This is a genomic window from Methylobacterium sp. J-001 (assembly GCF_022829565.1).
GTDB lineage: Bacteria > Pseudomonadota > Alphaproteobacteria > Rhizobiales > Beijerinckiaceae > Methylobacterium.
Window position 1 is genome coordinate 1 of sequence record NZ_JAKSYN010000137.1, and the last position, 55,882, is coordinate 55,882.

Genomic DNA, 55,882 nt, shown 5'->3' on the forward strand with positions numbered 1-55,882 from the left:
CCCCCCCTGCTGCGCCGGCCGCCCGCCCCCGCAGAGGGGGGAGGGCGGGTGCGCGCATGGTCTCTGGCCGTCATCCTCATCCTCGCCCCGCTCCCGGCCCGGGCCGAGATCGAGCCCGGCGACCTGACCCTCACGGTCACGGCAGAGTTCAACGGCAACAGCGCGCCCTTCGCCCGGGAGATGGTGCTGCTGAAGATCCGGGGGGTCTACAAGCAGCCGATCCTGCTGGAGGAGGTCGTCCAGCCCTCGCTCGCCAATTTCTCCTGGACCCAGCTCGGCCGGGACCACTGGAGCAAGACCAAGCTGCCGGACGGGCAGAGCGCCATCGCGTTCGAGCGCACCGTGGCGGTGTTCCCGCACCATGCGGGCGACTTCGTCATCGAGCCCTTCACCCACAAGCTCACGGTCAACGATGTCGGCGAGCGGCGGATGGTCGAGGTGCGCTCGAAGCCGATCCCGTTCCCGGTAGCGGCCTGGAAAGAGGCGACGGGCGGCCCGGACGTGAAGGAGCCCTGGTGGCTGCCCGCCCGGGACGTCGCGGTGACCGATTCCTGGAGCCCCGACCCCGAGACCGTGAAGCTCGGCGAGACCACCCGGCGGATCGTGACCCTGGAGGTCCAGGGCATGGTCGCCGAGGGCCTGCCGCCCCGGCCGGTGATGCGCACCCGCGGCATCCTCACCTTCGCCGGCCCGGTCACCCGCGAGACCCTGCTGACGCCCTCCGGCCCCGTGGCGCGGGCGACCTACCAGTGGGACGTGAAGCCCGGCGTGCCCGAGGTGATCCCCCTCGACGCCATCGCGATCCCGTGGTTCGACACCAACACCCGCACCATGCGGGAGGCCGAGATCCCGGCCCGCCAGATCGGCGGCGGCCTGCCCGACCGGGAGGGCGACCGGGCGCCCCCGCCCGTCCCGTCGCCGCTGGTGGCCGCCGCCGCGGCGCTCGCCGCCTTCGGCCTCGGCCTGGCCCTGATCGGTTACGGCACGGGCCGCCCGCGCCTACGCCTCTCCGCCGCCACCCGCCGGGCCCTGAACCGGGCCGCCCGCGCGGGCGATCCGGCCGGGTTCCGCGCCGCCCTGGAGGCCGCCCGCCGGGAGGCACCGGAGCTTGCCCGGACCTGGCAGGCGCGGCCCGATCTGGCCGCGCCGCTCGCGGCCCTCGACCGGGCGGTGTTCGGAAAAGCGGGCCCCCCCGCCCCGGACCTGCCGGCGCTCGCCCGCGCCCTGTCGCGGCCCGAAATCCTGCCGACCGCCTCCGGACCGGACCGGTTGGCGCCCCTCGACGGGCCGGCGGCCTGAAACCTTTGCACAGGACTTGGGCACGGACTATTCCTGGGCAACAGCCCAAGTTCTGATCAGGCATCAATATTTTGCACGGTCTTGCGTCACCTGATGTCGCTTCGTAGCCTTCGTTGCCTCAACACTGAAGACTTGCAACGAACATCAGGGAGGAGCGCCATGGCCCGCGCCAACGACGTCAAGGACCGGTTCCGCGCCCGGCTGCAGGATGCCGATGCCCGCAGCACCGATTTCCGCCGGAAGCTGCTGGCGGAGGGCACCCGCGCCCTCGAGCCGGTGGTCGATGTCCTGAGCCTGATGGCCGAGGTACTGAACGAGGCGGACAACGTCCACGGCAGCATCACCGGCCTCGAGGCCCAGATCGACCAGGACAACTTCATCAGCCTCTGCGCCAAGCTGCGCGGGACCGAGACCGAGCAGAAGATCAAGATCAAGTACGGTCCCGAGCTCGGCGGCAGCAACACCATCTCGGTCTCGGGCCTGAACCAGCGCTACAACGAGCGCCTGGTCCCGGGCGCGGCCGGGGCCGCCCTTGGCCGGAGCGTCGGCAGCGACATCCATCTGGACGAGAACCGCGGCACCGAGCTCGCCGAGGTGGTCCGCGAGGTGGTCGAGGATTTCTACGCCGCCCAGATCGAGCAGCGCAGCCACTTCGCCGCCGTGCAGTAGCGCAGGGGCGGATCCGGATTTCCCTCGGGCCCATCCTGCGCTAGATCTGGCCGGGATGGGGATGGAGCTCCCCGATAACCGCCCGGCATCGCCATGCCGGGCTGATGGCTCCTACCGAACGGGCGCTCCGGTCGTCCGCGGTGGGGCATGTGCCGACGCCGCCCGACCGAACAGGAAGGGCAGGCATGGTCAACACCCTCATCGTCATCCTCGGGGCCGGGCTCGGCGGCGGGGTCCGTCACGGCATCAACGTCGCGGTGGCCCGGTTGCTGCCGGGCTTCGGGTTTCCCCTCGCGACCCTGGTGATCAACGTGCTCGGCTCGTTCCTGATGGGCGTGCTGGCCGAGGGCTTCGCCCTGCGCGGCGCGGCCGGCCACCCGGCGCGGCTGTTCCTGACCACCGGGATCCTGGGCGGCTTCACCACCTTCTCGACCTTCTCGCTCGACGCGATCAGCCTGTACGAGCGCGGCGAGCCGGCCCTGGCCGCCCTCTACGTGGGCGTCTCCGTGGCGGGCGGCCTGCTCGGCCTCCTCGCCGGCATGGCCCTGATCCGCGCGCTCTGAAAAAAGATGGTTTCAAAAGGTCTCCGACCTTTTGCGGGTGCAGGGCAGAGCCCTGCAAGGCTCAGGGGCTCCGCCCCTGAACCCCGCCAAAGGGCTTGCCCTTTGGGATCCCGAACCTTCCTCAGTCCGCGATGAACTTCAGGCGGTGGTCGCGGTAGAGGTCGACGATCGCCGCGGCGGTCTCCTCGATCGAGCGGCGGGTCACGTCGATGGTGGGCCAGCGGTTCTTGGTGAACAGCCGGCGCGACATGGTGATCTCGTCGGCCACCGCCGAGCGGTCGACATACATCGAGGATTCGTCGGCGTTGAGGCTCGACAGCCGGTTCTGCCGGATCTGCACGATCCGCTCGGGCGAGGCGAACAGGCCGACCACCAGGGGTTTCCGGGCCCGCTCGATCGCCGGCGGCAGCGGCATGCCCGGCACCAGGGGCAGGTTCGTGGTCTTGAGCCCGCGATTGGCCAGGTAGATCGAGGTCGGCGTCTTCGAGGTCCGGCTGACCCCGAGCAGGATCACGTCGGCATCCTCCAGGTCCTCGGGCAGGTTGCCGTCATCATGCGCCAGCGTGAAGTTCATCGCGTCGATGCGCTTGAAATACTCCGCGTTCAGCATGTGCTGGGCGCCCGGCCGGGCCGTGGTCTCGGCGCCGAGATAGGCGCGCAGCAGGTCGTGGACCGGCCGCAGCACCGACAGGCAGGGCGAGCCGGTCTCCCGGGCGACCTCTTCGAGCCGCTCGCCGAGGTCGCCGCCCACCAGGGTGTACAGCACGAGGCCCGGGGCCGCCCGGATCTCCGAGATCACCCGGTCGAGCTGCGCCGCCGAGCGCACCAGCGGATAGACGTGCTCGATCGCCGAGACGCCCTCGTACTGCGCGGCCGCCGCCCGGCCGACATTGATCAGCGTCTCGCCGGTGGAGTCTGAGACAAGGTGGAGGTGGAAGTAGCTGCGGCCCATCCGGTCGCCTTCGTCTCGCCGGGCGCGTTATCCACAACCGGCCGCCAGGGGAGTCGATGAGTGTGGATAGGATGCGGCTTCGGGCAGGTCCAGGGCGCAGGGGCTGCGCTTTATCGACTCCGCCGTTCACAGGTCCGCCAGATGGGCACGCGGAATCCGGGCGCCTGGGAGAATCCGGGACGCAACAGGGGCGCGTACCGGACTCGGCGTTCGCAAGCCGCTGTTGGACTTGGCCGTTCTCGCAACATGGAGCGAATCCTTTAAAGCCTCGTTAACGGCGCGGCGGCGGGGACGGCCTGTGGACCCGCTTGCACCACCGTGTTGAGCCCCCCCAATAGAAAAAACAGAGTCCTAGAATCTCTCTTTTCTTTTCGAGAGGGGCCTGTGTGGGGATACGGCGCGCCTCGACTCGACAGGAGGCGCGCCGACGGGCATGCGGGATGACGAAGACGGGATGGGAGCGACGATGACGGGGACGGAGCGCATGTCCGAAGGCAAGTCCGAGCGGACGGTGCTGCGCGTCCTCGAGGGCGAGGCGATCGGACCGCCCCCCGCCTGGATGATGCGCCAGGCCGGCCGCTACCTGCCGGAATACCGGGCGAGCCGGGCCGAGGCCGGCTCCTTCCTCGACCTCTGCTACAGCCCGGACTTCGCCGTCGAGGTGACCCTCCAGCCGATCCGCCGCTTCGGCTTCGACGCGGCGATCCTGTTCTCGGACATCCTGGTGGTCCCCCATGCGCTGGGCCAGGACGTGCGGTTCGTCGAGGGCGAGGGCCCCCGCCTCGATCCGCTCGACGGCCGCGACGCCTTCGGGCGGCTGCGCGAGGCCGGCGATCCGGCCATCTTCGCGCACCTGGCCCCGGTCTTCGAGACGGTGAAGCGGCTGCGGTCCGAATTGCCAAACGCGACCACCCTGCTGGGCTTCTGCGGCGCGCCCTGGACGGTGGCGAGCTACATGATCGGCGGCCGCGGCACCCCGGACCTCGCCCCCGCCCGGGCGCTCGCCGAGGGCGACACGGCCCTGGTCGACAGCCTGATCGATCGCCTCGTCACGGTGCAGACCGCGTATCTCGTCCGCCAGCTCGAGGCCGGCGCCGACGCGGTGCAGATCTTCGAATCCCATGCCGGCACCCTGCCGCGCGCCGTGCCGGCCTCCGGGGATATCGTCGAGCCCGTGGGCGATGTGACCGAGAGCGCCCTGCCGGACGATGCGGCGATGGACGCCCTGACCCGCTGGTCGCTCCGCCCGATCGCCCGGATGATCGCGGGCGTCCGCGAAAAGGTGCCGGGCGCAAAAATCATCGTGTTCGCCCGCGGCTCGGGCCTCGACGGCCATGGCCGGGTGGTGCCGGAGACCGGGGCCGATGCCGTCGGCGTCGACTGGGCGGTGGACCTGAAGGCCCTGCGCCGGCAGATCCCGGACACGATGGTGACCCAGGGCAACCTGCATCCCGACACGCTGATCGAAGGCGGCGACGCCCTCGACGCCGGGGTCGACGCGGTGCTGGAGGCGACCGCGGGCCTGCCGCATATCTTCAACCTCGGCCACGGCATCACCCCGCAGACGCCGGTCGCCCATGTCGAGCGCATGCTCGCGCGGCTGCGCAGGTAGGCCGTGCTCTACGATTGGCTCAAGGCCGGGCACGTCATCAGCCTGATCGCCTGGATGGCGGGCATGCTCTACCTGCCCAGATTGTTCGTCTACCACGCCAGCCTGCCCCCGGGCTCGGAGGCGCAATCGGCGACCTTCAAGGTGATGGAGCGCCGCCTGCTCAAGGCGATCATGAACCCCGCCCTGATCGCCACCTGGGCGTTCGGGCTGACGCTCGCCTGGATGAGCGGCTTCTACGCGAGCCCCTGGCTCCAGGTGAAGGTCGTGCTGGTTCTGGCCATGTCGGGCATCCACGGCTGGCTCGCCCGGATGGTCAAGGATTTCGCCGCCGACCGGAACACCCGCGGGCACAAGTTCTACCGGGTGCTCAACGAGGTGCCGACGCTCCTGATGATCGGCATCGTCATCCTGGCGATCGTCAAGCCGGGCCTCTGATCCGGGGATCCTGTGATCCGGTTCCGATACCAATTCCCTGGGCCGACGGCATCCCCGGAGCCTTTCGCCGGCCGGGCCGTTGGGGGGCCATGACCAAGCTGTTCGCCCTCGTCCCGCCGCTGGTTCTCCTGACGCTGTCGGCCGCCGACCCCGCCCGGGCCGCGAGCTTCGCCTGCGACAAGGCTGGGACCCCCGACGAGACGGCGATCTGCGCCCATCTCCCCCTCAACGACATGGATGTCGAGATGGCGACCCGCTTCGCCATCCTGAAGGACGTCCTGCCGATGGGCGGCCAGACCAAGCTGCGCGACGACCAGGAGACCTGGCTCAAGGAGCGCCACGCCTGCGGCGCCGACATCGCCTGCCTGCGCGGCCTCTACGAGACCCGGCTCAAGGTGCTGCGCGGGGTGCTGGCGGAATTCGCGAAGCAGGGGCCGCAGTGACGGGAGATCAGTCTGCCGGGTGATCGGTCGACTTCGCTCGCTCCGTTATTGCGAGCGCAGCCAAGCGAGCCAGGGCCGCGTGCGCGCCCGGTTTATGGCGTATCCCTGGATCGCTTCGTCAGGCGCGTGATGACGGCGCCGCCAGAAGCGCATCACAACCCGAGAAACACCGCGGCCGGGAAGGCGAAGCGCTCGCTCAGGGCCTTGGCCTGACGGACATTGATCTGCCGTTTCCCGCTCAGGATCTCTGAGAGGATGGATTGGGTGCCCACCTCCGGCAGGTCACCCTGGCCGAGGCCACGCTCGTTCATGATGGCGCGGAGCGCCGCCGCACCCGTGACCTGCGGCATGGGCCGATGGGCCTCGTCATAGGCTTCGATCAAGTCGCCGATCCGGGACGCCAGGAGCGCCAGCGGATGATCTTCATCCTCGCCCACGAGGGCCAGGATCTGATCCATCGCCTGAACCAGCCGGTCGTAATCCTTCTGGTCGGTCGGCATGGTGAGCAACGGCGCGACATGAGGCCAATGCTCGACGGCTTCCTTGATGAGGGGACGCATCGTCCTACGCCTTCCATCTGCTGGTGTCGTATTCGCCGTGATCCATGATGGCTTGGATATAAACTTTCTTGAACTTGTATTGCACCACGGCGATGAGCCGTATCTTGTTGCCGCCGATGTCGAACACGTGAAAGTGGCCGACCTTGTCGGTTGCCGGAAACAGCGCTTTCATGCCGGCGAAATCGCTCGGCTCGGACACCTTCATCAACCGGTACCAGGCGTCGAGCGCGTTCGCGGCTTGCGGCCACCGCTTCTTTGCCGCCCAGATCCGGGCCTGGGTGATGATGTGCATGAGGCAGCATCGCGCGAGGCGCCACCGCGATCGTAGAGACATGCCGCACGTATCGCAATGCGCGATATCAACCGCCCATCACGCCACGAGCGGCAGCACCGCCGCGTCGGCCCGGCAGGCGGCGACGCAGGCCCGCGCCAGGGACGCGGTCGCATCCACCATCACGCCCGCGAGACCGTCGTCGAGGCCGGACAGCGCCACCGGGATCTCCGTGCAGGCCATCACCACCCGGCGGCAGCCGGCAGATGCCAGGGCCCGGGCCTGGGCTTCGAGGATCACGGCGGCCTCCGCGATCCGGCCGGCCTTCACCTGGTCGATCGCCGCGACCACCGCCTCCTGTCCGTCCGGATCGGGGCTCAGGCAGGTGAAGCCGTGCCGGGCCAGCCGCTCCGGGTAGAGGCCGGTCCGCAGGGTCCCGTGGGTTGCCAGGAGGCCGACCGGGCCACCGGTCAGACCGCTTCGGGCGAGGTCGTCGGCGACCGCATCGACGATGTGCAGGATCGGCAGCGCCGTGCCGGCCTGGAGCGCCGCGTGCCAGTGATGGGCGGTGTTGCAGGGGATCGCGATCCGGGTGGCGCCCGCCGCCTCCAGGCGGGCCAGGGCCGCGCGCATCGCCGGCAGCGGGTCCGGGCCCCGGCCCAGGATGGCGGCGGCCCGGTCGGGGATGTCGGAGGCCGAGCAGACCAGGGTCGGGATATGGTCCTGGTCGCGCCGGGCCGGCGTCGCCCGCACCAGCTTGGCCAAAAAGTCCGCCGTCGCCAGCGGACCCATCCCCCCGAGAACACCGAGCATCATCGCCTCCGAACGTTGCGGAGACCGTCATGCGGAGCGGAGGCAGGTGGGTCCAATGCCGTGTCGGCACGGGTCATGCCGGTCCGGCATCGTCGGGGCGCCGCCCCGACACCCCGCCAAAGGGCTGGCCCTTTGGGAACCCGGTTTCAGCGGCCCTCGGACGCCAGGGCGCCGGCGGCCTGCCAGACCGCGTCGAGGGCGGGGTGGCGGCGGCCGGCATTGCGGTAGAGGCGGATCTCCAGGGCGGCCCCGGGCCCGGAGGCCACGAGGCTGCCCTCGGCGAGTTCGCGGGTGATCAGGCTCTCGGGCAGCCAGGCCAGGCCGTGGCCCGCCAGCGCCATGAATTTCAGGGCCTCGGCCATGGCGTTCTCGTTGACATGGGCCGCCTTCATCGGCTCGGCGGTCTGCGCCACCACCCGGCCCAGGAAGGAATCCGCCGGGTAGCCGAGGCCGGGCAGGTCGGAGGTTTCCGGGCCCGGCCGGTGCACCGGCACGAGGCTGTCCCGGCCGATGACGCGGTGCGGGAACGCCGCCGGATCGAGGGGGATCGGCACGCCGGGATGGTGGTAGGTCAGCAGCAGGTCGTGGCTGCCCTCGGCGAGCGCCTGGACGCAGGCGTGGAAGTCCCCCGGCAGCAGCCGGCTGCCGAGCGGCCCGGTCCGGGCCTCGATGGCCCGGTACCAGTTCGGGAAGACGGTCAGCGCCAGGGTGTGGAGCGCGGCCACCGACACGGCCCGGGCGGGCGGCCGGGTCCGGGCCCGCAGCGCGTCGCGACCCTCGTACAGGAGCCGGACGGTCTCCTGCGCGGTCTCACGGAACAGCTGGCCCTCGGGCGTCAGGGCGGTCGGGTAGGTGCTGCGGTCGATCAGCGGCACGCCGAGCCAGCCCTCGAGCGCCCGGATCCGCCGCCCGAAGGCCGGCTGGGTGACGTGGCGCTCCACCGCCGAGCGGGAGAAGCTGCCGGTGCGCGCGAGGCTCAGGAAGTCCTCGAGCCATTTCAGCTCCATGGCCGGGCGCTTAGAGCCGGGCCAGCAGCCGCTCCGCCAGCGGGTTCTCGGCCGCGAAGGCGTAGTCGACCCGCCGGACCGTCACGGCCCGGGCGCCGGCCTCCACCAGGGCGCCGGCGAGCTCGAACACGGCCGCCTCGGGGCAGCGCATCACGATCTCGCCGTCGGTCCCCCGCGGGGCGCCGTAGGGCAATTCGGCCTCGTGCAGGCCCGCGAGCGTGGCGAGGTCGATGGCGCCGCTTTCCGGCAGGGCGGCGCGGACCTCCCGGGTGGTGCGGGCGCGCTCCTCGGCGGCGATCCGGCCGAGCACGGTGCGCAGGGCCGCCCGCTGGCCCTCGCCCCAGGGGGCCTTCAGCGAGGCGACCAGGTTGGCCTCGGAGCGCAGGATGATGCCGTCGTCCAGCACCTTGAGGGCGTTGGCGCTGAGCGTCGCCCCCGTGGTGGTGATGTCGACCACGATCTCGGCCGAGCCCGCCGCCGGCGCGCCCTCGGTGGCGCCCAGGCTCTCGACGATCCGGTAATCGGCGACGCCCGTCTCGGCGAAGAACCGGCGGGTCAGGTTCACGTACTTGGTCGCCACCCGCAGGCGGCGGCCATGGCGGGTGCGCATCAGCGCCGCGACCTCGTCGAGGTCGGCCATCGCCCGCACGTCGATCCAGGCCTGGGGCACCGCCACCACCACGGTGGCGTTGCCGAAGCCGAGCGGGGTCAGGAGCTCCACCTGGCCGCGCACGTCCGGCAGGGTCTCGCGGATCAGGTCCTCGCCCGTGATGCCGAGATGGGCGGCCCCGGAGGCGAGCTGCGCGGCGATCTCCGAGGCCGAGAGGTAGCGCACCTCGACCCCCGGCACGCCGACGAGCTTGCCGCGATAGTCGCGGGCGCCCGCGCCCTGGGCGAGCCGCAGGCCGGCCCGGCCGAAGAACGCGCTGGCATTTTCCTGGAGGCGGCCCTTGGACGGGACGGCGAGGATCAGCGGCATGGCGCCCGAATCCGAGGAGGTCATCGACCGGCTCCCGCCACGCGCTCGACCCAGAAGGTGCAGCCCACCGCGGGCAGGGGCGTCGGGCTGCCGAGATGCCCGAGCAGGCCGTCGTAGCGGCCGCCGCCGACCAGCATCGGCCCGTCGCCCTCGTTCACCTCGAAGATGAAGCCGGTGTAGTAGTCGAGGTTGCGGGCGAAGCCGCCCTGGAAGCGGAAGCGGTCGATCGGCAGGCCGCGCGCCGCGATGAAGCCGGTGCGCTCCTCGAACAGGTCGAGGGCGGCCGACAAGGCGTCGTGGCGCAGGCCGGCCTCGGCCACCAGCCCGCGCAGGTCGCGGGCCGCGGCGTCGGGATGGCCGGCGATCGCCCGGTAGCGGTCGAGCACGGCGCGGTTCTCGGCGTTGAGCCCGGCCCCGCCATTGGCCTGCGCGGCCGCCTTGCCGAGGAAGCGCTCGGCGATCTCGCCGGCGCTGCGGCCGCCCACCGCCGAGATGCCGGCGATGGCCAGCACATCCTCCACGAAGGCGCGCACGCCCTGCGGGTCCTGGCCCTGGATCGCCGCCAGCAGGCCCGCATGCGGATCCTCGGGCCGGGCATCCGCGCCGCCATTGGTGACCGCGTCGAGGGAGCGCCCGGCCGCGAGCGCCCGCAGGGTCCGGCGCTTGGCCGCGGGCGGCACCGCCAGCCCGTCCAGCAGCGCCACGGTCAGGCCCATATCGCCGAGCCGCACCGCCGGGTCGGTCCGGCCGAACAGGGCGAGGCCCTCCAGCGCCAGTCCCAGCACCTCGGCATCGGCGGCGGGCGTGTCGGTCCGGCCGATCGATTCGATGCCGGCCTGGAAGAACTCGTCGGGCTCGTCGGCGGCGAGGCGGAAGACCGGGCCGCAATAGCTGTAATCGGCCGCCTGCCCGTCGGCCTGGGCCCGGTGCAGGCGGCAGACGGGAATGGTGAATTCCGGCCGCAGGCACAGCTCGGCCCCGGACGCGTCCTGGGTGACGAAGATCCGCCGGCGGATATCCTCGCCGGACAATTCCAGGAACGGCTCCACCGGCTGCAGCACCGGGGGCGTCACCGGCCGGTAGCCGGCCGCGCTCAGATGCGCGAGCAGCCGCGTCCGCGCCGCGTCGCCCGCCCCCGTCTCACCGGCCTCCGGTCGTGTCATCGCATGTCCCTCGCGGACGCTCTCTAGCAATCGCGGCGGCGCTTGGCGACACGCGAACATCATGAGATCCCAAAGGGCTCAGCCCTTTGGCGGGGTATCGGGGCAGAGCCCCGATGGACCAGGGCTCTGCCCTGGACCCGCAAAAGGTCGAAGACCTTTTGAAACCGGGACTCAGCCCGCGGTGGCCGGGAAGTGGCGGGCCAGGACGGCGCGGACCTGGGCGACCATGTCGGCCTCCGGGCAGGACACTTGCGCCGGGCGGGCGGCCTTCCACTCGGCGTTGCTGCCGATGGACTCAGCGGCGCGGGCGCCCTCGATCAGGTCCTTGATCTGGATCTCGCCGGCCAGGCGCTCGTTCGAGCCCTGGATGATCGCCACCGGGGCGCGGCGGCGGTCGGCGTATTTCATCTGCGCCTTCATGCCGGCGGCGCCGAGATAGAGCTCGGCCCGGATCCCGTCCGCCCGCAGCAGGGCGACCAGCCGCTGGTAATCGGCCATGTTCTCGCGGTCGAGGACCAGCACCACCACCGGGCCGGGGGTCTCGGTGCCGGCCAGAAGCGGGCTCTTCACCAGTTGGAGCGCCGAGAACAGCCGCGAGACGCCGATCGAGAAGCCCGTGGCCGGCACCAGCTCGGCCCGGAACCGCCCGACCAGGCCGTCGTAGCGCCCGCCGCCGGCCACGGAGCCGAAGCGCACGGTCTGGCCGTCCTCATTGGTGACCGGAAACGTCAGCTCGGCCTCGTAGACCGGGCCGGTATAGTATTCGAGCCCGCGCACCACGCTGGGATCGGCCCGGATCACGTCGTGGCCGTAGCCGGCCGCCGCGCAGAGCCGCATGATCGCGTGCAATTCGGCGATGCCCTCGCGGCCGGTCTCGGAGGAGCCCACCGCCTCGTGCCAGCCGGCGAAGAACTGTTCCCAGAACGCCATCCGGTCGGCGCCGTCCCCGGCATCGGCCTGGAACGACACGTAGGCCAGGATCCGGGAGACCGCGGTGGCGTCGAGGCCGGCGCCCTTGGTGAAGTCGCCGCTCTCGTCCTTGCGGCCGGGGCCGAGCAGGTCGCGCACGCCGTCGACGCCGAGGCGGTCGAGCTTGTCGATCGCCCGCAGGACGGTCAGCCGCTGGCCGGCCTTGTCGGGGCCGGCGAGACCGATCGCCTCCATGACCCCGTCGAGCACCTTGCGGTTGTTGACCTTGACCACGTATTGGCCGCCGAGCCCGAGCCGGTCCAGCGTATCGGCCATCAGCATGCAGGTCTCGGCATCGGCCGCGACGCTGCCGGCGCCGACGATGTCGGCGTCGAACTGCATGAACTGCCGGAACCGGCCCGGCCCCGGCTTCTCGTTGCGGAACACGTAGCCGGCCCGGTAGCTGCGATAGGGCTTGGGCAGGGAATCGTAATTCTCCGCCACGAACCGGGCCAGCGGCGCGGTCAGGTCGTAGCGCAAGGAGAGCCAGGCCTCGTCGTCGTCCTGGAACGAGAACACGCCGGCGTTCGGACGGTCGAGGTCGGGCAGGAACTTGCCGAGCGCCTCGGTATACTCGACGAACGGGGTCTCCAGGGCCTCGAAGCCGTAGAGCTCGAAGCTCTTGCGGATCGTCTCCAGCATCCGACCCTGCGCGGCGATCTCGTCGGCGCGGCGGTCGACGAAGCCGCGGGGCAGGCGGGGTTTCAGGGTTTCGGCCCGGCTTTCGGCCTTCGCGGTTTCCGGCTTGGACATGTGAGCGCGTTCGCTTCTCGCGGACCCGGAGCCCGGATCCGGTGTGAGTCGTCCCCGGCACGGCGGGGATCCTGGGGCCGGGCTCTAGAGCATGACGACCGAAAGGGGAATTCGGTTTCCGGTGGGCTTACTTGGGTGTCCATCCTGCGCCGTCATCGCGAGCGCAGCGAAGCGACCCAGGGAAACGCCACGTTCGGGGGCCTCGCGCTACGCTGGGTTGCTTTGCTGCACTCGCAATGACGGTGATATGCTGGCAACCTCACGGAAATCCCAAGACCAATCTCATCAAGACCAATTTCATCCTGAGGTGCGGCGAAGCCGCCTCGAAGGAGCCCTCCAGCGGCCGCTGTGACCCCTGGAGCCCTCCTTCGAATCCTCCACTTCGCTGCGTCGCCTCAGGATGAGGGGGCGGGCGGGAGGTCGGGTTTGGCGAAATCTATCAGTACGGGGCTGTCAGCTTGAGCCAGAGCAGGACCGCGAGGCTCACCACGGCGATGGGCATCTGCAGGGGGCGCAGGCGGGCATGGGCCAGCGGCACCTCGCCGGCGCGGGCCGCGATCGGATCGAGGATGCCGATGGCCGCGTAGCCGAGGATCAGCATGGCAAGTGCCGGCACCGCCTTGCCCATCACCGCCGAGAACAGGCTGAAGAGGCCGAGCGCGTACAGGATCAGCATCGTGACGATCTGGGCGAGCCGCGGGCCGCCCTCGGTGCGGAAGCTGACGCCCCGGTGGACGCCGGCCAGGAACAGCAGGATCGAGGCGGCGTAGAGCAGGGTGAACAGGGCGATGAGATAATCGAGGGGCTGGCCGTTCAGCCACCAGGCCGCGGCGGCGCCGACGGCGATCGGCATCATCGGGCCGAAGCCGAACACGAGGTCGAGCCACGGGATCCGGCGCGGCTCGTGTGCGGTGATGGTGCGTCCGGTGGCGTCGTCGCGCATGTCGGTGGGGCCGGGCTCTCGGGTGGACGGTTTGCTGCGCTGCGGCGCCGGGACGGGGAACGGTCCCGCGGGACCCCGGTTCCGCGCCGAGGGCTTTAGCCTCGCGAAAGCGAAACCGCGAGATCCGGCATGTGCGGGGGGATTCAATTGATCGTGGCGGCTGGGTTAGCCCATCGGATCAGGGTCTCCCGGCAGCGGTAGTCTACGTTTCAGCACCGGGGCGAGACGCGGGATCCCGCGCTTTATTCTCGCATGCGTGAGGACTTGTAGCCCACCGAGGCGTGTATCCGGGACATGCGTCCCTGCCCTCATCCGGCGACGATGCGGGCCCGTCGTCACCGATCCCGCGGGCTCCCGGGCCCCCCCAATCCATGAGCCCCTTGAGTGCGGTGGAGAAACGCGTTATTTCTCGCGTGCCCTCTTCACAAGGTCAGCGCCGCAGCGCGCCCGTGAGCCACGAGGGTCCTGCCGAAAACGGTCCAGCCAAGACGATCTTTCGGGCCCCTCGCTGTTCCAGCGCGGCCCGCTCTCCGGCGCCCGTCCCCCGGGTTGCTTGGCGCAGAACCGGCCCTCCCACCTTCTCCGTCGGTTGCAAGACACCCCATGACGCCACATCCCGACGCCTTCGCCGATCCCCTGGCCGATCCCGAGACCGCGGATCCGGCCGACGCCCCGGCGACCGGTACCATCGCCGTCCTCGAGGGCGTGCGCGAGGTCAAGCTGTTCGACCTCAAGGCCAAGACGCCGACCGACCTGATCGCTTTCGCGGAGGAGGTCGAGGTCGAGAACGCCTCGACCATGCGCAAGCAGGAGCTGATGTTCGCGATCCTGAAGCAGCTCGCTGCCAAGGAGGTCGAGATCATCGGCGCCGGCACCGTCGAGGTGCTGCAGGACGGCTTCGGCTTCCTGCGCTCGAACGACTCGAACTACCTGCCCGGCCCGGACGACATCTACATCTCGCCGACCCAGATCCGGCGCTTCGGCCTGCGCACCGGCGACACCGTCGAGGGCCCGATCCGCGGTCCCAAGGACGGCGAGCGCTACTTCGCGCTGCTCAAGGTCAACACGATCAATTTCGAGAACCCCGAGAAGATCAAGCACAAGGTCCATTTCGACAACCTGACGCCGCTGTTCCCGACCCAGCGCTTCAAGCTCGAACTGGACAATCCGCCCAAGAAGGATTTCAGCCCGCGGATCATCGACATCGTCGCCCCGATCGGCAAGGGCCAGCGCGCCCTGATCGTGGCGCCGCCGCGCACCGGCAAGACCGTGCTGATGCAGAACATCGCGCAGTCGATCACCATCAACCACCCGGAATGCTACCTCATCGTGCTGCTCATCGACGAGCGTCCCGAGGAGGTCACCGACATGATCCGCTCGGTGAAGGGGGAGGTCATCGCCTCGACCTTCGACGAGCCGGCCACCCGCCACGTGCAGGTCGCCGAGATGGTGATCGAGAAGGCCAAGCGCCTGGTGGAGCACGGCCGCGACGTCGTCATCCTGCTCGACTCGATCACGCGCCTCGGCCGTGCCTACAACACCGTGGTGCCGTCCTCCGGCAAGGTGCTGACCGGTGGTGTCGACGCCAACGCCCTGCAGCGGCCCAAGCGCTTCTTCGGCGCCGCCCGCAACATCGAGGAGGGCGGCTCGCTCTCGATCATCGCCACCGCGCTCATCGACACCGGCTCGCGCATGGACGAGGTGATCTTCGAGGAGTTCAAGGGCACCGGCAACTCGGAGATCATCCTGGACCGCAAGGTCTCGGACAAGCGCATCTTCCCGGCGATCGACATCACCCGCTCCGGCACCCGCAAGGAGGAGCTGCTGGTCCCGCCGGACGCCCTCAAGAAGACCTACGTGCTGCGCCGCATCCTCAACCCGATGGGCGTCACCGACGCGATCGAGTTCCTGATGGACAAGCTGCGCCAGACCAAGAGCAACGGCGACTTCTTCGACTCGATGAACACCTGATCGGGGCGATCTCAGGGGCTCCGCCCCCGAACCCCGCCAAAGGGCTCGACCCTTTGGAAACCAGAGACCGCGTTGACCTTCTCCTAACCCGTGCCTGCCATGGTTGGCCTTGGGAGCCAGGTTGCGTATCGGCTCCGCGACAGCCCCGCCGACCGGTTCATCCCGGCGGCGGGGCTCGTCGCAGCCAAGTCCCTGTCCGGCGTCTTGCCTCCCGCGCCCGATCCGTGACACTGGCGCGATGCCCCGCTCGCCCTGGCTCCGTCCGGATCCGCTCCTCCTCGCCTCCACCAGCCCGACCCGGCGCCTCCTGCTGGAGAGCGCGGCGCTTCCGGTGGAGACCGCCTCCCCCGACATCGACGAGCGCGCCCTGGAGGCCTCGAGCAGGGGGCTGTCGCCGCCCGCGCTCGCCCTGCGCCTCGCCCGCGCCAAGGCCGACGCGGTGGCATCCCGCCATCCGGGACGGGTCGTGATCGGCGCCGACCAGGTGCTGGAGCTCGACGGCACGATCTTCCACAAGCCCCGGGATCCGGACGAGGCGCGGGCCCAGCTCGCCCGCCTCGCCGGCCGCACCCACGCCCTGCATGCCGCGGTGGCGCTCGCCGGGACCCTGAACGACGGCTTCGTGGAAACCGCCCGGCTGACGATCCGCCCCCTCGATACCCGGGCGATCGCCGCCTATGTGGACTGTGCCGGCGCGGACAAGGTGTGCGCCAGCGTCGGCGGCTACCAGCTGGAAGGGCCGGGCATCCACCTGTTCGAATCGGTCGCCGGCGACCATTCGACCGTGCTCGGCCTGCCGCTGCTGCCGATGCTCGCCCGCCTGCGTGCAGCCGGCTATCTGGATTTCTAGGGAGCATCGCGTGGCCGGGCACGATCATTCGCATGGAGGCGCTGCCTGCGAAGGCGCTTCGCAGACTGGCCCCGGCAATTCTTCGACGGCTGGCCGATCCGGGGGGCATGCCCATGGCGGTCACGCGCATGGAGGCCATGGCGGCCACATCCACGCGCCGAAGAATTTCGGGCCGGCCTTCGGGATCGGCATCGTGCTCAACACCGGTTTCGTGGTGGTCGAGGCCGCCTACGGCTATCTCAGCAACTCGATGTCGCTGGTGGCCGATGCCGGCCACAACCTCTCCGACGTGCTGGGCCTCGCCGCCGCCTGGATCGCCGCCATCCTGGTGCGCCGCCAAGCCAGCGCCCGCTTCACCTACGGCTATCGCGGCTCCTCGATCCTGGCGGCGCTGTTCAACGCCGTCTTCCTGCTGATCGCCATGGGCGCAGTGATCTGGGAGGCCCTGGTCCGGCTGGTCCACCCGGAGCCGGTGGTCGGCACCATCGTGATGGTGGTCGCCGCCATCGGCATCCTGGTCAACGGCGTCACCGCCTGGCTGTTTGCCAGCGGGGCCAAGGGCGACATCAACATCCGCGGCGCCTTCCTGCACATGATGGCCGATGCCGCGGTCTCGGCCGGGGTCGTGGTCGCCGGCCTGGTGATCCAGCTCACCGGTCTCGCCTGGCTGGACCCTGCGGTCAGCCTTGCCATCGCGGGGCTGGTGGTCTGGGCGACCTGGGGGCTCTTGCGCGACAGCGTGGCGATGTCCCTCGACGCGGTGCCGCCGGAGATCTCCCCGGAGGCGGTGACCGGCTTCCTGCGCGACCGGCCCGGGGTGATCGATCTCCACGACCTGCACATCTGGCCGATGAGCACCACCAGCGTCGCCCTCACGGTCCATCTGGTGATCGCCGAGGACCACCCGGGCAACGGCTTCCTGGCGGAGACCGCCGAAGGCCTGCGCACCCGCTTCGGCATCGGCCACGCCACCTTGCAGATCGAGGCGGCCGGCGGCCCGGCCTGCCGGCTCGCCGCGGCGTGCGCTGCGTGAGCGCGGCCCCGATCCCCCGGGCCTTCGTGGTCGGCCACCCGATCGCGCATTCACGCTCGCCGCTCATTCACGGCTATTGGCTTAGCCAGCACGGCATCCCGGGCTCCTACGAGCGCCTGGACGTCGCCCCGGCGGCGTTTCCCGACTTCCTCCGGGCGCTGCCGGAATCCGGCTTCCGGGGCGGCAACGTCACGATCCCCCACAAGGAGGCGGCCTTCGCGCTGGCCGACACCCTAACGCCGCGGGCGAGAAAGATCGGGGCGGTGAACACCCTGGTGGTCGAGTCCGACGGCCGGATCCGCGGCGACAACACCGATGCGCCGGGCTTCTGTGCCCATCTCGACCACAGCCTCGGCGCCGGTTGGCCCGAGCGGGCCGGCGGCACCGCATTGGTGCTGGGCGCCGGCGGGGCGGCGCGGGCGATCGTGGTGGGCCTTGCCGAGAACGGCCTGAGCCGTATCCTGATCGCCAACCGCACCCGCGCCCGGGCCGAGACCCTGGCGGCCCTGGCACCGGGGATCGCTGCGGCGCTTGCCTGGGACGACCTGCCTGAGGCGCTCGCAGGGGCGGGGCTGTTGGTCAACACCACCGCGCTCGGCATGAAGGGCCAGCCGCCGCTCGCTATCGATCTCACTCCGCTGCCGGCCTCCGCCGCGGTGGCCGACATCGTCTACGCCCCCCTGGAGACGGACCTGCTCGCGGCGGCGCGCCGCCGGGGACTCGCGGCGGTGGACGGTCTCGGAATGCTGCTACACCAGGCGGTGCCGGGTTTTGAGGCTTGGTTCGGCCTGCGCCCCGCCGTCACCCCGGGCCTGCGGGACCGGATCGTGGCGGATCTCGCCGGATGACCAAGGGGCCTCCCGTCAGCCGCCCCGTCATTCTCGGCCTGACCGGCTCGATCGGCATGGGCAAGTCGGCCACCGCCAAGATGTTTTCAGCGCTCGGCGTCCCGGTCCACGATGCCGACGCGACCGTCCACGCCCTCTACGGTCCAGGGGGCGAGGCCGCCGCGGCGATCGGAACGGCCTTTCCCGGCGTGCTCGACCCGCAGAGCGGCGTCGACCGCGCCCGCCTGCGCGCGGCGGTGCTCGGCGATTCCGGCCGGATGGCGGCGCTCGAAGCCATTGTCCATCCGCTGGTCCGGGCGGCCAGCACGGCGTTCCTGGCCCGGCACGCGGACGCGCCCCTGGTCGTCCTCGACATCCCGCTCCTCTACGAGACCGGGGGCGAAAGCCGCTGCGACGCAGTCGCGGTGGTCAGCGCCCCCCCCGAGGTTCAACGCGCCCGGGTCCTGGCCCGTCCCGGCATGACCGCGGACGCCTTCGCGGCGATCCTGGCCAAGCAGATGCCGGATGCCGAGAAGCGGGCCCGGGCGGATTTCGTGATCGATACCAGCCGGGGCTTTCCCGCCGCCGAGGCCGAGGTGACGCGGATCGTGGCCGCGCTGGTGGAGCGTCGTGCGCCGGAACACCCCGCCGCCGGGTGACGCGGCCGCGGGACGGCATATCTCCCGCTGACCGATCCGGCTGCGGGATGGACGACGACGATGCGGTATCTCCAAGGGATCGGCCGGACCTCGGCGAACCTCGCGATCATGGCCAAGGTCTTGATCGCGTTGCTGATCCTGCCGCTGCTCGCGGCCGTGCCGGCCGAGGCGCAAGTTGCCGGCGCCTGCCCGCCCCCGAAGAAGCTCGCGGCCGGCGCCTGCGTCACCGCCTGCCCGGGCGGGTACGAGGATCGCGGGCGCGACTGCGTCTACCGCAACCAATCCCGCTAAAACCTATCTCAGGCCCACCCGATCCGCCCGAAAAACCCCGCGATTTCGGCCGCCGCCCGGTCGGGATCCTCCCGGTGGGGAAAGTGGCCGACGCCCGGGAGCAGCGCCAGATCGAGATTCGAAAACGTCTCGCCCAGGCGGTCGGTCCAGGCATAGGGGAAGATCGGGTCGTGCTCGGCCCAGCGCACGCAGGTCGGCACGGCGATCGGCGGCAGGGGCGGGGCCTCGCCCTTCAGCATCGCGATCCGGCCGGCATGGGCTGCCCGGTAATGCGCGAAACCGCCCGCGAGATTTCCCGGCTTCCAGAAGGTGTCCGCGAAGGCGTCCATCACGGGATCGAACGCGTCCTTGCGGTGCGACCAGTGACGCAGGAAGTGGCCGATATAGGCGGCGCAGCTCTCCCGGCTGGCGCCCACCAGCGTCAGCGCCAGGTCCATCTGGTTGAAGGACTGGTACCAGATCTCGCTGAGCTGGTCGGGCGCCCCGAGGCGGGGACCGATCCCGGGATAGACGAAGTCGAACAGAAACAGGCCGGCGCAAAGCTCCGGATGGGCGCGCACCAGTGCCTGGATCACCGCGCCGCCGACATCGTGGCCGACGATGCCGGCGTATTCGATGCCGAGCGCATCAAGCAGCGCCGCCATGTCGGCGGCCTGGTCGTCCGCCCCGAACGGACCGGCGGGCTTGTCGCTGTCGCCGAAGCCGCGCAGGTCCGGGGCAATCAGGGTGTGGCGGGCGGCGAGCCGTTCCATCACCGGCTCCCAGGTCAGCCAGAATTCCGGCCAGCCGTGGAGCAGCAGCAGCGGCGTACCCGTGCCGCAGCGCGCGACATGCAAGTCCGCGCCGTTCACGCGGATCGTCAGGTGCTCGAGGCCGTCCATTTCCCCTCCATCTCGGCCCGCCGGGCTAGCATCTTCGCCTGCAGCCGGCTGCGGCGGGCGGCGATCACCGTGCCGTTGATCTCGCCCCCGAACAGGAACATGGCGGCCAGCCAGTAGAGGAACACCAGGAACACCATCGCGGTGGCCAAGCCCCCGTAGGTCGACGCGTAGGCGTTCGAGAAGCGGTCGAGATAATAGCCGAAGCCGAGGCCGGCGAAGAACCACAGGACCAGCGTCACCCCGATCCCCGGCAGCACCGACAGGATCGAGCGCCGGCCGGCGGCCACGAACTTGTGGGCGATCACCAGCACGACGGTCAGCAGCAGCGCCGTGACGGCGATCCGCCCGATCGCCACCGTGAGGCTCAAGGGCTCCAGCCCGGGCGCGACCAGCACGACGTTGCGCCAGATCAGCGGCCCCAACACCACGAGCAGCGCGAAGGCCAGCATCGCGAAGGCGCCGCAGATCACGTAGCCGATCGATTCGAGCCGGGTCAGCCACCACGGCCGGCTCTCTCGCAGCCCATAGGCCCGATTCAGGCCGACCCTCAGGCTCTCGACCCCCGAGGAGGAGAAGTAAAGGGCGAACAGTGCGCCGAGCGTCAGCACGCCGCTGCGCTGCTCGGTCAGCACCCGGTGGACCTCGCCGACGATCGGCTTGGCGATTTCCCGGGGCCAGGCGTCGAAGATCAGGACGCCGGCCTCGTCGGCGAGCGACTGCGTGCCGAACAGGCCGGCGAGCGCGGCCAGCAGGATCAGGAATGGGAACAGGGAGGTCAGGGTCGAGAGCGCGATGTGGCTGGCAATCGCCCAGCCGTCATGGGCGACGAAGCGCTGCGCCGCGAGGCCCGCGACCTGGAATCCGTTGCGGAGAGAGTTCACGGGTGTCCAACGATCCTCGTGCCGGCCCGCCGATGAAGGGCGCCCGGGCCGGCCCGTCAACGCCGCTGAGCCGGTCCGGTCCCGTTCGCTGACCGGTGACGCGCCACGGCCACGCCGAATCGACCGGATCCTGGTACGGAATCGCCGTTGCCATTTGCCCCCCGGCATGCTCCGTCCGCGCCGTCATGCCCACCCTCTCAGGCAATTCCCCCCGCACCGCCAGCGCCCTGCCGGTGCTGTTCGTCCCGATCTGGGCGACCGGCTTCATCTCCGCCCGGGCCGTGATCCCGCACGCCGATCCGCTGGGCTTCACGGCGGTCCGGTTCACCGGGGTCGCCGTGCTGCTGGCTTTGATCGCGGCGGCCTCCCGGGTGCGTTGGCCCGGGACTTGGGCGGGCTGGCGCGATCCCATGGTGGCGGGCTTCCTGATGCAGGGAATCTACCTGTCGGGGGTGTTCTGGGCGGTGAGCCGGGGGCTCCCGGCCGGGATCGCCGCCCTGGTCGGCAGCCTTCAGCCGCTGCTGACGGCGCTTCTGGCGGGGCCGCTGCTCGGCGAGCGCGTCAGCGGCCGGCGGGCGCTGGGGATCCTGCTGGGTTTTGCCGGGGCCGGTCTGGTGCTCGCCCCCAAGCTCGGCATCGCCGACCCATCCGGGATCCCGCCGATCGCCCTCGCGGTCAGCCTGGTCGCGGTCCTGGCTCTGACGCTGGGTACCCTCTGGCAGAAGCGGACCGGTGGCGGCGGAGACCTCCTGGCCAACGCGACGCTGCAATTCCTGGGCGGGATGGCTTGCGCGATCCCGCTGGCACTGGCCTTCGGCCATGCAACGATCGACCCGGTGGCGCCGCTGTGGCTCGGGCTCGCCTGGGCGATCCTGGTCAACTCGGTGGCCGGGATCCTGCTGCTCCTGGCGCTGATCCGGCGCGGCGCGGTGGCGGGCGTCGCCGCCCTGTTCTTCCTGGTGCCGCCGGTCGCAGCCGTCCTGGGCTACCTGCTGTTCGGCGAGGTGCTCACCCTGGTGCAGGGCGCCGGGATGGCGGTGGCGGCACTCGGGGTCGCGGTGGCGAGCCGGGCCTGAGCGGCCGGACCTGCGACCGAAGGCCCGGAAACCCTTCACCCCCTCGCGGTTTGGTGCGCGGGCCATGACGGCCCGGGTCGGTACCGTGAGAGGCGAGGATGGACCAGGACAAGCCCCGCGAGATCCGTCTCGCCCTCGAGGCAATTCCCCTCGGCGGCAAGGCCGAGGGCAAGGCGGGCGAGGATGCGGTCCTGTTCGTGCGCGACGCCAACGGCGTGCGCGCCTTCCAGGCCAAGTGCCCGCATCTCGGGGCACCGCTCGCCAAGGGCGAGATTTGCGGCAGCCGCCTCTACTGCCCGTGGCACAAGGCGGCCTTCGCGCTCGCCGACGGCAGCCTGGAGGAGCCGCCGGCCCTTACGGCGCTCACCCGTTATCCCGTCCGGATCGAGGGCGGCGAGGCGGTGGCGACGCTGACCCCCGAGCCCGCCCCGGCCAAGCGTGCCGAGACTTCCATCGGGAACGTTCTGATCGTCGGCACCGGCGCGGCGGCGGTCGCCTGCGTCACCACGCTCCGGCGCGAGGGCTTCTCGGGAGCCATCACCATGGTCGGCCGCGAGGACCACCCGCCCTACGACCGGACCAAGCTGTCCAAGCAGTTCCTGGCCAAGCCGACGCCCGCCGAGAAGACCCTGCTGGAGCCGGATTTCACCGCTGCGCACCATGTCGAGCGGATCGAGGCCGAGGCGACCCGGATCGAGCCGGCTGCCCGCAGCGTCACCCTTGCGGACGGGCGGGTGCTCACCGGCGACGCGTTGCTGATCGCCACGGGCAGCCGCGCGGTGATGCCGGATTTCGATGGGACGGACCTCGCGGGTGTCATGACGTTGCGCAGCCTCGACGACGCGGTGCGGCTGAGCGACGCGGCGGAGCACGGCAAGCGTGTGGTGGTGATCGGGGCCGGCTTCATCGGCCTGGAGGCGGCGGCCTTCCTGACCAAGCGCGGCCTGTCCGTGACGGTACTGTCCCGCGAGGCCGTGCCCTTCGCCAAGCGCTTCGGCGAGGCGGTGGGGACGGCGCTGAAGCGCTACCATGCTGGCAACGGCGTGACCTTCGTAACGGGACAGGTCGCGCGGATCGCCGGCAACGGATCCGTTGAGGCGGTCGAGACGGAGGACGGCGCGCGGCTGCCAGCCGACATCGTGCTGATCGGCGCCGGCGCCGCGCCGGAGACCGCGATCGTCGCCGGGGCCGAGCCGGACGAGCACGGCGGCCTGCCGGTCGGTGCCGATCTGAAGCTCGCCGACGGCGTGTGGATCGCGGGCGACATCGCGGCCTTCCCGGAGCGCGGCAGCGGGCTCACCGCCCGGATCGAGCACTGGCGGCTGGCCCAGCAGCATGGGACCCACGCGGCCCAGGCGATCCTGGGGGCGACGGAGGCGTTCTCCGGCGTGCCGTTCTTCTGGAGCAACCAGGGCGACAAGCGCCTGGATTACGGCGGCTACGCGCCGGATTTCGACCGGCTCATCCTGCAGGGCGATCCGGAGGCCCTGGATTTCATCGCCTATTACGTCCGTGAGAACCGGGCCGTGGCCGCCTGCAGCATTGGGCGCAACCCGGCCTTCACCGCCTTCCTGCACCTGTTGGGCGAGGACAGGGTGCCGAGCCCGGAGGTGATCGAGGCCGGCGCGGATCTCCCCGCGCTGGTGTGACCCCCGGCTTCGCTGCGTGCCGGCTTCGCGCGCGGCGATGAGCCCCAGGACAGTACGCGGCCGATTGACGTAGCGGTACTGAGTCGAATCGTCGGGATGGGCGCCTTCATGTCGAAGGAACCAGTTCTGGCGGTCGATCCTTCAGTAAAACGCTGCCCGCCGTCAGAGAAGCTGGGCCATCCTGGGAGGCATCATGAATTCGATTGTCGTCGTCGCGCTGATCTGTGCCGCCTCCGTCCAGGCCCCGGATTGCTCGCGCGACACCGCTTTGGACGTGATCACCGGCCCGGCCCACACGCTTCAGGAATGCCTGATCCAGGGACCGGTGCTGGCTGCCAATTCCGGTTTCACGGGTGAGGGCGGCGCCTACGTGAAGACCCGCTGCGAGCAGAAGCGCTGAGCCGGACGCGTTCCGGACGAACAAGCCTGCGGCTGATCAGTCTCCGGCGCGAGGCGCGGTCTGGGGCCGGACCGGCCTCGACTGCGAAGGACCGTACGTCGTCCTCTTCAACTTGAGTTCAAGACGCGACAAATGAAATCTGCTTCGGCCTTGGCGTCGGACGGGTTAGAAGTCACGATCCAATAAAACGCCACGCGAGCAAAAATCATGTCCGCATCCCCCGCCATCCAGACCGAGCCGCAGGACGTCGTCAGCCTTACCAAGGCTGCTGGCGAGAGCGCGAAGGCCCTCGTGGCCGAGGCCACGCGCCGGGTGCGGACCCGCATCCTCGGCACGGATGGGCGGATCGATGCGGGCAAGCTTGAGGCGCAGCAGCATGCCGCCCACGGGCTGGCCTGGCTCGCGACCTACGCGGAGGCGGTGGCCGAACTCGGTGGCTATGCCGAGCGCCTGCAGGCGGAGGGACGGTTCGGCGAGACCGAGACGCTGCTCGTGCGGATCGGCGCCGGCGAGTATCTCGACCAGCTGTTCTCCGGCATCCCGATGAGCCAGGGCGAGATGGTCCGCCCGATCGGATCGCTCGGTCTCTCGGCCAAGGAGGTGGCGCAGTACCGCACCGACGCGGTCGAGACGCTGATCGCCGAGGGCAACACCCCGGAGCACCGCGCCGCCCTGGTGGCGCTGATGCGCGAGGGCGGCGGCTCGGCCACCGTCGGTGCCTCAGGCCTCGACGAGGACATGGAGGCGATCCGGTCCGAGATGCGCCGCTTCGGCAAGGCCGAGGTGGTCGAGCAGGCGCATGAGTGGCACCTGAAGAACGAATACATCCCCATGGAGGTCGTCACCAAGATGGCCGAGCTGGGCGTGTTCGGCCTCACCATCCCGGAGGAATACGGCGGCATGGGTCTGCCCAAGACCGCCATGTGCGTGGTCTCGGAGGAGCTGTCCCGGGCCTATATCGGCGTCGGCTCGCTCGGCACCCGCTCGGAGATCGCCGCGGAGCTGATCCTGTGCGGCGGTACCGAGGAGCAGAAGCACCGCTTCCTGCCGAAGATCGCCAGCGGCGACATCCTGCCGACCGCCGTCTTCACCGAGCCGAACACGGGTTCGGACCTGGCCAGCCTGCGCACCAAGGCGGTGAAGGAGGGCGAGGTCTGGAAGATAACGGGCAACAAGACCTGGATCACCCATCCGGTCCGGGCCGACATCATGACCGTGCTGGTGCGGACCAAGCCCGAGGAGAAGGGCCATCGCGGCCTCTCGATGCTGATCGCCGAGAAGCCCCGGGGCACGGACGAAGAGCCGTTCCCGGTCCAGGGCCTGTCGGGCGGCGAGATCGAGGTGCTCGGCTACCGGGGTATGAAGGAGTACGAGCTGGCCTTCGAGGGGTTCGAGGTGCCCGGCGGCAACCTGCTCGGCGAGGTCGAGGGCAAGGGCTTCGCCCAGCTGATGCAGACCTTCGAGTCGGCCCGGATCCAGACCGCGGCCCGGGCCATCGGCGTCGCCCAGTCGGCCCTCGACGTGGGGCTGCGCTACGCCGAGGAGCGGGTCCAGTTCGGCAAGGCGCTGGTCAGCTTCCCGCGGGTGGCCGACAAGCTCGCCATGATGGCGGTGGAGATCAACATCGCCCGCCAGCTGACCTACTTCTCGGCCCGCGAGAAGGATGCCGGCAAGCGCTGCGACCTGGAGGCCGGAATGGCCAAGCTGCTGGGTGCCCGGGTCGCCTGGGCGGCTGCCGACAACGCGCTCCAGATCCACGGCGGCAACGGCTTCGCGCTGGAATACCCGGTCAGCCGGATCCTGTGCGATGCTCGCATCCTGTCGATCTTCGAGGGCGCCGCGGAGATCCAGGCTCAGGTCATTGCCCGGCGGCTGCTCGAAGCCGCCTGACGGATCAGGAACTGAAAGGCTCGGGGGCTCTGCCCCCGAACCCCGCCAAAGGGCTGAGCCCTTTGAGAACCCGCTACTTGGTGATCTTCACCGAGACCGGGTCGCTCGACGGGAACGTCTCCTCAAGGGCGTCGTCGAGGCGCTCGTCCATCTTCTCCTGCTTGTTGGCGGGGTTGGCCTTGTCGTCCGGCTTGGCGCTGCCCTGCTGGAAGCCGGGCTTGGTCTCGTTCTTCAGCTTGTGGTCGTCGGCCATGTCTGTCGCTCGTCCGTGACGGGTGCACGCTCGGTGCCTGTGCGCGTCAACGCGACGGAGCCCGGGTGTTTCCGGTTCTTTCGATCGCAAAGGGTGTCAATCGGGCTGTCGCGTCAGGCCGTCACCACCGCCCGGCCGGCCGATAGCCGCGCCGCCCGGCCTGGCGCAGACGCCTCACGCATCACGGTGTCGTAGACGCTGGTCAGCCGATCGAGATGGACCTCCGGGGTCAGGGGCGCGGTCCAGTAGCGGGTATGCGCTGCCCGAGCCATCCGGCCGGCGAGGGAGTCGTCGGACAGGCGGCGGAGATGGGCGGCGAGCGCATCGGGATCGCCCGAGCGGAACCAGAAGCCGGTCTCGCCGTCGACCACCGCTTCCCGGCCCGCGCAGGCATCGCTGACGACCACCGGGGTGCCGCAGGCGAGCGCCTCGTAGACGGTAAGCGGCTGGCCCTCGTACCAGACGCTCGGGAACACCAGCGCCCGGGCTTCTCGCATCAACACCTGCACGGTGGCGGGATCGCGCCAGCCCAGCATCACCGCCTCGGGATACCGGGCGGCGAGGTCGGCCCGCTCCGAGCCATCGCCGACGAACACCGCCCGCACCCCGGCCCGCCGGGCCGCCTCGGCGAAGATCGGCGCGCCCTTCTCGGTGGAGATCCGGCCGACGAACAGGAAGTCGCCCGGCGGGCCTTCGTGGACGGGCGCCTGCGTGACAGCGATCGGGTTGTCGACCCGATGGAATATGGTGCCGGCGGGCATCAGCGGCCGGACCACGCTCTCCTGCAGGTCGCTGATCGTGACGACGTGGGAGAACAAGTCCGGCAGCCGGGCGACATGCGTGAGCCCGGCATGGCGGATCATCCGGGCGACCTTGCGCGGGTAGCTGCGCGCGTCGCACTTCGCCAGGATGCAGGAAGCCGACATCGGCACCCGGTGGCAGATCTTCTGTTCGGGATAGGCGTAGAATCCCCCGGTCGGGCAGACCAGGAAGAACTCGTGCATCGTGTAGAGGCACGGCAGGCCGGAGGCCCGCAGGGCGGGGCCGATGGCGGGCGACAGCGCCTTGGCGAAGGCGTGGACGTGGACCAGTGTGTCGCGCGGATCGCAGGCCGCGAGTTCGGCCGCCAGCGCGCGGGCTGCCGATCCGTTCCAGATCGCCTGCGCCGCGAAAGCCAGCTTGCTCCGCGCCGTCGTGACATCGTCCTGATCCAGGCACACCACCCGGACGCCGACGGCCTCAAGCCGGGGATCGACCGGACCCACCGCGGCGAACAGGCTGACGCGGAACCCGCGGGCGGCAAGCCCGAGGGCGGATTCGATCGCGACCTTGGCTTGGCCACCGTTGATCGCGGCGTGATCTGCGACGAGGACGACGTGCACGTCAGAAATTCCGCCGCTCAAATCCGGGACGAAAACCTGTAACGGCTGCCGGTTGATCCTCCGTAAACCCGCCTGGACTTACCGTCGCAGCAGTTCCAGCCGGGATGGTCCATGCACGTCGTGATCCTCGCCGAATTTGCGACCGCCAGCGGCGGGGCCGAGAAGGTCGCCCTGGAATCGGCCCGGGGGCTCGCCGAGGCCGGCCTAGCGATCACCTATGTCCAGGCGATCCCGAGCCCGGTCGATCCCCTGCTGGACCACCCAAACATCCGGCGGATCGAACTCGGGCTGCCCGACATCTGGACCCTGGGCCGTATCAAGGCGGCGGCCACCGGGATCTGGCACGCGGCTGCGGCGCGTGCCCTCGAGGGAGTGCTTCGCGAGTTGCCGGCGGCGCCGGACTGCCTCCACCTGCACCAGTGGACCCGCGCTCTGTCGCCGGCGATCTTCCCGGTCCTGTCCCGGCTCGGCGTGCCGGTGGTCGTCACCCTGCATGATTACGCCATGGCCTGTCCGAACGGGGTCTATTACCGGTTCGACCGGGGTGAGCCCTGCGGGCTGGCACCGTTAGGGCCCGCCTGCCTGGCCGCCTCCTGCGATCCTCACAGCCGGGTTCACAAGCTCGTGCGCGTCGCCCGCGCGGGGGCGCTCCGGCAAGCGCTTCATCGGCGCCCGCTCCATGTCGTCCATGTCTGCGACGCCAGCCGGCGGCGGCTCGGCGACCTGCTCGGCGGCTACGCCCTGACTCATCACCGCATCGACAATCCGGTTCGGGTCGTGGACGGGCCGCCGGCCGATCCCGCCCGGGGCGACGCCATCGCGTATGTCGGGCGCCTGACCCGGGAGAAGGGGGCCGATCTCGTGGCTGACGCCGCCCGGGCTGCCGGGCTCCCCGCCTTGTTCATCGGCGCCGGACCCCTGGAGGCGGAGCTGCGCGCCCGGCCCGGCGTCGAGGTGATCGGCTGGCAGGCACCCGATACCGTCTCGACGCTGTTACGCAGCCGTGCCCGAGCCCTCGCTGCCCCGTCGCGTTGGTACGAGACCGGGCCCCTCACCGTCTACGAGGCCCTGGCGGCCGGCATCCCTGTGGTCGTCTCCGAACGGTCCGGGGCCGCCGAGAAAGTCCGGGACGGGCGGACCGGCTTCGTGGTCACCCCTGACATCGAAGCGCTGACGGCCGCCTTCTCGGCCCTGCGGGACGATGTTCGCGTCGGAACCCTCGGAGCGAATGCCCGAGCCCGGTTCCGCGCGGCACCGATGACGCTCGCCACGCATGCCGCCGCGCTTCGGTCCCTCTATGCCGGACTGGCCGGCACAGCCCCTGGTGCGATGCACCATAGACGGGCCGACGCCAGACCGGCCTGAGGTCGGATTAGCAAGACTTCAGGACGCCCGCAGGCCTATAGACAGACGATCGGATTGATATAGAGAGGCGTTCAATCGGTGCGACCACGCCACGACGGGACGTGCAATGGTCGAGCTTTATCATCAGCGATTGCGTTGGTGTTGATGCGACGTGACGACTGAGCGTATACCGAAATCCGGCATTTTATCGGGCCTTTCATGGCCCTGCTCCTCCCCCGATTATGCACTTGACTTCTTGTTGCACTGCAACATATACGGACGCGTCACCGCGGACGCAGATCGGCGTCCCACCCGAGACAGCGTGCTGGAGACCCCGATGCAGACCCCGAACTTCGAGATCCCGAACGAGATGCGCGACTTCGCCGAGAAGAGCGTCGACCAGGCGCGCAACGCTGTCGGCACCATGATGGCGAACGCCATGAAGGCCGCCGAGCAGGCCCAGGTTTCGGGCCAGACCTTCCAGTCCACCATGACGGCGGCGGTCTCGAAGGGCTTCGAGCACGCGCAGAACAACGCGAACGCGACCTTCGACTTCGCTCAGAAGCTGGCGCGCACCAAGGACCTGCGCGAGGCGTTCGAACTGCAGTCCGAGTTCGTCCGCAGCCAGTTCGCTGCCCTCCAGGCCCAGGCCAAGGATTTCGGCGCCCTCGCCCAGCAGAACATCGCCCGCTGAAGACCGACCGGTCCGCCGCCGGCGGATCGATTGAGGCGGCGCTCGGCCCGACGGGCCGGGCGTCGTTGAACACAACAAACCGAAGACGGTCTCTCCCTCCGGCCGCTGCTCCGTCAGGGAGCCCGACGCGGATGAGGAGGAGATCGCGCCATGAGCAAGCCGCGTCGACCGAAGGCGCCCCGTCCCCGATGGGATCCGAAGCCGGCTCCGGATGCTGCGGATGGCGTTGCGCTCCGCGCCGTCCCACCGCTCACCGACACGGCCATCCCGGACGCCGCCGTTTCCAGGGCCCGCGAGGCGGTCGCGAGCCGGAATCCGGACGCCGCCAAGCCGGAAGCTCCCCCGGAGGCCCAGGTCCCGGTGGCCGCCCTGGTCCCACCCGTTACGATCCCACCCGTTACGATCCCGCCCGTCGCGCTTCCGTCCGACGCGCCGGTCCCGAAAGACGCCGGCCCCGCAGGCGTCGCCACACCCAGCCGAGCCGGATTCGTGCCGGATCGCTCCGACAGCCTCGGCATCGGCTCGACGATCGCCCGCTACATGCGTGGGGAGGGTGAAGCGGCCCTTGCACATCTGCGCGCCCTGTCGGACGCCGGCTCGCCCAGCGAACTGATGCGTCTGCAGATGGGCGAGGTCCAGCGCGCGGCCGATGCCTCGCTGACCTGCTGGAGCGACGTCATCCGCAAGGCGAGCCGCATCGTTGCGTTCCGCTGACGTACGATCGCCATGTTCAGGCTGTCGCATAGGGACGACATGCACGGGCGCATCGAACCGCACCGGGCAACCAACGATTAACCCTGTCGCTCCTATGCCTCATCGGAGGGCGCGGGAGATGAATCCGGACCGATGCCGAGCCGTGCGCACCTGATCCGTTCTGCCGTTCACGGCCTCTGCCTCGCTCTGACGTTGGCAGGTGCCCCGGTCGTCGCACAGAACGGCGACAAGCCGTCCGGACCTGCGCCCGCGATCGCCATCGGGGCGGATCTCGCGAGCCAGGCCGGCACCACGCGGCTCACCCTGACCCTGTCCCGGGCTGTCGATGCCCGCGGTTTCGTGATGGAGCGGCCCGACCGGGCGGTGATCGACCTGCCGGAGGTCAATTTCCAGCTCGATTCCGGGTCCGGGCGCCGCCGCGACGGCCTGGTCCAATCCTTCCGCTACGGCCTGTTCGCCCCCGGCCGCTCCCGGGTCGTGATCGACCTCGCCGCCCCGGCTACGATCGGGCGGATCGAGACCGTCACCCGAGCCCGGGACGGTGCCGTGCTGCTGACGATCCCGCTCCAGCGCGTCGAGCGCGAGGCGTTCCGCAAGGCGGCCGCCGCCAGCGATCCGGCCCCCGCCCAGGCCCGCAGCGCTGCCCCCGAGCCCGCCGACCAGCGGCCGCTGATCATGGTCGATGCCGGGCATGGCGGGACCGATCCCGGGGCGATCGCGGTGGGCGGCGTGTTCGAGAAGGACATCGTGTTCGGCTACGCGCAGGCGCTGGTCGAGAAACTGGAAGCGAGCGGCCGCTACCGGGTCCGGATGACCCGCGACCGGGACGTGTTCGTGCCGCTGGCCGACCGGGTACGCCTCGCCCGCGAGGCCAAGGCCGACCTGTTCGTGTCGATCCATGCCGATTCGATCTCGGCGGCGCCCCAGGTGCGCGGCGCCACGATCTACACCAACGCCGAGAAGGCCACCGACATCGAATCCGCCCGGCTCGCCGAGCGCGAGAACAAGGCCGATGCCGCGGCGGGGACCGATGCCGCCGAGGCGCCCCCGGACATTGCCGACATCCTGCAGGAGCTGACGCTGCGCGAGACCCGCGGCTTCTCGTCGGGCTTTGCCCGCACCCTGATGGGCCAGCTCGCCCCGGTCATGGAGATGAGCTCCAAGCCCCACCGGGAGGCGCGCTTCATGGTGCTGCGCTCCCCCGACGTGCCGAGCGTGCTGGTGGAACTCGGCTATCTCTCGAGCAAACGCGACCTGGAGATGCTGCAATCGCCGGAGTGGCGCGCGGGTGTCACCGGCTCCATGGCCAAGGCGATCGATCTGTTCTTCGGCAACCGCGCGACGCTCAAGGTGCCGACGATCACCCGTCGATCGGCCGCCGTCGCCCCAGTTTTACCATAGAGTAAGTGTCGATACGGGACGTCCGACGCCCCGTCGCACCGCCGCTGAACCGGCAATCCGAGGGGGCCTCACGGGAGCGTCCGGGAGCCGACCGCGTCGAATACGGACGCCCGTGCCGGATGAGCCGAACCCGGCATGCGGCCGGGCCAGCGACGAGCGGAACACCGGATGCGTCTGATCCTTCGTTTCTTCGGGATCCTGTTCAGCGCCGGCGCGGTGCTGTTCGTGGTCGGCGCCGCGGCCGGCGGCTACTTCTACTGGAAGTACAGCCAGGACCTGCCCGATCACGCCGCGCTCGCCAATTACGAGCCGCCGGTGATGACCCGCATCCACGCGTCGGACGGCTCGCTGCTGGCCGAATATGCCCGCGAGCGGCGGCTGTACCTGCCGATCCAGGCGATGCCGAAGATCGTGGTCGCAGCCTTCCTGTCGGCCGAGGACAAGAATTTCTACAAGCACGGCGGCATCGATCCCGAGGGGATCGTGCGCGCCTTCCTGACCAATGCCAAGTCGGGTAAGCGCCAGGGCGCCTCGACCATCACCCAGCAGGTCGCCAAGAACTTTTTGCTGTCCTCCGAGCAGACCTATGATCGCAAGATCAAGGAGGCGCTCGTGGCCCTGCGCATCGAGGCGGCCTATTCGAAGGACAAGATTCTCGAACTCTACCTCAACGAGATTTTTTTGGGGACGATCGTTCCCGGCCGGAACCTGCACGGCGTGGCGGCGGCCGCGCTGGATTACTTTGGAAAATCGGTCCACGAGCTGACCATCAACGAGGCCGCGTATCTCGCCGCGCTGCCCAAGGGGCCGAACAACTACCACCCTTACCGCAAGACCCAGGCGGCTTTGGACCGCCGCAACGAGATCATCCGCCTGATGGCGGAAAACGGCTACATCACCAAGGACGAGGCGGATGCCGCCAAGAAGATGCCGCTCGGGGTCAACCCCCGGGTGGCCTTCCCGAACGCCGCCAACGCCAACTACTTCACCGAGGAGGTCCGCCGCGAGATCTCCGAGCGCTACGGCGAGAAGAAGCTCTACGAGGGCGGCCTCTCGGTGCGCTCGACGCTGGATCCGAAGATGCAGGGCTGGGCCCGCAAGGCTCTGGTCGACGGCCTCGTGCGCTACGACCAGGCCCATGGCTGGCGCGGCGCGGTCACCAAGGTCGACCTGACCGGGCGCGACTGGGGCATGGCGGCGGCCGAGGTTCCGGCGCTCGGCGACGTGGCGCCCTGGCGGCTCGCCGTGGTGCTGGGCAATGGCGGCGGTGGCGTGCAGGTCGGCCTCCAACCCCGGCGCGAGGCGTCGGGCCAGGTCGGCAAGGACCGTGAGACCGGCGTGATCCCCCCGGACGGCATGCGCTGGGCAGGCCGGCCGAACCTCCAGCCCGGCGACATGGTCTATGTCGAGGCAATGGAGGGCGGCCGTGGCCAGTTCCGCCTGCGCCAGAAGCCCGAGGTCTCCGGCGCCATCGTGGCGATGGACCCGAACACAGGCCGCGTCCACGCGATGGTGGGCGGCTTCTCGTACGACGAATCCGAGTTCAACCGCGCCACCCAGGCGATGCGCCAGCCCGGCTCGTCGTTCAAGCCGATCGTCTACTCGGCGGCGCTCGACAACGGTTACACGCCGTCGTCGATCGTGCAGGACACGCCGATCACCATCGAGGCCGGCCCGGGCCAGGAAGCCTGGACGCCCTCGAACTACGACGGCAAGTCCGGCGGCCCGCACACCCTGCGGTATGGGATCGAGCATTCGAAGAACCTGATGACGGTCCGGCTGGCCAAGGATGTCGGCATGCCGCTCATCGCCGAATACGCCCGCCGCTTCGGCGTCTACGACGACCTGCTGCCGGTGCTGCCGATGTCCCTCGGTGCCGGCGAGACCACGGTCATGCGCATGGTGACGGCCTACTCGATGCTCGCCAATGGCGGACGCCGCATCCGGCCGACCCTGATCGACCGCATCCAGGATCGCATCGGCGAGACGATCTATCGGCACGACAATCGCAAGTGCATCGGCTGCGACGCGGAAAAGTGGTCCGGCCAGGATGAGCCGAAGCTGGTGGACGATTCCGAGCAGGTGCTCGACCCGCTCACCGCCTACCAGATGGTGTCGATCATGGAGGGCGTCGTCCAGCGCGGCACCGCGACGTTGCTGAAGCAGATCGGCAAGCCGCTGGCCGGCAAGACCGGCACCACCAACGACGCCAAGGATGCGTGGTTCGTCGGCTTCTCGCCGGATCTCGCGGTCGGGATTTATATCGGCTTCGACAAGCCGCGCTCGCTCGGCGACCGTGCCACCGGGGGCGGCTTGGCGGCGCCCATCGCCCTCGAATTCCTGAAGACGGCTCTCAAGGACAAGCCGCCGACACCGTTCCGGGTGCCGCCCGGGATCAAGCTGATCCGTGTGAACCTCGCCTCCGGCACTCGGGCCGGATCGGGGGAAGGTGCCGGCACGATCCTGGAAGCGTTCAAGCCAGGTACCGCGCCGCCCGATTCCTACGTCGCCCCGGCCTCCAGCCAGAGCGCCGCCCCCGCGGCGGTCCCGGCGGACCCAGACCGGGCTGCGCAGGCCGGCGGGCTCTACTGAGGAAGCGCCGCGGGATAAACCATCGTGTTATTCCGGGGCGCCGCAGGCGAACCCGGACCCGAAGGGGCCGCTAGAGGCGACAGTCCAGATCCGCCGACGGTGGAAGGTTTTGATCTGTCGGCGGTTATGGATCCCGGGTTCCGCTCCGCGGCCCCGGGATGACAAGGCGGGTGATGGGGCGGCTGCTAAACGCCCAAAGACAGAAAAAAGCCGCCCGGTTGGGGGCGGCTTCGCGAGTCGTCAGGGAGGCATCAAACAGAGCGGACGGAACCGTCCAACTCGATATCCAGATCTCTGGATGCCTTTCTATGCATCATGAGCGTTAACGGCTGATTAAAAATCAGTTTTCAAACCAAAACTCATGCGGCGAGACTGTCGAAGAGTCCTCGGCCGTCGGTGCCGCCGATCAGGCCTTCCACGAAGTTCTCCGGGTGCGGCATCATCCCGAGGACGTTGCCGCCCTCCGAATAGACCCCCGCGATGGCGTTGAGGGAGCCGTTGCGGTTGGCCTCGACCGTGATGGTCCCGGTGGCGTCGCAATACCGGAAGGCCACGCGGCCCTCGCCCTCGATCCGTGCCAGCGTCTCGGGATCAGCGAAGTAGTTGCCCTCGCCGTGCGCGACGCAGACGTCGATGACCTGTCCCTGGGTGTAGGCGCTGGTGAAACGCGTGTCAGTGCGTTCGACCCGAAGCGTCTGCCGGTGGCAGATGAAGCGGCGGTTGACGTTGCGCATCAGGACGCCCGGCAGAAGGCCGGATTCGCACAGGATCTGGAAGCCGTTGCAGATGCCCAGTACGAGACCGCCCCGGGCCGCATGCGCCCGCACCGCATCCATGGCAGCCGCGCGCCCGGCGATGGCGCCGCAGCGCAGGTAGTCGCCGTAGGAGAAGCCGCCCGGCAGGACGGCGAGGTCGGTGCCGGCCGGCAAGTCCTGATCCGCGTGCCAGACCATGCTGACCCGCGCCCCCGAGCGGCGCAGAGCCCGGGCGACATCGCTCTCGCGATTCGAACCCGGAAAGACGACGACCGCAGCGTGCATCAGAGGATCTCGATCGCGTAGTTCTCGACGACGGTGTTGGCGAGCAGCTTCTCGCAGGCCGTCCGCAGGGTGGACTCGGCCGATGGGCCGTCGGCGGCCGAGACTTCGAGATCGAACACCTTGCCCTGGCGGACGCTGTCGACGCCTTCGATGCCGAGGGACCGGAGCGCGGCCTCGATCGCCTTACCCTGCGGGTCCAGCACACCGGTCTTCAGGGTGACGATGATACGGGCTTTCATGGATCTTCAGGTCTCACGCGTAGCCGGAAACGAGGGGGCGACACGCGGCGTCGTCACACCGGCGGCCGTCGCGCGTTCCTAGCAGGAAGGCTGCCGGCCTGTCGAACGCCGTCTCGGACAGGCGGCCCGGCTAGCGCGGCGTGGCTTGCGTCCGGATCGGCTCGATGCTGGTCGCCCGGCGCCAGAGCTGGAGCATGATCCAGACAGCGAACAGGCTGAAGACACCCATCAGAACGTGGCCCACCCGGTCGCCCAGATCGAACAGGCCGGCCAGGGCCCAGCCGGCGGCGATGGCCACGGCGAACACCTCGGTGCCGACGAGGACCATCATGCTCACGATGGTGATGGCGTTGCGCCCGTTCACGAGACTCGTCCCCCCGGTCGATTGCGAGGCCCCGGACGTGGTAAGCCCGGGACCCGCGCAGCTAGCCCACCGGAGAGGGGGGATGCAACCGCGGGACCCGGGATCAGTGGCTTTGCGCCTCAGCGCGGCGCGCGCTTGGCCAGGATCCGCTGCAGCGTCCGCCGGTGCATGTTGAGGCGCCGGGCGGTCTCACTGACGTTGCGGCTGCACAGCTCGTAGACCCGCTGAATGTGCTCCCAGCGGACCCGGTCCGCCGACATCGGGTTCTCCGGCGGATCGGCCCGCTCGCCAGGCTGCGCCATCAGCGTACCGTGGATCTCGTCCGCGTCGGCGGGCTTGGCGAGATAGTCGAAGGCGCCGAGCTTCACCGCCGTGACGGCGGTCGCGATGTTGCCGTAGCCGGTCAGGATCACGCCCCGCGCCTCGGGGCGGCGCTCCTTCAGGCGGGCGATCACGTCGAGGCCGTTGCCGTCGCCGAGCCGCATGTCGATCACCGCGAAGGCGGGCGGCCGGGCTTCGACCGCCGAGACTCCGTCGGCGACACTGTCTGCCACCTGAACGTGGTAGCCACGGCTTTCCATGGCGCGGGCGAGCCGCGTCGAGAAGGGCTTGTCGTCATCCACGATCAGCAAGCTGCGGTCGGTGAAGGCGGCGAGCGGATCGGCTTCGTTGATCACGGCGGGATCGATCGCTGCCGTGGTCCCGGGCTGCGTCAGCATCCGGCGCTCCTTTCAGGTTTTCGTAAGGGAATTACTAAGTCAGTTCTTGGTCTGATCCTCATATAGGGACGACATCGCCCGGGGGCAGGGGCGTGTGGATATTGAGTTCCGGCGAATGGCGCGGGGCTGCCCCCCGCTCGAAGATGTGGCGGGCCCAGGACACGCGCACGATCGCTCCGTGAGCCTCCGGCGCCGAGACGTTCATCAGCGCGATCTGGGCGCCCGAGCGCTCGATCAGGGTCTTGGCGATGAACAGGCCGAGGCCGAGACCGGCACCCACGGTCCCGCCGGTCTGCGAGCGATCGGCACTGCGGGTGGTTACGTAGGGCTCACCGGCCCGCAGCAGGACCTCGCTGGAGAAGCCTGGCCCGTCGTCGCGAATCTCGATCCAGACGCGCTCCTGGGTCCAGCGCCCCTCCACGGCGACACGCGAATCGGCGAAGTCGACGGCGTTGTCGAGAATGTTGGCCAGCCCGAACATCACCCCGGGGTTGCGGCGGCAGGCGGGCTCCGGGCCGTCACCCAGGCTGGAAATGTCCAGGACCGCGCCGAGGGCGCGCTGGGGTGCCACAAGCTCTTCGACCAGATGGCTGAACGTGACCGTTTCCAGGAAGCCGACGCCGTCGCCGTCGAGGGAGGTGAGCTTGCCGAGGATGCCGCGGCAGCGGTCGACCTGCTCGCGCAGCAGGTTCAGATCCTCTGCCACCGCCGGCGATGCGCTCGGCCCGAGCTGGCGGATCAGCTCCTTGGTCACCACCATGATGGTCCCGAGCGGCGTGCCTAATTCGTGGGCAGCCGCCGCCGCGAGACCGTCGAGCTGAGACAGGTGCTGCTCGCGCGCCAGCACCAGCTCGGTGGCCGCCAACGCCTGGGCGAGGAGCCGCGTCTCCTCGGCGACCCGCCAGGCGTAGACGCCGGTGAACGCGGTCCCGAGCAGGATCGCGGTCCAGACTCCGGAGACGTAGAGGAACGGCAATTCGATCCGCCCGTCCGAGAACCAGGGGAGCGGCCGGTGCACCAGGGCAAGCAGGGTCGCCAGTCCCACGGCCAGCAGGCCGAGCGCCAGGGTCCTCTCGGGCGGCAGCGCGGTGGCGGAGATCAGCACGGGGGCGAGGAAGAGTAGCGAGAACGGATTCTGAAGGCCGCCTGTGAGGAACAGGAGGGCGGCGAGCTGCACGATGTCGAAGGCAAGCAGCAGGGCCGCGGAATCGTCGCTTAGCCGGTAGCTCGCCGGGAAGCGGATCCGCAGCGCGAGGTTCAGCCAGGATGAGGTGGCGATCACCAGGAAGCACCAGCCGAAGGGCAGCGCCAAGCCGAGGCCGAACTGCGCCCCGACCACGGCGGCGCTCTGGCCGGTGATGGCGAGCCAGCGCAGGCGGACGAAGGTGTCGAGCCGCAGATGGCGCGAGTTGCGGACGAGGCCGTGGAGGTTGCTGTCGGGCATGCAGGCATTGATGAAGCGCCGGTGAGGCCTCGCCGGCGCAGGATGTTTCGACGGAGGCCGCAGCGCAGCGTCCGGGCGAAGGGCCGGATCCGTTGTGCCCACGGCGTGTCACGAGCAAGTCGCTCGGGGCAGGGGATGTTCCGCGATCGTTCAGGGTGGAACCTTATCCGACGAGCCAGGTTGCAAAAGGCTCCGCGTGCAGGTCGGATGTCGGCCGCCCGGGTGGCGTGCCGTCCCGTGGCGGACCGGTCTCGGTCGGCCCCGGACGGCATCCGAGACCGCGAGGGTGCGATGCTTCTGGCTTATGGGATGTTCGAAGGTGCGCGTGCCCTGATGGCGCCCGCCCGGCTCGCCGCGGATCTCACCCGCCACGCCCTGCAGATGCCCGGCAATCCGCTCGCCTACGGGCCCTACGCTCGGGCGATCAGTGCCGGCTGCGAGATGTTCGAGCGGGCGACCCGCCGCTATGGCAAGCCCGCCTTCGGCTTCACCGAGACGGTCGTCGACGGGACGGCGGTCCCGGTCAGCGAGCGCGTGGTCTGGGAGCGGCCGTTCTGCCGCCTGGTCGCGTTCGAGCGCGCCTTCATCACGCCCCCGGCCGAGCCGCAGCCGAAGCTGCTCATCGTTGCGCCGATGTCGGGGCACTACGCGACGCTCTTGCGCGGCACCGTGGAGGCGATGCTGCCCAACCACCGGGTCTACGTCACCGACTGGACTGATGCCCGGATGGTGCCCCTGGCGGAGGGGCGCTTCGATCTCGACAGCTATATCGACTATCTGCAGGAAATCTTCGCCGTCCTCGGGCCGGATCTGCACATCATGGCCGTGTGCCAGCCGGCTGTGCCAGTGCTGGCCGCGGTGGCGCTTTTGGAGGCCAAGGGTGATCCGGCGGTGCCGGCCTCGATGACCCTGATGGGCGGCCCGATCGACACCCGCCGCTCGCCCACCGCGGTGAACTGCCTCGCGCAGGAGCGCGGCCAGACCTGGTTCGAGCGCAACACGATCAGCCTCGTGCCGCCGATTTACCCAGGCGTCTGGCGCCGGGTCTATCCCGGCTTCCTGCAGCTCTCGGGCTTCATGGCGATGAACCTCGACCGCCACGTCACCGCCCATTCGGACATGTTCGACCATCTGGTGAAGGGCGACGGCGACTCGGCCGAGAAGCACCGGGAGTTCTACGACGAGTACCTGGCGGTGATGGACCTCACCGCGGAATACTACCTCCAGACCGTGCAGACCGTCTTCGTCGATCATGATCTGCCCAAGGGCCGGATGCGCCACCGCGGTACCCCGGTCGATCTGGGGGCCATCCGCCTCTGCGCCATCCTGGCCGTCGAAGGCGAGAACGACGACATCTCCGGGGTCGGCCAGACCAAGGCCGCCCTCGACCTGACGCCGAACCTGCCTGAGTCCCGCAAGGCCTATCATCTCCAGGCGGGCGTCGGGCATTACGGCGTGTTCAACGGCTCCCGCTATCGCACGGTGATCGCTCCGCGGATCGCCGCCTTTATCCGTGCCCAGCAGGCTGATTCCAGCGTGCAAGGCTCGCACTTGCGCCAAGTGGGCTGACGAACGTCCTGGTTTCGACAGGTCCGAGGCCTATCGCCGGGACAGGGTTGAACCCTAGTGCCTGGGCTTCAACCGAAGGGCTGCATGCCCTTCGGAACTCTGCGTCTCGACCTGCAATCCGCCGCGCCCGGCCGGGCGGCCGCGTTGCATTTTGAATTCTCTTCCGCTCCCGGTGGCGCGAGGCTTGCGTGGCCGTGTCCGTGAGCACGATGACCGCCGATCTCCTGTCGCCCCTCCGTATCCCCTGCCGGCCGGCATCCGGCCGGATGATGTCGCACGCGGACAGGATGCGGATAACTAGAATTCAACTCCCTAGAACCGTCTTGCGATAGCGGGGAACTGGCGCATGCTGCAGATCGCGTGAAAATCCAGCCCGCTCCGGCCCGATACACGGCCGGAGCCTTCCGTCGACCGAGTCACAGACGCATCCGAGATGCGGGCCGGTAGCCGGGATCGAGATCCCGCCGGCCAGGGAGATCACGATGGACCGCAGGACGTTCCTCAAGGGCTCGGCCGCACTCGGGCTCGCCGCCCCGCAGGTCGCGATGCCGGCAGTGGCGCAGGGCGCCAAGGTGCTGCGCTTCGTGCCCCAGGCGAACCTCGCCAATTTCGATCCGATCTGGGGCACGCAATACGTGGTGCGCAATGCCGGCACCCTCGTCTGGGACATGCTCTACGGGGTCGACGCGCAGCTGAAGCCGCAGCGCCAGATGGTCGAGTCCGAGGAGGTCTCGGGCGACCAGCTGACCTGGACCTTCCGGCTGCGGCCCGGCCAAACATTCCACGACGGCGAGCCGGTGCTTGCCAAGGATGTCGTGGCGAGCCTGACCCGCTGGATGGCCCGCGATCCGATCGGCCTGATGATCCGCGGGATCCAGGACGACCTTGCCGCCGTCGATGACCGGACCTTCCGCTGGCGCCTGAAGAAGTCGTTCCCGAAGCTTCTCTACGCGCTCGGCAAGACCAACGCCCCGATGGCCCTGATCATGCCGGAGCGGATCGCCAAGACCGATCCGTTCACGCAGATCACCGAGTATGTCGGCTCCGGGCCGATGACCTTCGTGCGTAACGAATGGGTGCCGGGCGCCCGCGCCGTGTTCCAGAAGTTCGCCGGCTACAAGCCCCGCGAGGAGCCGAATTCCTGGCTGGCGGGCGGTAAGCACATCCTGGTCGACCGGGTCGAGTGGGTGATCATGCCGGATGCCGCCACCGCTTCGGCGGCGTTGCAGAACGGCGAGGTCGATTGGTGGGAGAACCCGATCTCCGACCTCGTGCCGCTCCTGCGCAAGAACGCCAACCTCAACGTCGATATCGCCGACCCGTTGGGCAATATCGGGTCGTTCCGAATGAACCACCTGTATCCGCCCTTCGACAACCCGAAGATCCGCCAAGCCGTGCTCACCGCCATGAGCCAGGAGGATTACATGCGGGCGATCGTCGGAGACGACGACAGCCTGTGGAAGAAGCTGCCGGGCTTCTTTACGCCAGGCACACCCCTCTACACCGAGGCGGGGGGAAGCCGTGTCGGCACCGGCGACATCAAGCTCGGCCAGAAGCTGCTCAAGGAAGCCGGCTACAAGGGCGAGCCGGTGGTCTGCGTCGTGGCGCAGGACCAGGGGATCACCAAGGCGCAGGGCGACATCACCGCCGACCTGCTGAAGCAGATGGGCTTCAACGTCGATTTCGTCGCCACCGACTGGGGCACCACCGGCACCCGACGGGCCTCCAAGGCGCCGCCGAGCCAGGGCGGCTGGAACATGTTCCACACCTGGCATGCTGGCGCCGACGCCATCAACCCGGCGGGCTACCCCGCGGTGCGGGCCGGCGGCGACAAGGCCTGGTTCGGCTGGCCGAACATACCCCCCGTGGAGGCGGCCATCGCCGAGTGGTTCGACGCCGCCGACCCGGCCGCGGAAAAGGCCGCCATCGACAAGGTCAACGCCGCCGCCTGCGAGGGCGTGGTCTACGTCCCGACCGGGTTCTTCCTCGGCTACCAGGCCTGGCGCAAAAACGTCTCGGGCATCGTGAAGGGGCCGATCCCGTTCACCTGGGGCGTGTCGAAGGCGTGATGGGGCGGGTGGTTGTCATGTCGGCACCCGTGCCGCGCGCTCCCTCCCCCCTCTTCGGGGGAGGGTGGCCCCTGCGTCAGCGGGGGTCGGGGGAGGGGAACCCGGCTGTCGGGAAGGGCGCAGCCTTCATGAAAGCCGCCACTTCGTTCTGCGCCGTCGCTCCCCTCTCCCGATCCCCTTCGGGGGCCACCCTCCCCCGCAAAGGGGGGAGGGGACTGCGTCGCGCCCTCCGCAACACTCAGCCCACGCCATAGCGGAGGACCCATGCTCGGCTATATCGGCAGGCGCATCCTGGCCACCATCCCGGTGATGGCGGTGGTCGGCTTGTTCGTCTTCAGCCTCCTCTACTTCGCCCCCGGCGATCCGGCCGCGATCATCGCGGGCGATCAGGCGACGCCGGATGACGTGGCGCGCATCCGTGCCTCGCTCGGCCTCGACCGGCCGTTCCTGGTGCGGTTCGGCGAGTGGTCCTGGCAGATCCTCCACGGGGATCTCGGCACCTCGATCTTCACCAACCTGCCGGTCACCACGATGATCGGCCAGCGGATTCAGCCGACCGTGTCGCTGATGCTCGTAACCCTGATCCTGGCCATCGTGGTGGCGGTGCCGCTGGGCGTCGTGGCGGCCTGGAAGGCCGGCAGCCTGATCGACCGCCTGGTCATGGGGATCGCCGTGATGGGCTTCTCCGTCCCGGTGTTCGTGGTCGGTTACGTGCTCGCCTACGTGTTCGCCCTCGAGCTCGGCTGGCTGCCGGTGCAGGGCTACACGCCGATCGAGCAGGGCCTGTGGCCGTGGTTCGCGAACCTGATCCTGCCGGCGGTGACGCTCGGCCTCGTCTACATCGCGCTGATCGCCCGGGTGACGCGGGCGACCATGCTGGACGTGCTGCAGCAGGATTACGTCCGCACCGCCCGGGCCAAGGGCCTGGCGCAGGGACCGGTGCTGTTCATCCACGCCCTCAAGAACGCCGCGGTGCCGATCGTCACCGTGATCGGCATCGGCATCGCGCTGCTCATCGGCGGCGCCGTGGTCACCGAGACGGTGTTTGCCATCCCGGGCCTCGGTCGTCTCACCGTCGATGCGATCCTGCGCCGTGATTACCCGGTCATCCAGGGCGTCGTCCTGCTGTTCAGCTTCGTCTACGTGCTGGTGAACCTCGCCATCGACCTGTTCTACACCGTGCTCGACCCGAGGATCCGCTATTGACCGCGACCGTCGCGCCACTCTCCGGTCCGTCCCGCGCCAGGGACCCGTCGCCCCAGGACGCGCCGCATAAGGGGTCGCCCCCAGCGGGCCTCGCCGTCGCAACGCCGATGCCGGACGTGATCCCGGCGCGCAAACGGCGGGGGCCGGTCTGGGGCTACGTCCGCCGCAACCCGACCATCGTGGTCGGCGGGATCCTGCTGCTGATCGTGTTCCTGATGGCTCTGCTCGCGCCCTATCTCGGCACCGTCGATCCCACCGCGCTCGCCCCGGCCAAGCGCACCCGCGTGCCTTCGGCCCAATACTGGTTCGGCACCGACATGCTCGGCCGGGACATCTATTCCCGCGTGGTCTACGGCGCCCGCGTCTCGCTGCTGGTCGGCTTCTCGGTGGCGCTCCTCGCCTCGGTGGCAGGGCTCGCGGTCGGGCTGATCTCGGGGATGGTGCGCTGGCTCGACGGCATCGTCATGCGGATCGTCGACGGGATGATGTCGATCCCGCCGATCCTGCTGGCCATCACCCTGATGGCGCTGACCCGCGGCTCGGTCCAGAACGTGATCGTGGCGATCACCATCGCGGAGATTCCCCGGGTCGCCCGGCTGGTCCGGGGCGTCGTGCTGTCTCTGCGCGAGCAGCCCTATGTCGAGGCCGCCGTGACTACGGGCACGCGCATGCCGGCGATCATCTGGCGACACATCCTGCCCAATACCCTGGCGCCCATGACCGTGCAGGCGACCTATATCTGCGCCTCCGCGATGATCACCGAGGCGATCCTGTCGTTCATCGGCGCGGGCGTGCCGCCCTCGACGCCCTCCTGGGGCAACATCATGGCCGAGGGCCGGGCCCTCTGGCAGGTCAAGTTCTACATCATCCTGTTCCCGGCGATCTTCCTGTCCATGACGGTGCTCGCGGTGAACCTCGTCGGCGACGGCCTGCGCGACGCCCTCGACCCCCGCATGGCCAAAGACGCATGAGGACCCCCGGCGTGAGCGGCGTACCCCTCCTCTCCATCGAGAACCTGCAGGTCCATTTCCGCACCCCCGACGGGGCCAACCGGGCGGTGGACGGCGTATCCTTCGCGATCCAGGCCGGCGAGACCCTGGCGATCGTCGGCGAATCCGGCTGCGGCAAGTCGGTGACCGCGATGTCGATTCTACGGCTCTTGCCCGAGCCGCCGGCCGCCATCGCCGGCGCCATCCGGTTCGAGGGGCAGAATCTCCTCGACCTGCCCATGAAGGCGATGCGCAAGATCCGCGGCAACGACATCAGCGTCATCTTTCAGGAGCCGATGACCAGCCTGAACCCGGTTCTGACCGTCGGCCACCAGATCGGCGAGACCCTGCGGCTGCACCAGGGCCTGAGCCGGCGCGAGGCCGAGGCGCGGGCGGTGGAGATGCTGACGCTGGTCGGCATCCCCGAGCCCGGGCGCCGGGTGCGGGAATACCCGCACCAACTCTCGGGCGGCATGCGCCAGCGGGTGATGATCGCCATCGCGCTCGCCTGCTCGCCCAAGCTCCTCATCGCCGACGAGCCGACCACGGCGCTCGACGTGACCATCCAGGCCCAGATCCTCGACCTGATGCGTGACCTGAAGCGCCGGGTCGGCGCCGCGATCATGCTGATCACCCACGACCTCGGCGTGGTCGCCGAGGTCGCCGACCGGGTGGTGGTGATGTATGCCGGCCGAAAGGTCGAGGAGGCCTCGGTCCGCGACCTGTTCCGGGCGCCGCGCCATCCCTACACCCGCGGCCTGATGGGGGCGGTGCCGAAGCTCGGCGCGGTCGAGCACGGCGCCACCGAGCGCCTCGCCGAGATCCCCGGCATGGTCCCGAGCCTGAAGCAGCGGATCGAGGGCTGCGTCTTCGCCGGCCGCTGCCCGGACGTGACCGACCTGTGCCGCAGCTACGCCCCGGCCCTCGAGCCGAAGGCCCCCGCCCACCTCGCCGCCTGCCACTACGCGCCGAAGGACGCCCTCGCGGCATGATTTTTTGTGACTTGGCGCAACGCGCGGCGCGTCTTCCCTCCCCCGCAGAGGGGGGAGGGGACGCGCTGCGCGCGCCTTTTCTCGTCTCGTCACGGAGACCCGCCCGTGACCACGACCGCCCGCACCCTCCTGCAGGTCAACGACCTGAAAAAACACTTCCCGCTCGGCGGCGGCCTGTTCGGCCGATCGACCCGGATGCTCAAGGCGGTGGACGGCCTGTCCTTCACGGTGGACCGGGGCGAGACCCTGTCGCTGGTCGGGGAATCCGGCTGCGGCAAGTCCACGGTCGCCAAGGCGCTGATGCGCCTCTACGCCCCCACCGCCGGGCAGGTGGTGCTGGCTGGCAGGCGCATCGACGATCTCTCGGCCGGCACTTTGCGGCCCCTGCGGCGGCGGATGCAGATGGTGTTCCAGGACCCGTTCTCGTCGCTCAACCCGCGGATGCGGGTGCGGGCGATCCTGGCCGAGCCGATCCGCAATTTCGGGCTGGCCAAGGGCTCGGCCGACCTCGAGGCGAAGCTCGCCGCCCTGATGGAGCGGGTCGGCCTGCCTCGGGAGGCGCTGGGGCGCTGGCCCCACGAATTCTCCGGCGGTCAGCGCCAGCGCATCGGCATCGCCCGGGCGCTCGCCGCCGAGCCGGACCTGATCATCTGCGACGAGGCGGTCTCGGCGCTGGACGTGTCGGTGAAGGCTCAGATCGTCAACCTGCTGCGCGACCTGCAGCGCGAGCTCGACCTCGCCATGCTGTTCATCTCGCACGACCTCGCCATCGTCGAGCACATGACCCACCGGGTGGCGGTGATGTATCTCGGCAAGATCGTCGAGATCGGCCCCCGCCGGGAGCTGTTCCTGGCCCCCAAGCACCCCTACACCCAGGCGCTGCTCTCGGCGGTGCCGATCCCGGAGCCCGGGGCCGGGCGCACCCGCATCGTGCTCAAGGGCGACGTGCCGAGCCCGATCAACCCGCCCAGCGGCTGCCGCTTCCACACCCGCTGTCCGCAGGCCTTCGACCGCTGCCGGGTCGAGGAGCCCCGCCTCGACACCGTGGGCACCGGCCATCTTGCCGCCTGCCACCTCAATGATGCGGCCGCGCCGGCGGTCGCGGCCTGACGCCCCTACCGGAGACAGCCGTGCAGCACGATCTCATCCTCAAGGGTGCCCGGGTGATCGACCCGTCGCAGAACCACGATGGGCTTTGCGATGTCGCCTTCGCGGAGGGCCGTGTCTCCGGCTTCGGCCGCGACCTGGTTGTGGGTCCGGGCACGCAGGTGCGGGAGATGGCCGGGGCCATCGTCACCCCGGGGCTGATCGACCTGCACACCCATGTCTACTGGGGCGGCACCTCGATCGGCATCGACGCCGACGATTTCTGCCGCACCTCCGGGGTGACCACCTCGGTCGATACCGGCAGCGCCGGGCCGGGCAACTTTGCCGGCTTTCGCAAGCACGTGATCGACCGCTCGGAGGCGCGCATCCTCGCCTATCTCCACGTGTCGTTCGCTGGCATCTTCGCCTTCTCGAAGACGATCATGGTCGGGGAGAGCCAGGATCCGCGGCTGATGGCGCCGCGCGAGGCCGTGGAGGTGGCCGAGGCCAACCGGGACGTGATCGTCGGCATCAAGGTCCGGGTCGGGCGCAATTCCTCCGGGGACCAGGGTACCGCGCCGCTCAACATCGCCCTCCAGGTCGCGGAAGAGACCGGCCTGCCGCTGATGGCCCATATCGACGAGCCGCCGCCGAGCTACGAGGAGGTGCTCGCCATGCTGCGCCCCGGCGATGTGCTGACCCACGCTTTTCGGCCGTTCCCGAACGCGCCCGTGACCGCGCAGGGGGCGGTCAAGCCGGCTTTGCGCGAGGCCCGGGCCCGGGGCGTGCTGTTCGATATCGGCCACGGCAAGGGCTCGTTCGCGTTCAAGACCGCCCGGGCCATGCTGGCGGGCGGCTTTTTGCCGGACACGATCTCGTCCGACGTGCACCAGCTCTGCATCGACGGCCCGGCCTTCGACCAGGTCACGACCATGTCCAAGATGCTCTGCCTCGGCATGGGCCTGCACGAGGTCATCGCCGCCTCCACGGTCAATGCCGCGGTGGCGCTGAAGCGCATGGAATACGGCACCCTGAAGGTCGGCGCGCTCGGCGACGCCACCGTGCTGTCGGTCCGGGACGGCGCGTTCGACTACTTGGACACAAGGGGCGAGCACATGACCGGCGCCCAGCGGATCATTTCCGAGGGCGTGGTGCTGCGGGGCCATTGGTGGCACCCGGTGTAAGATGGGGAGGGTGAGGTTTCCCTTCGGAGGGGTCACGCGCTGCCCTGGGTTGCTTCGCTGCGCTGGCGATGACGGTGCGGGACCATCGAACGCGCGCTTCGGCCGGGAGGCGTACGAAATACGCCCCTTCGGCTGACCGCCGGGAACAGCCTTGTAGGATATTCCCGAACCTGCGCGGCAGCCCAGGATGACGAAATCATCGTCTCAATCCGGACAGCAATCCGAGTTTATCAAGAATACGCCGCTTTACAGTCTCTCCTCGCCGACCCTACACTTTCACGTGAGGCCTGGACCATCTCCGGGCCATCAGCGACACGCGGCTCAAGCTGCGGCGCCAGGGAGGATGGATGGGTACGGGTCAGCCTCTGCTGGAGGTCGACGGCGTCACGCTCCGCTACAAGACGCCCGACCACCTCGTCACGGCCACCTACCGGGTGAGCTTCAAGGTCTGGCCCGGGGACCGGTTCGTCCTGTTGGGGCCGTCCGGCTGCGGGAAGTCGACCCTGCTCAAGGCGGTGGGCGGCTACATGGCCCCCACCGAGGGGGAGATCCGGCTGAAAGGCCGCCCGGTGACCGAGCCCGGATCCGACCGGATGATGGTGTTCCAGGAATTCGACCAGCTGCTCCCGTGGAAGACGGTCCGGCAGAACGTGGTCTTCGCCCTCGAAGCCTCGGGCCGGCTCAAAGGCCGGCATGCGCTGGAGCGGGCGAACCTCTACATCGACAAGGTCAACCTCACGAAGTTCGCCGACAGCTACCCGCACACCCTGTCGGGGGGCATGAAGCAGCGCGTCGCTATCGCCCGCGGCATGGCGATGGAGCCCGACATCCTGCTGATGGACGAGCCGTTTGCGGCGCTGGACGCGCTCACCCGGCGGCGCATGCAGGACGAGCTGCTGATGCTCTGGGAGGAGACCCGGTTCACGGTCCTGTTCGTGACGCACTCGATCCCCGAGGCGATCAAGGTCGGCTCCCGCATCCTGCTGCTCTCGCCCCATCCCGGTGAGGTCAAGGCCGAGCTCAACAGCGCCGCCACCCCGGAAGCGGCGTTGCGGCTCGAGAACCGCATTCAAGAGATGCTGTTCTCCGAGGAGATCGAGGAAGCCGAGAATGTCTAACGCGCGCGTCCTGACCGGCGCTCCCCTGACGGTACCGCCACGCCCGGCCGCCGCGGAGCCGGTCCGCCCCGAGATCGTCCGGGAGACCGGCCACGCCCACGGCGCCCCGGTGGTGGAGAAGCCGCTCTCGGCCTTCGAGCGGCTCTACAACCAGGCCTGGCTGCGCAAGATCCTGATCCTCGTCCTGCTCGCGGGGATCTGGGAGGCCTACGGGCGCTACCTCGACAACGACCTGCTGTTCCCGACCTTCTCGGCCACCATGGAGGCGTTCTTCCGGGCCGTTGCCGATGGCACCCTGCCGGCCCGGGCCTGGAGCTCGCTGAAGGTGCTGCTGATGGGCTACGCCGCCGGCATCGTTCTGGCGACCCTGCTGACCGGCATCGCCATCGCGTCGCGGATCGGCACCGATTTCCTCGAGACCCTGACGTCGATGTTCAACCCGCTGCCGGCGATCGCGCTGCTGCCGCTGGCGCTGATCTGGTTCGGGCTTGGCAACGGCAGCCTGATCTTCGTCCTGGTCCACTCGGTGACCTGGGCGATCGCGCTCAATACCCATTCCGGCTTCCTGTCGGTGAGCCGGACCCTGCGAATGGTCGGGCGCAACTATGGTCTGTCGGGACCGCGGCTGATCGCCAAGATCCTGATCCCGGCAGCGTTTCCCTCGATTCTCACCGGCCTGAAGGTCGGCTGGGCCTTCGCCTGGCGCACCCTGATCGCGGCCGAGCTGGTGTTCGGCGTCAGCTCCGGGGCGGGCGGGCTCGGCTGGTTCATCTTCGAGAACAAGAACATGCTCGACATCCCGAACGTGTTCGCCGGGCTGCTCACCGTGATCCTGATCGGTCTCGTGGTGGAGAACCTGATCTTCCAGACGATCGAGCGGCGGACCATCCAGCGCTGGGGGATGCAGGCCTGATCGAAGTCCGGCATGGCATCGGGTGACGTCGCGCAGCCATCCGGAGCCCTGACCATGCCGATTCTGTCCCTCGCGGAGGCGCACACCCTCGCGGCCGGCGCGTTGCGCCGGTGCGGAGCCTCACCCGCCGCGGCCGACAGCACCGCCCGAGCCCTGGTGGCCGCCGAGGCGGACGGCCTGACGGGTCACGGGCTGTCGCGGGTGCCGAGCTATGCGGCGCAGCTGCGGACCGGCAAGGTCGTGGGCGATGCCGAGATCGTCGTGACCCATCCGCGGCCGGGGCTCCTGGCGATCGATGCCGGGCACGGCTTCGCTTATCCGGCCCTCGACGCCGCGCTGGCCGCGCTGCCGGATCTCGCGTGCCGCCAGGGCATCGCGGCGGCCGGGATCCGCCGCTCGCATCATTGCGGTGCGGCTGGACTGCCTGTGGAGAAGCTGGCCGAGGCCGGGTGCATCGCGATCCTGTTCGCCAACACCCCCGCCGCCATGGCCCCCTGGGGCGGCAGCCGCGCCGTGTTCGGCACCAACCCGCTGGCCTTCGGCTGCCCGCTGCCCGGCCGGGCGCCCATCGTGATCGACCTCGCCCTATCGAAGGTCGCGCGGGCCACCATCGTGGGCGCGAAGCAGCGCGGCGAGGCGATCCCGGAGGGCTGGGCCCTCGATGCCGAGGGCCGTCCGACCACCGATCCCGCCGCCGCCCTCGACGGCACGATGGCACCGCTCGGCGACGCCAAGGGGACGGCGCTGGCTCTGATGGTAGAGCTTCTGGCGGCAGGGCTCACGGGCGCACGCTTCGCCGCGGAAGCCAGCTCGTTCCTCGACGCCGCGGGCGACCCGCCCGGGACCGGTCAGTTGGTTCTGGCGATCGATGCGCCTGCCTTGAGCCCGGGGGCGCCGGAGCGCTTTGCCGTCCTGGCCGCCGCGATCGAAGATCAGGACGGCACCCGCCTGCCGGGAAGCCGGCGCCTCGCTCTGCGCGCCCGCGCCGTGGTGGATGGGCTGATGCTACCGGACGCTCTTTTCTCCGAGATCGCGAAGCTGGGGTGACGAGGCCGGATGGTTCCCGGGAGCCATCCAGGCTGCGGGCCAAGCCGGTTCGACCAGAAGAAATTCTGATACACCGCCAGAGTAAGAGCCTTCCCGGGGATCGCCGCCTCACAAGGCGTCCGCACAGGATCGCTCGGCTCCCCCGGGGCCGCTGAACAGGGACGCGACGATGGCTCATCTCGACAGGCGCCGGGTGCTGCGGGGCGGCCTCGGCGCGGTCGCAGCCGCCGCGGCGCCGTTGCGTGCCAGGGCCGAGGAGGTCGCGCTTCCATTCGGCAACGGCGTGCGTCCGTTGGTGACCTATCCGGGCAAGCGCCCGCTCCTGCAGACCACGGCCCGGCCCCCTCAGCTCGAGACGCCGTTCGCGGTGTTCGACGAGGGTGCGATCACCCCCAACGATGCCTTCTTCGTCCGTTACCATCTGGCCGACATCCCGCTGGAGATCGACCTGGAGGCGTTCCGGCTCGGCGTGACCGGCCATGTCGAGCGGCCGGTCTCGCTGGCGCTGGCCGAGATCAAGGCGCTGCCCGGGCGGACCGAGATCGTGGCGGTCAACCAATGCTCCGGCAATTCCCGGGGCTTCTTCGAGCCGCGCATGGCCGGTGGCCAGCTCGGCAACGGCGCCATGGGCTGCGCCCGCTGGACCGGCGTGCCGCTCAAGAGCGTGCTGGACCGGGCCGGCGTGAAGGCCGGGGCCGAGCAGGTCACATTCGATGGGCTGGACGGGCCGGTCCTGCCCGAGACCCCGGATTTCGTGAAGGCGCTCCGCCTCGACCACGCCCGCGACGAGCAGGTGATGCTGGCCTGGGCCATGAACGGCGCGGATCTGCCCTGGCTCAACGGCTTCCCGCTGCGCCTCGTGGTGCCGGGCTTCTACGGCACCTACTGGGTCAAGCACCTGACCGCCATCACGGTCCGCGACATGCCGTTCGACGGCTTCTTCATGAAGAGCGCCTACCGCATCCCGGACAATGCGTGCGCCTGCACGGAACCCGGTCAAGCCGCCGCCGCCACGGTGCCGATCGGGCGCCTCAACGTCCGCTCGTTTCTGACCAACCTCGCCGACGGGGCGGACATCAAGGCCGGCCCGGTGCAACTGCGCGGCATCGCGTTCGACGGCGGCTCCGGGATCCGGACGGTGGAGGTGTCCGCCGATGATGGCCGGACCTGGACGAATGCGGAGCTCGGCCAGGATCTCGGCGCTTACGCGTTCCGGCCCTGGTCGCTCGGTCTCGATCTGACTCCCGGGGCATACGTGCTCCGGGTCCGGGCCACCGCCAACGACGGGAGCACGCAGCCGATGGGCGCGCGCTGGAACCCGTCCGGCTACATGCGCAACGTGGTGGAGACCACCCGTGTCCGGGTGGCGTGAGGAGAACGGGATGCGCGCGCTTCTGCTCGGATCGCTGGCTGCCGGTCTGGTCGCCGGCTCCGCTCTGTCGGCGCCGCGAAGCTACGCGGTACCGGACCCCACGGCGCAGCTGAAGGCGCCCAAGGATGGGGAGGGGGGCAGCCAGGGTCAGGGATTTGCCGCGGCGCAGGCCAATTGCCAGACCTGCCACTCGGTCGATTACCTCATCACCCAGCCGCCGGGCCGGGGCAAGGCGTTCTGGGACGCGGAGGTGGCCAAGATGATTAAAGTCTACCACGCCCCGATCGATGAGGCGGATGGCCACGCGATCGCAGCCTATCTGGCAGATACCTATTGAACGGTGCCCGCGCCTCAGCGCAGGGCCACGACCTGCGCTGCGTAGCTGGCGACGCTCTGCACCGCCGGCATGTCGTAGGCGTAGATCCGACCGGCCAGGATCACCAGAGCCAGCGTCCAGAACACGGCACCGCCGACCCGACGGGCCGTCCGCTCGCCAGAAGCAGTCGAGCATGCCTCGACGACGCCCTGGGCGACGGGCTCGCCAAAGGGGTCGAACGCCATCGTCGTCGACCGGCTGTTAGGGGTGGTGCGCATGATCGTGAATGTCGCTCTCTGAACCCCGCGCTGCAATGGACAGGTCTTCCGAAGTTTTCTCGCGTCGTAGAGTGTCCTTCTCTCTTGCGCACCTGCGGCAAACGTTTTCTTCCCTTTGCTTGGATGTCGATCGCGGAGCGACCCTTGTGAGCCCCAGAACACCGTCCCGGACGGGCAAAACCGGCGCGGCCGTGCGGGCCGGGGCTTCCGCCTCCGTGCTGCCGGGCATCGGTCTGTGTGCGGCGATCACCGCCGTATCCATGGCGGCGCAGGCGTTCGAGGAGCGCGTCGCCGGCCACCCCTATGTCGAGGCGCTGGTGCTGGCGATCCTGATCGGCATCGCGGTGCGCACCGCCTGGACGCCGGATGCCCGCTTCCGCACCGGCATCGCATTCTCGGCCAAGCAACTTCTGGAGGTCGCGGTGGTCCTGCTTGGCGCCTCGCTGAGTCTGGGGGCGATCCTGGCTTCCGGCCCGGCCCTGCTCGCCGGCATCGTCGGCACCGTGGTGATCGGTATCGGCGCCAGCGTCGGCATCTGCCGGGCGCTCGGCCTGCCGCCCCGGATGGCGATCCTAGTGGCCTGCGGCAACGCGATCTGCGGCAACTCGGCCATCGCCGCGGTGGCGCCGGTGATCGGGGCTCAGCCGAAGGACATTGCGGCCGCCATCGCGTTCACCGCGGTGCTCGGCGTGCTGATGGTGCTCGGGCTGCCGCTGTTCGTGCCGCTCGCGGGCTTGAGCGACAATCAGTACGGCGTGCTGGCCGGTCTCACCGTCTACGCGGTGCCGCAGGTGCTGGCCGCGACCGTGCCGGTGAGCCTGCTCGCCACCCAGGTCGGCACCTTGGTCAAGCTCGTGCGCGTGCTGATGCTCGGACCCGTGGTCGTGGCCTTCTCGCTGATCGCCCCGCGCCTGCCGCAGGAAGCCGGAATGGAATTGACGGGCGCGAAGGGCCGTCCCGGCCTGACCAAGCTGGTGCCGTGGTTCATCCTGGGCTTCCTGGCGCTCGCCACATCCCGCTCCCTCGGGCTGATCCCGGACGCGGCGGTGAAGCCTCTGACGCAGCTGGCGGGCGTGCTCACGGTGCTGTCCATGGCAGCCCTGGGTCTCGGTGTCGACGTACGCGTGCTCGCCCGGGTCGGGGGGCGCGTTACCCTGGCGGTGACCGCGTCGCTGGCCGTCCTCGTGGCCGTCAGCCTCAGTCTCATCCGCTTCCTCGGGATCGGGTGAGGATCTCGCTCGGCGCGGACTGCGTTCTGAGTTTCGTATTTAGAATTTTCTGTAAATTTCACCTCATCTGGCCGAGCAGAACGATCGATACGCCGGTCCAAGACAGACCGATAGAAAACTGGTTTCCTCGGAGATGCATTAAAGTGCTGACGATCGGACTAGGAGGATCTAGAAAACATCTTGACACTGGGATGATTTTTGCTTTGGAAACGTAGTGTCTTCAACGAAAGCTTAGACTGGATCTTGCGTCGTGTCCGAAACGATTCCTGAGAGCAGCACCGAATTGGCCGTGCTGGTCGGCGACGTCGTCGCGGCCTATGTCTCGAACAATCCCGTTCCGCCGGCCGCTCTGCCAGCACTGATCGCCAGCGTGCATGGTGCGCTGGTCAATCTCGACCGGAAGATGCCCGTCGAGGCCGAGCCAGTGATCGAGCCGCCGACCGCGGCGCAGATCCGCAAGTCGGTCCAGCAGGACGGCATCATCAGCTTCATCGATGGCCGGTCGTACAAGACGCTGAAGCGCCACCTGACCGCCCACGGCCTGACGCCGGAGCGGTACCGCGAGCGCTACAGCCTGCCGGCCGACTATCCGATGACGGCCCCCGGCTATGCCGCGCAGCGTTCGGCCCTCGCCAAGGCGATTGGCCTGGGCGTGCCCGGGGCTCGCGCCGAAGAGCGCAGGACCGGCACGAACGGCTGATCAGCCGGCAGACGCTGGGCGCGGGCGGAATGGCAGCACGCTCGCGGTCATTCCGGGCCACCCAGCACGGGGCGGGCGGCCGAAGGTGTCGGCCCAGCTCAGATAGATGATCTGAGCCCCGACAACCTCAGTGACGGCCTGCGGTTTCGGTAAGGGGCGGGTGTCGGCGCTCGGCCTACGCGTAGCCCGGTGCGCCGATCCTTGGCGCTGGGACGGCTGCCCGGCCGGCAGAGACCGCTTGCGCGGAGACTGGGGATCATCGGGCTTGGCTGAGAACGACACGTCAAGAGTCCCCGTTCGCATTCGAGGCGCGAGCGGGGACGGACGTTTCGCTCGGCCGTAGATCCGCCGGGGCGCTCGGCCCTCGACATGGCGGACATTCTAACGGGTGGCCCGAAGCGGAACAGATCGAGTTCGTCCAAAAAACTTGTCTCTGTGTCCCACGGCGTTCCCTGGTGTCCCAGAGAGGGGACAAGACGTTCCAGCCCGCCTACTACGAGGCTCGCGCACCGGGCACCGCGGCCAGCAGGCTGCGCGTGTAGGCGTGCTCCGGGGCGGCGAACAGGTTCGCCGTGCTGCGCATCTCCACGATGGCGCCGCGATGCATCACGGCGATCCGGTCGCAGATCGTGGCCGCCACCCGCAGGTCATGCGTGATGAACAGCATCGCCAGGGACAGCCTCTGCTTCAGGTCCTCGAGCAGGTCCAGCACCTGACGCTGCACCGAGACGTCGAGCGCCGAGACCGCCTCGTCGGCCACCAGCACGTCCGGCTCCATGGCGAGCGCCCGGGCGATGCCGATGCGCTGGCGCTGGCCGCCCGAGAAGGCGTTCGGGTAGCGGGCAGCCGCTTTCGGGTCGAGGCCGACCAGATCGAGCAGGCTTCGGGCACGCTCCCGCGCCTCCGCGGGCGGCACGCCGTGGGCGATCGGGCCGGCGATGATGATCTGCTCCACGGTGCGCCGTGGATTCAGGGACGCGAACGGATCCTGGAAGATCATCTGGATGCGGCTGCGCTGCTGCCGCAGCTCGGCACTTCGGAGGGCGGTGTAGTCCAGGCTGCCGAGGCGGACGGTGCCGCCGTCGGGCTCGATCAGCCGGATCGCCAGCCGTGCCGTGGTCGATTTGCCGGAGCCCGATTCGCCGACGAGCCCCAGGGTCTCGCCGCGCCGCACGTCGAAGGCGACCTCCTTCACCGCCGCGACCACCCGCGGCTTGCCGAACAGGCCCGCCTTCGTGGTGTAGGTCTTGGACAGCCCGATCACCGACAGGGCCACCGGGGCCGCCTGCACGGGAGCCCGCGGCGGCGGAGTCAGGCTCGGCACCGCGGCGAGCAGCGCCCGCGTGTAGGGCGCCTGCGGGTTGCGCAGCACCGCTTCGGCGCTGCCCGATTCCACAAGCCGGCCGCGCTGGAGCACCGCCACATGGTCGGCGATCTCGGCGACCACGCCGAAATCGTGGGTAATGAACAGGACGCTCATCCCGCGCTTGCGCTGCAGGTCGCGGATGAGCTTCAGGATCTGGGCCTGGGTCGTGACGTCCAGCGCCGTCGTCGGCTCATCGGCGACCAGGACCGAAGGCTCCAGGGCCAGCGCCATGGCGATCATTGCCCGCTGGCGCTGGCCACCGGAGAGCTGGTGCGGATAGGCCCGCACCGCCTCCTCGGGATTGGGCAGCCCGACCTCGGTGGCCAGAGCCACCGCCCGGGTGCGCCGCTCGGCCCGGGTGAGCAGGTTATGCGCCTCGAACATCTCGGCGATCTGGTCGCCCACGCGCATCACCGGGTTGAG

Annotated in this window: 55 protein-coding genes and 1 riboswitch (1 of these 56 cut by a window edge); of the genes, 35 read left to right on the forward strand and 20 right to left on the reverse strand. The window is 69.6% G+C overall.

Going from position 1 to position 55,882, the window contains the following annotated elements; genetic code table 11:
• The first annotated feature begins 6 nt into the window (after positions 1 to 6).
• From MKK65_RS17160 to crcB, 3 genes are all read left to right on the forward strand, one after another.
• Positions 7 to 1,299 carry a hypothetical protein gene (locus MKK65_RS17160; RefSeq protein WP_409565448.1) on the forward strand — a complete coding sequence of 431 codons (1,293 nt, stop codon included), beginning with the start codon at positions 7 to 9 and terminating at the stop codon, positions 1,297 to 1,299.
• 159 nt (positions 1,300 to 1,458) lie between these two features.
• Entirely contained in the window at positions 1,459 to 1,968 is a 510-nt protein-coding gene (locus MKK65_RS17165; RefSeq protein ID WP_058190743.1) for a hypothetical protein, read from the forward strand.
• Positions 1,969 to 2,016: 48 nt separating this feature from the next.
• A riboswitch (Fluoride riboswitch) is annotated at positions 2,017 to 2,089 on the forward strand.
• Positions 2,090 to 2,153: 64 nt separating this feature from the next.
• The gene (gene crcB, locus MKK65_RS17170; RefSeq protein ID WP_058190744.1) at positions 2,154 to 2,531 is read left to right on the forward strand and encodes a fluoride efflux transporter CrcB; all 378 of its coding nucleotides are present in this window, start codon (positions 2,154 to 2,156) and stop codon (positions 2,529 to 2,531) included.
• Positions 2,532 to 2,652: 121 nt separating this feature from the next.
• On the opposite strand, the gene MKK65_RS17175 is transcribed toward crcB, so the two are convergent.
• Positions 2,653 to 3,483 (reverse strand): pyruvate, water dikinase regulatory protein, encoded by an 831-nt coding sequence (locus tag MKK65_RS17175; RefSeq protein ID WP_058190745.1) that lies wholly within the window; start codon positions 3,481 to 3,483, stop codon positions 2,653 to 2,655.
• Positions 3,484 to 3,937: 454 nt separating this feature from the next.
• Between MKK65_RS17175 and MKK65_RS17180 the strand changes: the two genes are divergently transcribed.
• From MKK65_RS17180 to MKK65_RS17190, 3 genes are all read left to right on the forward strand, one after another.
• Positions 3,938 to 5,095 (forward strand): uroporphyrinogen decarboxylase, encoded by a 1,158-nt coding sequence (locus MKK65_RS17180; protein WP_409565449.1) that lies wholly within the window; start codon positions 3,938 to 3,940, stop codon positions 5,093 to 5,095.
• A 3-nt stretch (positions 5,096 to 5,098) separates the two neighbouring features.
• Positions 5,099 to 5,530: a protoporphyrinogen oxidase HemJ gene (gene hemJ / locus MKK65_RS17185; RefSeq protein ID WP_243959218.1), complete on the forward strand. Its 432-nt coding sequence runs from the start codon at positions 5,099 to 5,101 to the stop codon at positions 5,528 to 5,530.
• 89 nt (positions 5,531 to 5,619) lie between these two features.
• Positions 5,620 to 5,973, forward strand: a complete 354-nt coding sequence (locus tag MKK65_RS17190; protein ID WP_243959220.1) for a lysozyme inhibitor LprI family protein — start codon at positions 5,620 to 5,622, stop codon at positions 5,971 to 5,973.
• Between the two features lie 152 nt (positions 5,974 to 6,125).
• Here MKK65_RS17190 and MKK65_RS17195 read toward each other — a convergent pair whose 3' ends face one another.
• The 8 genes from MKK65_RS17195 to MKK65_RS17230 form a co-directional block, all read right to left on the reverse strand.
• Positions 6,126 to 6,533: a type II toxin-antitoxin system HigA family antitoxin gene (locus MKK65_RS17195; protein ID WP_243959222.1), complete on the reverse strand. Its 408-nt coding sequence runs from the start codon at positions 6,531 to 6,533 to the stop codon at positions 6,126 to 6,128.
• A gap of 4 nt (positions 6,534 to 6,537) precedes the next feature.
• Positions 6,538 to 6,825: a type II toxin-antitoxin system HigB family toxin gene (locus MKK65_RS17200; protein WP_243959224.1), complete on the reverse strand. Its 288-nt coding sequence runs from the start codon at positions 6,823 to 6,825 to the stop codon at positions 6,538 to 6,540.
• Positions 6,826 to 6,903: 78 nt separating this feature from the next.
• Positions 6,904 to 7,620 (reverse strand): amino acid racemase, encoded by a 717-nt coding sequence (locus MKK65_RS17205; RefSeq protein WP_313902049.1) that lies wholly within the window; start codon positions 7,618 to 7,620, stop codon positions 6,904 to 6,906.
• Between the two features lie 143 nt (positions 7,621 to 7,763).
• Positions 7,764 to 8,624: a LysR family transcriptional regulator gene (locus MKK65_RS17210; RefSeq protein WP_243959226.1), complete on the reverse strand. Its 861-nt coding sequence runs from the start codon at positions 8,622 to 8,624 to the stop codon at positions 7,764 to 7,766.
• A gap of 10 nt (positions 8,625 to 8,634) precedes the next feature.
• Positions 8,635 to 9,627 carry an ATP phosphoribosyltransferase gene (hisG, locus tag MKK65_RS17215; RefSeq protein WP_243959229.1) on the reverse strand — a complete coding sequence of 331 codons (993 nt, stop codon included), beginning with the start codon at positions 9,625 to 9,627 and terminating at the stop codon, positions 8,635 to 8,637.
• Positions 9,624 to 10,766, reverse strand: a complete 1,143-nt coding sequence (locus MKK65_RS17220) for an ATP phosphoribosyltransferase regulatory subunit (protein WP_243959231.1) — start codon at positions 10,764 to 10,766, stop codon at positions 9,624 to 9,626. The genes hisG and MKK65_RS17220 overlap by 4 nt, the downstream gene beginning before the upstream one ends.
• A gap of 171 nt (positions 10,767 to 10,937) precedes the next feature.
• Complete coding sequence (gene hisS / locus MKK65_RS17225) at positions 10,938 to 12,488, reverse strand: histidine--tRNA ligase (RefSeq protein WP_243959233.1); 1,551 nt, start codon at positions 12,486 to 12,488, stop codon at positions 10,938 to 10,940.
• 439 nt (positions 12,489 to 12,927) lie between these two features.
• A complete protein-coding gene (locus MKK65_RS17230; RefSeq protein WP_058190754.1) occupies positions 12,928 to 13,431 on the reverse strand; it encodes a DUF3429 domain-containing protein in 504 nt (167 codons plus the stop codon).
• Positions 13,432 to 14,034: 603 nt separating this feature from the next.
• Between MKK65_RS17230 and rho the strand changes: the two genes are divergently transcribed.
• The 6 genes from rho to MKK65_RS17260 all read left to right on the forward strand — a co-directional run bounded on the left by rho (position 14,035) and on the right by MKK65_RS17260 (position 19,062).
• Positions 14,035 to 15,402 carry a transcription termination factor Rho gene (gene rho / locus MKK65_RS17235; RefSeq protein ID WP_243959235.1) on the forward strand — a complete coding sequence of 456 codons (1,368 nt, stop codon included), beginning with the start codon at positions 14,035 to 14,037 and terminating at the stop codon, positions 15,400 to 15,402.
• 238 nt (positions 15,403 to 15,640) lie between these two features.
• The gene (locus MKK65_RS17240; RefSeq protein ID WP_243959236.1) at positions 15,641 to 16,252 is read left to right on the forward strand and encodes a Maf family protein; all 612 of its coding nucleotides are present in this window, start codon (positions 15,641 to 15,643) and stop codon (positions 16,250 to 16,252) included.
• A gap of 10 nt (positions 16,253 to 16,262) precedes the next feature.
• Positions 16,263 to 17,285 carry a cation diffusion facilitator family transporter gene (locus MKK65_RS17245; RefSeq protein WP_243959239.1) on the forward strand — a complete coding sequence of 341 codons (1,023 nt, stop codon included), beginning with the start codon at positions 16,263 to 16,265 and terminating at the stop codon, positions 17,283 to 17,285.
• Entirely contained in the window at positions 17,282 to 18,133 is an 852-nt protein-coding gene (locus MKK65_RS17250) for a shikimate dehydrogenase (RefSeq protein ID WP_243959241.1), read from the forward strand. The genes MKK65_RS17245 and MKK65_RS17250 overlap by 4 nt, the downstream gene beginning before the upstream one ends.
• Positions 18,130 to 18,771, forward strand: a complete 642-nt coding sequence (coaE, locus tag MKK65_RS17255) for a dephospho-CoA kinase (protein ID WP_243959243.1) — start codon at positions 18,130 to 18,132, stop codon at positions 18,769 to 18,771. Before MKK65_RS17250 ends, coaE begins: the two co-directional genes overlap by 4 nt.
• 60 nt (positions 18,772 to 18,831) lie before the next feature.
• On the forward strand, positions 18,832 to 19,062 hold the full coding sequence (locus MKK65_RS17260; RefSeq protein WP_409565444.1) for a hypothetical protein: 231 nt from the start codon (positions 18,832 to 18,834) through the stop codon (positions 19,060 to 19,062).
• Positions 19,063 to 19,070: 8 nt separating this feature from the next.
• On the opposite strand, the gene MKK65_RS17265 is transcribed toward MKK65_RS17260, so the two are convergent.
• Together MKK65_RS17265 and MKK65_RS17270 are read right to left on the reverse strand one after the other, a co-directional pair.
• Positions 19,071 to 19,943 (reverse strand): alpha/beta fold hydrolase, encoded by an 873-nt coding sequence (locus tag MKK65_RS17265; protein ID WP_243959245.1) that lies wholly within the window; start codon positions 19,941 to 19,943, stop codon positions 19,071 to 19,073.
• Positions 19,922 to 20,824, reverse strand: coding sequence for a YihY/virulence factor BrkB family protein (locus MKK65_RS17270; protein WP_243959247.1), 903 nt, complete (start codon positions 20,822 to 20,824; stop codon positions 19,922 to 19,924). Before MKK65_RS17270 ends, MKK65_RS17265 begins: the two co-directional genes overlap by 22 nt.
• Before the next feature lie 185 nt (positions 20,825 to 21,009).
• On the opposite strand from MKK65_RS17270, the gene MKK65_RS17275 reads away from it, so the two are divergent.
• The 4 genes from MKK65_RS17275 (at position 21,010) to MKK65_RS17290 (ending at position 25,839) form a co-directional block, all read left to right on the forward strand.
• Complete coding sequence (locus MKK65_RS17275; RefSeq protein WP_243959249.1) at positions 21,010 to 21,900, forward strand: DMT family transporter; 891 nt, start codon at positions 21,010 to 21,012, stop codon at positions 21,898 to 21,900.
• Between the two features lie 98 nt (positions 21,901 to 21,998).
• Positions 21,999 to 23,549: an FAD-dependent oxidoreductase gene (locus MKK65_RS17280; protein WP_243959251.1), complete on the forward strand. Its 1,551-nt coding sequence runs from the start codon at positions 21,999 to 22,001 to the stop codon at positions 23,547 to 23,549.
• Positions 23,550 to 23,742: 193 nt separating this feature from the next.
• On the forward strand, positions 23,743 to 23,949 hold the full coding sequence (locus MKK65_RS17285) for a hypothetical protein (RefSeq protein WP_058190762.1): 207 nt from the start codon (positions 23,743 to 23,745) through the stop codon (positions 23,947 to 23,949).
• A 207-nt stretch (positions 23,950 to 24,156) separates the two neighbouring features.
• The gene (locus MKK65_RS17290; protein WP_243959252.1) at positions 24,157 to 25,839 is read left to right on the forward strand and encodes an acyl-CoA dehydrogenase family protein; all 1,683 of its coding nucleotides are present in this window, start codon (positions 24,157 to 24,159) and stop codon (positions 25,837 to 25,839) included.
• Positions 25,840 to 25,912: 73 nt separating this feature from the next.
• On the opposite strand, the gene MKK65_RS17295 is transcribed toward MKK65_RS17290, so the two are convergent.
• Positions 25,913 to 26,092: a hypothetical protein gene (locus MKK65_RS17295; RefSeq protein WP_058190764.1), complete on the reverse strand. Its 180-nt coding sequence runs from the start codon at positions 26,090 to 26,092 to the stop codon at positions 25,913 to 25,915.
• Between the two features lie 113 nt (positions 26,093 to 26,205).
• Positions 26,206 to 27,474 carry a glycosyltransferase family 4 protein gene (locus MKK65_RS17300; RefSeq protein WP_243959254.1) on the reverse strand — a complete coding sequence of 423 codons (1,269 nt, stop codon included), beginning with the start codon at positions 27,472 to 27,474 and terminating at the stop codon, positions 26,206 to 26,208.
• Positions 27,475 to 27,585: 111 nt separating this feature from the next.
• On the opposite strand from MKK65_RS17300, the gene MKK65_RS17305 reads away from it, so the two are divergent.
• From MKK65_RS17305 to MKK65_RS17325, 5 genes are all read left to right on the forward strand, one after another.
• A complete protein-coding gene (locus tag MKK65_RS17305) occupies positions 27,586 to 28,839 on the forward strand; it encodes a glycosyltransferase (RefSeq protein ID WP_243959256.1) in 1,254 nt (417 codons plus the stop codon).
• A gap of 316 nt (positions 28,840 to 29,155) precedes the next feature.
• Positions 29,156 to 29,512 (forward strand): phasin, encoded by a 357-nt coding sequence (locus MKK65_RS17310; RefSeq protein WP_058190767.1) that lies wholly within the window; start codon positions 29,156 to 29,158, stop codon positions 29,510 to 29,512.
• Between the two features lie 150 nt (positions 29,513 to 29,662).
• The gene (locus MKK65_RS17315) at positions 29,663 to 30,226 is read left to right on the forward strand and encodes a hypothetical protein (protein WP_243959258.1); all 564 of its coding nucleotides are present in this window, start codon (positions 29,663 to 29,665) and stop codon (positions 30,224 to 30,226) included.
• A 132-nt stretch (positions 30,227 to 30,358) separates the two neighbouring features.
• Entirely contained in the window at positions 30,359 to 31,627 is a 1,269-nt protein-coding gene (locus MKK65_RS17320) for an N-acetylmuramoyl-L-alanine amidase (protein ID WP_243959260.1), read from the forward strand.
• 168 nt (positions 31,628 to 31,795) lie between these two features.
• Positions 31,796 to 34,219 carry a penicillin-binding protein 1A gene (locus MKK65_RS17325; RefSeq protein WP_058190770.1) on the forward strand — a complete coding sequence of 808 codons (2,424 nt, stop codon included), beginning with the start codon at positions 31,796 to 31,798 and terminating at the stop codon, positions 34,217 to 34,219.
• Positions 34,220 to 34,578: 359 nt separating this feature from the next.
• On the opposite strand, the gene purQ is transcribed toward MKK65_RS17325, so the two are convergent.
• From purQ to MKK65_RS17350, 5 genes are all read right to left on the reverse strand, one after another.
• Positions 34,579 to 35,259 (reverse strand): phosphoribosylformylglycinamidine synthase subunit PurQ, encoded by a 681-nt coding sequence (purQ, locus tag MKK65_RS17330; protein WP_243959261.1) that lies wholly within the window; start codon positions 35,257 to 35,259, stop codon positions 34,579 to 34,581.
• On the reverse strand, positions 35,259 to 35,498 hold the full coding sequence (gene purS, locus MKK65_RS17335) for a phosphoribosylformylglycinamidine synthase subunit PurS (protein WP_243959263.1): 240 nt from the start codon (positions 35,496 to 35,498) through the stop codon (positions 35,259 to 35,261). The genes purQ and purS overlap by 1 nt, the downstream gene beginning before the upstream one ends.
• Positions 35,499 to 35,628: 130 nt before the next feature.
• Entirely contained in the window at positions 35,629 to 35,862 is a 234-nt protein-coding gene (locus tag MKK65_RS17340) for a hypothetical protein (RefSeq protein WP_243959265.1), read from the reverse strand.
• A 119-nt stretch (positions 35,863 to 35,981) separates the two neighbouring features.
• Positions 35,982 to 36,581 (reverse strand): ActR/PrrA/RegA family redox response regulator transcription factor, encoded by a 600-nt coding sequence (locus MKK65_RS17345; protein WP_243947596.1) that lies wholly within the window; start codon positions 36,579 to 36,581, stop codon positions 35,982 to 35,984.
• Positions 36,582 to 36,639: 58 nt separating this feature from the next.
• Positions 36,640 to 38,025, reverse strand: a complete 1,386-nt coding sequence (locus MKK65_RS17350; protein WP_243959267.1) for an ActS/PrrB/RegB family redox-sensitive histidine kinase — start codon at positions 38,023 to 38,025, stop codon at positions 36,640 to 36,642.
• 291 nt (positions 38,026 to 38,316) lie between these two features.
• Between MKK65_RS17350 and MKK65_RS17355 the strand changes: the two genes are divergently transcribed.
• From MKK65_RS17355 to MKK65_RS17410, 12 genes are all read left to right on the forward strand, one after another.
• A complete protein-coding gene (locus tag MKK65_RS17355; RefSeq protein ID WP_279596801.1) occupies positions 38,317 to 39,594 on the forward strand; it encodes a polyhydroxyalkanoate depolymerase in 1,278 nt (425 codons plus the stop codon).
• A gap of 482 nt (positions 39,595 to 40,076) precedes the next feature.
• Positions 40,077 to 41,663 carry an ABC transporter substrate-binding protein gene (locus MKK65_RS17360; RefSeq protein ID WP_243959269.1) on the forward strand — a complete coding sequence of 529 codons (1,587 nt, stop codon included), beginning with the start codon at positions 40,077 to 40,079 and terminating at the stop codon, positions 41,661 to 41,663.
• Between the two features lie 264 nt (positions 41,664 to 41,927).
• Positions 41,928 to 42,869 (forward strand): ABC transporter permease, encoded by a 942-nt coding sequence (locus tag MKK65_RS17365; protein WP_243959271.1) that lies wholly within the window; start codon positions 41,928 to 41,930, stop codon positions 42,867 to 42,869.
• Complete coding sequence (locus MKK65_RS17370) at positions 42,866 to 43,840, forward strand: ABC transporter permease (protein ID WP_409565445.1); 975 nt, start codon at positions 42,866 to 42,868, stop codon at positions 43,838 to 43,840. The genes MKK65_RS17365 and MKK65_RS17370 overlap by 4 nt, the downstream gene beginning before the upstream one ends.
• Positions 43,837 to 44,850, forward strand: coding sequence for an ABC transporter ATP-binding protein (locus MKK65_RS17375; protein WP_243959273.1), 1,014 nt, complete (start codon positions 43,837 to 43,839; stop codon positions 44,848 to 44,850). The genes MKK65_RS17370 and MKK65_RS17375 overlap by 4 nt, the downstream gene beginning before the upstream one ends.
• A 105-nt stretch (positions 44,851 to 44,955) precedes the next feature.
• A complete protein-coding gene (locus MKK65_RS17380; protein ID WP_243959274.1) occupies positions 44,956 to 45,960 on the forward strand; it encodes an ABC transporter ATP-binding protein in 1,005 nt (334 codons plus the stop codon).
• Between the two features lie 20 nt (positions 45,961 to 45,980).
• A complete protein-coding gene (locus tag MKK65_RS17385; protein ID WP_243959276.1) occupies positions 45,981 to 47,120 on the forward strand; it encodes an amidohydrolase/deacetylase family metallohydrolase in 1,140 nt (379 codons plus the stop codon).
• A gap of 347 nt (positions 47,121 to 47,467) precedes the next feature.
• Positions 47,468 to 48,238 carry an ABC transporter ATP-binding protein gene (locus tag MKK65_RS17390; RefSeq protein WP_058190783.1) on the forward strand — a complete coding sequence of 257 codons (771 nt, stop codon included), beginning with the start codon at positions 47,468 to 47,470 and terminating at the stop codon, positions 48,236 to 48,238.
• Entirely contained in the window at positions 48,231 to 49,151 is a 921-nt protein-coding gene (locus MKK65_RS17395; protein WP_152997405.1) for an ABC transporter permease, read from the forward strand. The genes MKK65_RS17390 and MKK65_RS17395 overlap by 8 nt, the downstream gene beginning before the upstream one ends.
• A 54-nt stretch (positions 49,152 to 49,205) precedes the next feature.
• Positions 49,206 to 50,198, forward strand: a complete 993-nt coding sequence (locus tag MKK65_RS17400; protein ID WP_243959278.1) for an Ldh family oxidoreductase — start codon at positions 49,206 to 49,208, stop codon at positions 50,196 to 50,198.
• 169 nt (positions 50,199 to 50,367) lie between these two features.
• Positions 50,368 to 51,570: a molybdopterin-dependent oxidoreductase gene (locus MKK65_RS17405; RefSeq protein WP_243959281.1), complete on the forward strand. Its 1,203-nt coding sequence runs from the start codon at positions 50,368 to 50,370 to the stop codon at positions 51,568 to 51,570.
• 10 nt (positions 51,571 to 51,580) lie between these two features.
• Entirely contained in the window at positions 51,581 to 51,907 is a 327-nt protein-coding gene (locus MKK65_RS17410; protein ID WP_243959283.1) for a cytochrome c, read from the forward strand.
• Positions 51,908 to 51,921: 14 nt separating this feature from the next.
• Here the strand turns inward: MKK65_RS17410 and MKK65_RS17415 are convergent, their stop codons facing one another.
• Entirely contained in the window at positions 51,922 to 52,164 is a 243-nt protein-coding gene (locus MKK65_RS17415; protein WP_243959286.1) for a hypothetical protein, read from the reverse strand.
• A gap of 146 nt (positions 52,165 to 52,310) precedes the next feature.
• On the opposite strand from MKK65_RS17415, the gene MKK65_RS17420 reads away from it, so the two are divergent.
• Together MKK65_RS17420 and MKK65_RS17425 are read left to right on the forward strand one after the other, a co-directional pair.
• Positions 52,311 to 53,393, forward strand: coding sequence for a YeiH family protein (locus MKK65_RS17420; RefSeq protein ID WP_409565446.1), 1,083 nt, complete (start codon positions 52,311 to 52,313; stop codon positions 53,391 to 53,393).
• Between the two features lie 250 nt (positions 53,394 to 53,643).
• Complete coding sequence (locus MKK65_RS17425) at positions 53,644 to 54,093, forward strand: MucR family transcriptional regulator (protein WP_058190788.1); 450 nt, start codon at positions 53,644 to 53,646, stop codon at positions 54,091 to 54,093.
• Between the two features lie 493 nt (positions 54,094 to 54,586).
• On the opposite strand, the gene MKK65_RS17430 is transcribed toward MKK65_RS17425, so the two are convergent.
• Positions 54,587 to 55,882: the 3' portion of an ABC transporter ATP-binding protein gene (locus MKK65_RS17430; RefSeq protein WP_243959288.1), read on the reverse strand. The gene runs 309 nt beyond the window's last position; 1,296 of the gene's 1,605 nt are visible here — the last part of the coding sequence; its start codon lies off the right edge, out of view; its stop codon occupies positions 54,587 to 54,589.

Coding starts and splice junctions, on each gene's coding strand:
- MKK65_RS17165 (WP_058190743.1), top strand. CDS start 1,459: ATGGCCCGCGCCAACGACGTCAAGGACCGGTTCCGCGCCCGGCTGCAG.
- crcB (WP_058190744.1), top strand. CDS start 2,154: ATGGTCAACACCCTCATCGTCATCCTCGGGGCCGGGCTCGGCGGCGGG.
- MKK65_RS17175 (WP_058190745.1), bottom strand. CDS start 3,483: ATGGGCCGCAGCTACTTCCACCTCCACCTTGTCTCAGACTCCACCGGC.
- MKK65_RS17180 (WP_409565449.1), top strand. CDS start 3,938: ATGGGAGCGACGATGACGGGGACGGAGCGCATGTCCGAAGGCAAGTCC.
- MKK65_RS17190 (WP_243959220.1), top strand. CDS start 5,620: ATGACCAAGCTGTTCGCCCTCGTCCCGCCGCTGGTTCTCCTGACGCTG.
- MKK65_RS17195 (WP_243959222.1), bottom strand. CDS start 6,533: ATGCGTCCCCTCATCAAGGAAGCCGTCGAGCATTGGCCTCATGTCGCG.
- MKK65_RS17200 (WP_243959224.1), bottom strand. CDS start 6,825: ATGCACATCATCACCCAGGCCCGGATCTGGGCGGCAAAGAAGCGGTGG.
- MKK65_RS17205 (WP_313902049.1), bottom strand. CDS start 7,620: ATGATGCTCGGTGTTCTCGGGGGGATGGGTCCGCTGGCGACGGCGGAC.
- MKK65_RS17210 (WP_243959226.1), bottom strand. CDS start 8,624: ATGGAGCTGAAATGGCTCGAGGACTTCCTGAGCCTCGCGCGCACCGGC.
- hisG (WP_243959229.1), bottom strand. CDS start 9,627: ATGACCTCCTCGGATTCGGGCGCCATGCCGCTGATCCTCGCCGTCCCG.
- MKK65_RS17220 (WP_243959231.1), bottom strand. CDS start 10,766: ATGACACGACCGGAGGCCGGTGAGACGGGGGCGGGCGACGCGGCGCGG.
- hisS (WP_243959233.1), bottom strand. CDS start 12,488: ATGTCCAAGCCGGAAACCGCGAAGGCCGAAAGCCGGGCCGAAACCCTG.
- MKK65_RS17230 (WP_058190754.1), bottom strand. CDS start 13,431: ATGCGCGACGACGCCACCGGACGCACCATCACCGCACACGAGCCGCGC.
- rho (WP_243959235.1), top strand. CDS start 14,035: ATGACGCCACATCCCGACGCCTTCGCCGATCCCCTGGCCGATCCCGAG.
- MKK65_RS17240 (WP_243959236.1), top strand. CDS start 15,641: ATGCCCCGCTCGCCCTGGCTCCGTCCGGATCCGCTCCTCCTCGCCTCC.
- coaE (WP_243959243.1), top strand. CDS start 18,130: ATGACCAAGGGGCCTCCCGTCAGCCGCCCCGTCATTCTCGGCCTGACC.
- MKK65_RS17260 (WP_409565444.1), top strand. CDS start 18,832: ATGCGGTATCTCCAAGGGATCGGCCGGACCTCGGCGAACCTCGCGATC.
- MKK65_RS17265 (WP_243959245.1), bottom strand. CDS start 19,943: ATGGACGGCCTCGAGCACCTGACGATCCGCGTGAACGGCGCGGACTTG.
- MKK65_RS17275 (WP_243959249.1), top strand. CDS start 21,010: ATGCCCACCCTCTCAGGCAATTCCCCCCGCACCGCCAGCGCCCTGCCG.
- MKK65_RS17280 (WP_243959251.1), top strand. CDS start 21,999: ATGGACCAGGACAAGCCCCGCGAGATCCGTCTCGCCCTCGAGGCAATT.
- MKK65_RS17285 (WP_058190762.1), top strand. CDS start 23,743: ATGAATTCGATTGTCGTCGTCGCGCTGATCTGTGCCGCCTCCGTCCAG.
- MKK65_RS17290 (WP_243959252.1), top strand. CDS start 24,157: ATGTCCGCATCCCCCGCCATCCAGACCGAGCCGCAGGACGTCGTCAGC.
- MKK65_RS17295 (WP_058190764.1), bottom strand. CDS start 26,092: ATGGCCGACGACCACAAGCTGAAGAACGAGACCAAGCCCGGCTTCCAG.
- MKK65_RS17305 (WP_243959256.1), top strand. CDS start 27,586: ATGCACGTCGTGATCCTCGCCGAATTTGCGACCGCCAGCGGCGGGGCC.
- MKK65_RS17310 (WP_058190767.1), top strand. CDS start 29,156: ATGCAGACCCCGAACTTCGAGATCCCGAACGAGATGCGCGACTTCGCC.
- MKK65_RS17315 (WP_243959258.1), top strand. CDS start 29,663: ATGAGCAAGCCGCGTCGACCGAAGGCGCCCCGTCCCCGATGGGATCCG.
- MKK65_RS17320 (WP_243959260.1), top strand. CDS start 30,359: ATGCCGAGCCGTGCGCACCTGATCCGTTCTGCCGTTCACGGCCTCTGC.
- MKK65_RS17325 (WP_058190770.1), top strand. CDS start 31,796: ATGCGTCTGATCCTTCGTTTCTTCGGGATCCTGTTCAGCGCCGGCGCG.
- purQ (WP_243959261.1), bottom strand. CDS start 35,259: ATGCACGCTGCGGTCGTCGTCTTTCCGGGTTCGAATCGCGAGAGCGAT.
- purS (WP_243959263.1), bottom strand. CDS start 35,498: ATGAAAGCCCGTATCATCGTCACCCTGAAGACCGGTGTGCTGGACCCG.
- MKK65_RS17345 (WP_243947596.1), bottom strand. CDS start 36,581: ATGCTGACGCAGCCCGGGACCACGGCAGCGATCGATCCCGCCGTGATC.
- MKK65_RS17350 (WP_243959267.1), bottom strand. CDS start 38,025: ATGCCCGACAGCAACCTCCACGGCCTCGTCCGCAACTCGCGCCATCTG.
- MKK65_RS17355 (WP_279596801.1), top strand. CDS start 38,317: ATGCTTCTGGCTTATGGGATGTTCGAAGGTGCGCGTGCCCTGATGGCG.
- MKK65_RS17360 (WP_243959269.1), top strand. CDS start 40,077: ATGGACCGCAGGACGTTCCTCAAGGGCTCGGCCGCACTCGGGCTCGCC.
- MKK65_RS17365 (WP_243959271.1), top strand. CDS start 41,928: ATGCTCGGCTATATCGGCAGGCGCATCCTGGCCACCATCCCGGTGATG.
- MKK65_RS17375 (WP_243959273.1), top strand. CDS start 43,837: ATGAGGACCCCCGGCGTGAGCGGCGTACCCCTCCTCTCCATCGAGAAC.
- MKK65_RS17390 (WP_058190783.1), top strand. CDS start 47,468: ATGGGTACGGGTCAGCCTCTGCTGGAGGTCGACGGCGTCACGCTCCGC.
- MKK65_RS17395 (WP_152997405.1), top strand. CDS start 48,231: ATGTCTAACGCGCGCGTCCTGACCGGCGCTCCCCTGACGGTACCGCCA.
- MKK65_RS17400 (WP_243959278.1), top strand. CDS start 49,206: ATGCCGATTCTGTCCCTCGCGGAGGCGCACACCCTCGCGGCCGGCGCG.
- MKK65_RS17405 (WP_243959281.1), top strand. CDS start 50,368: ATGGCTCATCTCGACAGGCGCCGGGTGCTGCGGGGCGGCCTCGGCGCG.
- MKK65_RS17410 (WP_243959283.1), top strand. CDS start 51,581: ATGCGCGCGCTTCTGCTCGGATCGCTGGCTGCCGGTCTGGTCGCCGGC.
- MKK65_RS17415 (WP_243959286.1), bottom strand. CDS start 52,164: ATGCGCACCACCCCTAACAGCCGGTCGACGACGATGGCGTTCGACCCC.